At 65.9% G+C, this 40,417-nt stretch carries 49 protein-coding genes, 1 tRNA gene and 1 pseudogene (1 of these 51 cut by a window edge); 48 read left to right on the forward strand and 3 right to left on the reverse strand.

Features of this window, described 5'->3' with window-relative positions; translation table 11 throughout:
• The 3 genes from ACZ6ZP_RS39035 to ACZ6ZP_RS39045 all read left to right on the forward strand — a co-directional run.
• Window positions 1-407: the 3' portion of a MaoC family dehydratase N-terminal domain-containing protein gene (locus ACZ6ZP_RS39035; protein ID WP_351170364.1), read on the forward strand. The gene continues 58 nt to the left of window position 1, outside the view; the window shows 407 of its 465 coding nt (coding positions 59-465); its start codon lies beyond the left edge, outside the window; its stop codon occupies window positions 405-407.
• A 4-nt stretch (window positions 408-411) separates the two neighbouring features.
• Window positions 412-840 carry a MaoC family dehydratase gene (locus ACZ6ZP_RS39040; protein ID WP_351170367.1) on the forward strand — a complete coding sequence of 143 codons (429 nt, stop codon included), beginning with the start codon at window positions 412-414 and terminating at the stop codon, window positions 838-840.
• Between the two features lie 109 nt (window positions 841-949).
• On the forward strand, window positions 950-2,005 hold the full coding sequence (locus ACZ6ZP_RS39045; RefSeq protein ID WP_469410318.1) for a UDP-N-acetylmuramate dehydrogenase: 1,056 nt from the start codon (window positions 950-952) through the stop codon (window positions 2,003-2,005).
• Window positions 2,006-2,094: 89 nt separating this feature from the next.
• Here the strand turns inward: ACZ6ZP_RS39045 and ACZ6ZP_RS39050 are convergent, their stop codons facing one another.
• Window positions 2,095-2,727 (reverse strand): NAD(P)-dependent oxidoreductase, encoded by a 633-nt coding sequence (locus tag ACZ6ZP_RS39050; protein WP_351170370.1) that lies wholly within the window; start codon window positions 2,725-2,727, stop codon window positions 2,095-2,097.
• 87 nt (window positions 2,728-2,814) lie between these two features.
• Here ACZ6ZP_RS39050 and ACZ6ZP_RS39055 point away from each other — a divergent pair, with 87 nt between their 5' ends.
• A complete protein-coding gene (locus ACZ6ZP_RS39055) occupies window positions 2,815-3,414 on the forward strand; it encodes a TetR/AcrR family transcriptional regulator (protein ID WP_383820246.1) in 600 nt (199 codons plus the stop codon).
• Here ACZ6ZP_RS39055 and ACZ6ZP_RS39060 read toward each other — a convergent pair.
• Together ACZ6ZP_RS39060 and ACZ6ZP_RS39065 are read right to left on the reverse strand one after the other, a co-directional pair.
• On the reverse strand, window positions 3,404-4,423 hold the full coding sequence (locus tag ACZ6ZP_RS39060) for an adenosine deaminase (protein ID WP_351170376.1): 1,020 nt from the start codon (window positions 4,421-4,423) through the stop codon (window positions 3,404-3,406). The two genes, ACZ6ZP_RS39055 and ACZ6ZP_RS39060, sit on opposite strands and share 11 nt — an antisense overlap.
• A 142-nt stretch (window positions 4,424-4,565) precedes the next feature.
• On the reverse strand, window positions 4,566-5,792 hold the full coding sequence (locus ACZ6ZP_RS39065) for a pyridoxal phosphate-dependent aminotransferase (RefSeq protein WP_351170379.1): 1,227 nt from the start codon (window positions 5,790-5,792) through the stop codon (window positions 4,566-4,568).
• Window positions 5,793-5,984: 192 nt separating this feature from the next.
• On the opposite strand from ACZ6ZP_RS39065, the gene ACZ6ZP_RS39070 reads away from it, so the two are divergent.
• The 44 genes and pseudogenes from ACZ6ZP_RS39070 to ACZ6ZP_RS39285 all read left to right on the forward strand — a co-directional run.
• Window positions 5,985-6,057, forward strand: a tRNA-Trp gene (locus tag ACZ6ZP_RS39070).
• A gap of 105 nt (window positions 6,058-6,162) precedes the next feature.
• Window positions 6,163-6,450 carry a preprotein translocase subunit SecE gene (secE, locus tag ACZ6ZP_RS39075; RefSeq protein WP_190084400.1) on the forward strand — a complete coding sequence of 96 codons (288 nt, stop codon included), beginning with the start codon at window positions 6,163-6,165 and terminating at the stop codon, window positions 6,448-6,450.
• Between the two features lie 89 nt (window positions 6,451-6,539).
• Window positions 6,540-7,484, forward strand: coding sequence for a transcription termination/antitermination protein NusG (gene nusG / locus ACZ6ZP_RS39080; RefSeq protein ID WP_469410319.1), 945 nt, complete (start codon window positions 6,540-6,542; stop codon window positions 7,482-7,484).
• 166 nt (window positions 7,485-7,650) lie between these two features.
• Window positions 7,651-8,085 carry a 50S ribosomal protein L11 gene (rplK, locus tag ACZ6ZP_RS39085; protein ID WP_160506641.1) on the forward strand — a complete coding sequence of 145 codons (435 nt, stop codon included), beginning with the start codon at window positions 7,651-7,653 and terminating at the stop codon, window positions 8,083-8,085.
• Between the two features lie 86 nt (window positions 8,086-8,171).
• The gene (gene rplA, locus ACZ6ZP_RS39090) at window positions 8,172-8,894 is read left to right on the forward strand and encodes a 50S ribosomal protein L1 (RefSeq protein WP_351170386.1); all 723 of its coding nucleotides are present in this window, start codon (window positions 8,172-8,174) and stop codon (window positions 8,892-8,894) included.
• A gap of 155 nt (window positions 8,895-9,049) precedes the next feature.
• On the forward strand, window positions 9,050-9,940 hold the full coding sequence (locus ACZ6ZP_RS39095; protein ID WP_351170389.1) for an SCO4651 family lipoprotein: 891 nt from the start codon (window positions 9,050-9,052) through the stop codon (window positions 9,938-9,940).
• 65 nt (window positions 9,941-10,005) lie between these two features.
• Entirely contained in the window at window positions 10,006-10,974 is a 969-nt protein-coding gene (locus ACZ6ZP_RS39100) for an SCO4651 family lipoprotein (RefSeq protein ID WP_383820239.1), read from the forward strand.
• 274 nt (window positions 10,975-11,248) lie between these two features.
• On the forward strand, window positions 11,249-11,779 hold the full coding sequence (rplJ, locus tag ACZ6ZP_RS39105) for a 50S ribosomal protein L10 (protein ID WP_351170395.1): 531 nt from the start codon (window positions 11,249-11,251) through the stop codon (window positions 11,777-11,779).
• A 113-nt stretch (window positions 11,780-11,892) separates the two neighbouring features.
• Complete coding sequence (gene rplL / locus ACZ6ZP_RS39110) at window positions 11,893-12,273, forward strand: 50S ribosomal protein L7/L12 (RefSeq protein WP_249588338.1); 381 nt, start codon at window positions 11,893-11,895, stop codon at window positions 12,271-12,273.
• Window positions 12,274-12,831: 558 nt separating this feature from the next.
• Window positions 12,832-16,317, forward strand: coding sequence for a DNA-directed RNA polymerase subunit beta (rpoB, locus tag ACZ6ZP_RS39115; protein WP_351170398.1), 3,486 nt, complete (start codon window positions 12,832-12,834; stop codon window positions 16,315-16,317).
• 96 nt (window positions 16,318-16,413) lie between these two features.
• The gene (locus tag ACZ6ZP_RS39120; RefSeq protein ID WP_351170401.1) at window positions 16,414-20,313 is read left to right on the forward strand and encodes a DNA-directed RNA polymerase subunit beta'; all 3,900 of its coding nucleotides are present in this window, start codon (window positions 16,414-16,416) and stop codon (window positions 20,311-20,313) included.
• A gap of 502 nt (window positions 20,314-20,815) precedes the next feature.
• Complete coding sequence (rpsL, locus tag ACZ6ZP_RS39125; protein ID WP_003948652.1) at window positions 20,816-21,187, forward strand: 30S ribosomal protein S12; 372 nt, start codon at window positions 20,816-20,818, stop codon at window positions 21,185-21,187.
• A gap of 2 nt (window positions 21,188-21,189) precedes the next feature.
• On the forward strand, window positions 21,190-21,660 hold the full coding sequence (gene rpsG / locus ACZ6ZP_RS39130; protein ID WP_003974303.1) for a 30S ribosomal protein S7: 471 nt from the start codon (window positions 21,190-21,192) through the stop codon (window positions 21,658-21,660).
• Window positions 21,661-21,699: 39 nt separating this feature from the next.
• On the forward strand, window positions 21,700-23,826 hold the full coding sequence (fusA, locus tag ACZ6ZP_RS39135; RefSeq protein ID WP_351170404.1) for an elongation factor G: 2,127 nt from the start codon (window positions 21,700-21,702) through the stop codon (window positions 23,824-23,826).
• A gap of 152 nt (window positions 23,827-23,978) precedes the next feature.
• Window positions 23,979-25,172: an elongation factor Tu gene (gene tuf, locus ACZ6ZP_RS39140; RefSeq protein WP_351170407.1), complete on the forward strand. Its 1,194-nt coding sequence runs from the start codon at window positions 23,979-23,981 to the stop codon at window positions 25,170-25,172.
• A gap of 504 nt (window positions 25,173-25,676) precedes the next feature.
• The gene (gene rpsJ, locus ACZ6ZP_RS39145) at window positions 25,677-25,985 is read left to right on the forward strand and encodes a 30S ribosomal protein S10 (protein ID WP_003948644.1); all 309 of its coding nucleotides are present in this window, start codon (window positions 25,677-25,679) and stop codon (window positions 25,983-25,985) included.
• 13 nt (window positions 25,986-25,998) lie between these two features.
• Complete coding sequence (gene rplC / locus ACZ6ZP_RS39150) at window positions 25,999-26,643, forward strand: 50S ribosomal protein L3 (protein WP_160506658.1); 645 nt, start codon at window positions 25,999-26,001, stop codon at window positions 26,641-26,643.
• A gap of 7 nt (window positions 26,644-26,650) precedes the next feature.
• Entirely contained in the window at window positions 26,651-27,304 is a 654-nt protein-coding gene (gene rplD / locus ACZ6ZP_RS39155) for a 50S ribosomal protein L4 (RefSeq protein ID WP_160506659.1), read from the forward strand.
• A complete protein-coding gene (rplW, locus tag ACZ6ZP_RS39160; protein WP_351170411.1) occupies window positions 27,304-27,720 on the forward strand; it encodes a 50S ribosomal protein L23 in 417 nt (138 codons plus the stop codon). Before rplD ends, rplW begins: the two co-directional genes overlap by 1 nt.
• Before the next feature lie 39 nt (window positions 27,721-27,759).
• The gene (rplB, locus tag ACZ6ZP_RS39165; RefSeq protein ID WP_160506661.1) at window positions 27,760-28,596 is read left to right on the forward strand and encodes a 50S ribosomal protein L2; all 837 of its coding nucleotides are present in this window, start codon (window positions 27,760-27,762) and stop codon (window positions 28,594-28,596) included.
• A 12-nt stretch (window positions 28,597-28,608) separates the two neighbouring features.
• Window positions 28,609-28,890 carry a 30S ribosomal protein S19 gene (gene rpsS / locus ACZ6ZP_RS39170; protein WP_160506662.1) on the forward strand — a complete coding sequence of 94 codons (282 nt, stop codon included), beginning with the start codon at window positions 28,609-28,611 and terminating at the stop codon, window positions 28,888-28,890.
• Between the two features lie 41 nt (window positions 28,891-28,931).
• Window positions 28,932-29,279: a 50S ribosomal protein L22 gene (gene rplV / locus ACZ6ZP_RS39175; RefSeq protein ID WP_016645177.1), complete on the forward strand. Its 348-nt coding sequence runs from the start codon at window positions 28,932-28,934 to the stop codon at window positions 29,277-29,279.
• Window positions 29,279-30,121, forward strand: a complete 843-nt coding sequence (gene rpsC / locus ACZ6ZP_RS39180) for a 30S ribosomal protein S3 (protein WP_160506663.1) — start codon at window positions 29,279-29,281, stop codon at window positions 30,119-30,121. Before rplV ends, rpsC begins: the two co-directional genes overlap by 1 nt.
• A gap of 5 nt (window positions 30,122-30,126) precedes the next feature.
• The gene (gene rplP, locus ACZ6ZP_RS39185) at window positions 30,127-30,546 is read left to right on the forward strand and encodes a 50S ribosomal protein L16 (protein ID WP_135332557.1); all 420 of its coding nucleotides are present in this window, start codon (window positions 30,127-30,129) and stop codon (window positions 30,544-30,546) included.
• Window positions 30,546-30,770, forward strand: coding sequence for a 50S ribosomal protein L29 (gene rpmC, locus ACZ6ZP_RS39190; RefSeq protein WP_003998824.1), 225 nt, complete (start codon window positions 30,546-30,548; stop codon window positions 30,768-30,770). Before rplP ends, rpmC begins: the two co-directional genes overlap by 1 nt.
• Entirely contained in the window at window positions 30,770-31,054 is a 285-nt protein-coding gene (rpsQ, locus tag ACZ6ZP_RS39195; RefSeq protein WP_055564830.1) for a 30S ribosomal protein S17, read from the forward strand. The genes rpmC and rpsQ overlap by 1 nt, the downstream gene beginning before the upstream one ends.
• Before the next feature lie 108 nt (window positions 31,055-31,162).
• Window positions 31,163-31,531: a 50S ribosomal protein L14 gene (rplN, locus tag ACZ6ZP_RS39200; protein WP_073768975.1), complete on the forward strand. Its 369-nt coding sequence runs from the start codon at window positions 31,163-31,165 to the stop codon at window positions 31,529-31,531.
• A gap of 2 nt (window positions 31,532-31,533) precedes the next feature.
• On the forward strand, window positions 31,534-31,857 hold the full coding sequence (gene rplX / locus ACZ6ZP_RS39205; protein ID WP_160506664.1) for a 50S ribosomal protein L24: 324 nt from the start codon (window positions 31,534-31,536) through the stop codon (window positions 31,855-31,857).
• Complete coding sequence (gene rplE, locus ACZ6ZP_RS39210) at window positions 31,857-32,414, forward strand: 50S ribosomal protein L5 (protein ID WP_344522014.1); 558 nt, start codon at window positions 31,857-31,859, stop codon at window positions 32,412-32,414. The genes rplX and rplE overlap by 1 nt, the downstream gene beginning before the upstream one ends.
• Before the next feature lie 5 nt (window positions 32,415-32,419).
• The gene (locus tag ACZ6ZP_RS39215) at window positions 32,420-32,605 is read left to right on the forward strand and encodes a type Z 30S ribosomal protein S14 (protein ID WP_003948630.1); all 186 of its coding nucleotides are present in this window, start codon (window positions 32,420-32,422) and stop codon (window positions 32,603-32,605) included.
• Window positions 32,606-32,829: 224 nt separating this feature from the next.
• Complete coding sequence (rpsH, locus tag ACZ6ZP_RS39220; protein ID WP_030359017.1) at window positions 32,830-33,228, forward strand: 30S ribosomal protein S8; 399 nt, start codon at window positions 32,830-32,832, stop codon at window positions 33,226-33,228.
• Window positions 33,229-33,249: 21 nt separating this feature from the next.
• Entirely contained in the window at window positions 33,250-33,789 is a 540-nt protein-coding gene (gene rplF, locus ACZ6ZP_RS39225) for a 50S ribosomal protein L6 (RefSeq protein ID WP_160506667.1), read from the forward strand.
• Window positions 33,790-33,792: 3 nt separating this feature from the next.
• Window positions 33,793-34,176, forward strand: a complete 384-nt coding sequence (gene rplR / locus ACZ6ZP_RS39230) for a 50S ribosomal protein L18 (RefSeq protein ID WP_351170421.1) — start codon at window positions 33,793-33,795, stop codon at window positions 34,174-34,176.
• Between the two features lie 46 nt (window positions 34,177-34,222).
• Window positions 34,223-34,825: a 30S ribosomal protein S5 gene (gene rpsE, locus ACZ6ZP_RS39235; protein WP_160506669.1), complete on the forward strand. Its 603-nt coding sequence runs from the start codon at window positions 34,223-34,225 to the stop codon at window positions 34,823-34,825.
• Window positions 34,825-35,007: a 50S ribosomal protein L30 gene (gene rpmD, locus ACZ6ZP_RS39240; protein WP_041985698.1), complete on the forward strand. Its 183-nt coding sequence runs from the start codon at window positions 34,825-34,827 to the stop codon at window positions 35,005-35,007. Before rpsE ends, rpmD begins: the two co-directional genes overlap by 1 nt.
• A 1-nt stretch (window position 35,008) precedes the next feature.
• On the forward strand, window positions 35,009-35,464 hold the full coding sequence (gene rplO / locus ACZ6ZP_RS39245) for a 50S ribosomal protein L15 (RefSeq protein ID WP_249588330.1): 456 nt from the start codon (window positions 35,009-35,011) through the stop codon (window positions 35,462-35,464).
• A gap of 224 nt (window positions 35,465-35,688) precedes the next feature.
• Complete coding sequence (secY, locus tag ACZ6ZP_RS39250; RefSeq protein ID WP_351170426.1) at window positions 35,689-37,002, forward strand: preprotein translocase subunit SecY; 1,314 nt, start codon at window positions 35,689-35,691, stop codon at window positions 37,000-37,002.
• Window positions 37,002-37,655 (forward strand): adenylate kinase, encoded by a 654-nt coding sequence (locus tag ACZ6ZP_RS39255; protein WP_351170429.1) that lies wholly within the window; start codon window positions 37,002-37,004, stop codon window positions 37,653-37,655. Before secY ends, ACZ6ZP_RS39255 begins: the two co-directional genes overlap by 1 nt.
• A 97-nt stretch (window positions 37,656-37,752) precedes the next feature.
• Window positions 37,753-38,589: a type I methionyl aminopeptidase gene (gene map, locus ACZ6ZP_RS39260; RefSeq protein ID WP_366461894.1), complete on the forward strand. Its 837-nt coding sequence runs from the start codon at window positions 37,753-37,755 to the stop codon at window positions 38,587-38,589.
• 189 nt (window positions 38,590-38,778) lie between these two features.
• Window positions 38,779-39,000, forward strand: coding sequence for a translation initiation factor IF-1 (gene infA, locus ACZ6ZP_RS39265; protein WP_003948620.1), 222 nt, complete (start codon window positions 38,779-38,781; stop codon window positions 38,998-39,000).
• Between the two features lie 56 nt (window positions 39,001-39,056).
• Window positions 39,057-39,170, forward strand: a complete 114-nt coding sequence (rpmJ, locus tag ACZ6ZP_RS39270) for a 50S ribosomal protein L36 (RefSeq protein ID WP_003974245.1) — start codon at window positions 39,057-39,059, stop codon at window positions 39,168-39,170.
• 178 nt (window positions 39,171-39,348) lie between these two features.
• Window positions 39,349-39,729: a 30S ribosomal protein S13 gene (rpsM, locus tag ACZ6ZP_RS39275; protein ID WP_135332566.1), complete on the forward strand. Its 381-nt coding sequence runs from the start codon at window positions 39,349-39,351 to the stop codon at window positions 39,727-39,729.
• Between the two features lie 62 nt (window positions 39,730-39,791).
• Window positions 39,792-40,196, forward strand: a complete 405-nt coding sequence (gene rpsK, locus ACZ6ZP_RS39280; protein WP_003948617.1) for a 30S ribosomal protein S11 — start codon at window positions 39,792-39,794, stop codon at window positions 40,194-40,196.
• A gap of 120 nt (window positions 40,197-40,316) precedes the next feature.
• Window positions 40,317-40,417: pseudogene (locus ACZ6ZP_RS39285) on the forward strand (DNA-directed RNA polymerase subunit alpha); the annotation flags it as partial.

The raw sequence follows: 40,417 nt of genomic DNA on the forward strand, positions 1-40,417 counted from the left end.
TCGGCCGGGAGAAGATCCGTGAGTTCGCCGAGGCGGTGGGCGACGCCAATCCCGCGTACACCGACGCGGAGGCCGCCAAGGCGTTCGGGCACCCGGATGTGATCGCCCCGCCGACTTTTGTGTTCGCCATCTCGTTCAAGGCCGCGGGCCTGGTCATCGAGGACCCGCAGCTGGGGCTCGACTACAGCCGCGTCGTGCACGGGGACCAGAAGTTCTCGTACACCCGCCCGGTGCGGGCGGGGGACCGGCTCACGGTCACCTCGACCATCGAGGCCATCAAGTCGCTGGCGGGCAACGACATCCTGGACATCCGCGGCGAGGTCCACGACGAGGCCGGCGAGCACGTCGTGACCGCCTGGACCAAGCTCGTCGCGCGTGCGGCGGAGCCTGCGGCAGAGGGAGCTTGAGGCGATGACCGCCAAGATTTCGTACGACAGCGTCGAGGTCGGCACCGAGCTGACGGCCCAGAGCTTTCCCGTGACACGCGCCACACTCGTGCGGTACGCGGGCGCTTCCGGTGACTTCAACCCGATCCACTGGAACGAGAAGTTCGCGGTCGAGGTCGGGCTCCCCGACGTGATCGCGCACGGCATGTTCACCATGGCCGAGGCGATCCGCGTGGTGACGGACTGGGTGGGCGACCCGGCCGCCGTCGTCGAGTACGGCGTGCGCTTCACCAAGCCCGTCGTGGTCCCGAACGACGACAAGGGCGCGCTGATCGAGGTCAGCGCCAAGGTCGCCCAGAAGCTCGACGACAACCGGGTCCGGGTGGACCTGCTGGCGAAGAGCGGGGACCAGAAGGTCCTCGGCATGTCCCGCGCCGTGGTCCAGCTCGCCTGATCTTCGTGGGCGCGTGCCGGCCGGTGTCTGAACCGGCTCGGCGCCTCTGGCCCGATACGGTCCGTGGCCCCGCCCGAGCGGTGGGGCCACGGACCGTACCCTTGAGCACGTGCAGGAACTTCAGGATGCTCCCCTCGCCCCGCTGACCACCTTCCGGCTCGGCGGTCCCGCGGCCCGTCTGATCACCGCGACGACCGACGCCGAGGTGATCGCCGCCGTCCGCGAAGCCGACGAATCCGGGACCCCGCTGCTGCTCATCGGCGGTGGCTCGAACCTGGTCATCGGCGACAAGGGCTTCGACGGGACCGCGCTGCGCATCGCCACGAAGGGCTTCGAACTCGACGGTACGAAGCTCGAGTTGGCGGCCGGTGAGGTGTGGACGGACGCGGTGGCCCGCGTCGTGGAGGCCGGTCTCGCGGGCATCGAGTGCCTCGCCGGGATTCCCGGCTCCGCGGGCGCCACGCCGATCCAGAACGTGGGGGCGTACGGCCAGGAGGTCTCGTCGACGATCACCGAAGTGGTCGCGTACGACAGGAAGACGCACGAGACGGTCACCGTCACGAACGCCGAGTGCGACTTCTCGTACCGGCACAGTCGCTTCAAGGCCGATCCCGACCGCTTCGTGGTGCTGCGCGTCCGCTTCGAGCTGGAGGACGCCCAGGGAATGAGCGCCCCCCTCAAGTACCCCGAGACGGCCCGCACGCTCGGGGTGAACGCGGGTGACCGGGTGCCGGCGGCCGTCGCCCGTGAGACCGTCCTGAAGCTGCGCGCGGGCAAGGGCATGGTGCTCGACCCCGAGGACCACGACAGCTGGTCGGCCGGCTCCTTCTTCACCAACCCGATCCTCACCGAGGACGAGTTCGCCGCCTTCCACGCGCGCGTGGTGGACCGTCTCGGCCCGGACGTGGCGCCCCCCGCCTTCCCCACGGACGACGGCCGCGTGAAGACCTCCGCCGCCTGGCTCATCGACAAGGCGGGCTTCACCAAGGGCTACGGAGAGGGGCGGGCCCGCATCTCCACCAAGCACACCCTCGCCCTCACCAACCGCGGCGGCGCGACCACGGAGGACCTGCTGGCCCTCGCCCGTGAGGTCGTCGCCGGAGTGCGGGACGCCTTCGGGGTCACGCTGGTCAACGAGCCGGTGACGGTGGGCGTCAGCCTCTAGTGGCCCTCCGCAGCCTCCAGAGCCTCTGGCGGGCCTCTACGAAGACCTGCGGTCGGCCGGTGGTCGGTCAGTAGGCGACCAGTAGGCGGCTAGTAGGCGACGCCCACGCCCTGCTTCACCGTCGCCAGGTCGTCGACCACCGCCAGCATCGCGTGCGCCACATCTGCCCTGCCGATGAACCGCCCGCTGACCGGTGTGCCCCCGACGACCTTGCGGTAGATGCCCGTCAACGGCTTGTCCTGCAGCCTCGGCGGGCGCACGGACGTCCAGTCCGTCGCGCTGCTCGCCAGCTCGGCCTCCATGGCCCGCAGATCGTCGTACACGGGCTTGAGGATCTTGCCGACCAGCGAGCCCATGACCCGGTCGGCCGGGGGCTGGCGCTCGGCCGGAGGGCCGACCGGTGCCGCGCTCACCACCACCAGCCTGCGCACCCCCTCGGCCTCCATGGCGTGCACCACCGAGCGCGTGAGCACGGTTGCGATCCCCGCGTCCGCCTTCTTGCGCACCCCGAGCCCCGAGAGGACCGCGTCCCGGCCGGTCACCGCGGCCCGTAGGGCCTCCGGGTCGGTCAGGTCGGCCCCGAACACCTCAAGGCCCTCTCCCGTCGCGTTCAGCCGTGCGGGGTCACGCACGACGGCCGTGACCTCGTGGCCCGCCGCGAGAGCCTGTCGCACGATCTCCCCGCCGACACCGCCGGTCGCACCGAACACCGTGAGCCTCATTGCGCACCCTCCCCAGGTGGGTAAGTATTCACTCACCTCTAGGGTGAGTATCCACTCACCCATTCGTCAAGCTTGGTTGGACAGCACATGCAGCAGAAGCCCACCCGGGCCCGCATCCTCGACGCGGCCCACGACCTCATGCTCACCATCGGGCTCGCCCGTGCCACCACCAAGGAGATCGCCAAGGCGGCGGGCTGCTCCGAAGCGGCGCTCTACAAGCACTTCGCGAGCAAGGAGGAGCTGTTCGTGGGCGTCCTCCAGGAGCGGCTGCCCCGCCTGGGCCCGCTCCTGCGCCGCCTCGCCGAGGACCCGGGGGAGCGCCCGGTGGAGGAGAACCTCGCCGAGATCGCCCGCCTGGCCAGCCACTTCTACGCCCAGAGCTTCCCGATCGCCGCGTCCCTCTACGCCGAGACCAAGCTCAAGCGCCGCCACGAGGACTCCATGCAGGAGATGGGCACGGGCCCGCACATGCCCATCGAGGCCCTCGACGCCTACCTCCGCACCGAACGCGACGCCGGCCGGATCGCCCCGGGAGCCGACACCTTCGCCGCCGCCTCACTGCTCCTGGGCGCCTGCGCCCAGCGCGCCTTCGCCTACGACGCCACGGTCGGCAAGCGACCCCCGCAGCCCGTCGACGAGTTCGCCGCCGCCCTGGCCCGTACCCTCCTCGCGGGCATCAGCCGCTGAGCCACTCCTCGATCCCCGCCAGGAGCTTCTCCTGTATGCCGACGGGGGCGGCCGAGCCGCGCACCGACTGCCGGGCGAGTTCGGCCAGGTCGCCGTCGTCGAAGGCGTGGTGCTTGCGCGCGATCTCGTACTGGGCCGCGAGCCGCGACCCGAAGAGCAGCGGGTCGTCGGCACCGAGAGCCATCGGCACCCCGGCGTCGTACAAGGTCCGCAGCGGCACGTCCTCGGGCTTCTCGTAGACCCCGAGCGCCACGTTCGACGCCGGGCACACCTCGCAGGTCACGCCCCGCTCGGCGAGCCGCTTCAGGAGCCGCGGGTCCTCGGCGGCCCGCACCCCGTGCCCGATCCGCCCCGCGTGCAGGTCGTCCAGGCAGTCCCGCACCGAAGCGGGCCCACTGAGCTCACCGCCGTGCGGCGCCGCGAGCAGGCCGCCGTCCCGCGCGATCGCGAAGGCCCGGTCGAAGTCACGTGCGAAGCCCCGGCGTTCGTCGTTGGAGAGCCCGAAGCCGACGATGCCGCGATCGGCGTACCGCACCGCGAGCCGGGCCAGCGTGCGGGCGTCCAGAGGGTGCTTCATGCGGTTCGCGGCGACGAGCACGCGCATTCCGAGGCCGGTGTCCCGCGAGGCGCTCTCGACGGCGTCCAGGATGATTTCCAGGGCCGGGATGAGCCCACCGAGCCGCGGCGCGTACGACGTCGGGTCGACCTGGATCTCCAGCCACCCCGACCCGTCCCGCAGATCCTCCTCCGCGGCCTCCCGCACCAGGCGCTGGATGTCCTCCGGCTCCCGCAGGCAGGACCGCGCCATGTCGTAGAGCCGCTGGAAGCGGAACCACCCGCGCTCGTCGGTCGCCCGCAGCTGCGGAGGCTCACCGCCGGTCAGCGCCGGGGGCAGCCGCACCCCGTACTTGTCGGCGAGTTCCAGCAGGGTCGTGGGCCGCATCGACCCGGTGAAGTGCAGATGCAGGTGGGCCTTCGGCAGCTCTTTTACGTCCCGTACACGCTCCATTCCAGGATCTTGCCGTACGCACGTAGCGTCCCGGTAGCCACTTTCCCCTTCGTGCACATCTCCGAACGAAGAAGCGGGCCGCCTCCCCGGAGAGGGGAGACGGCCCGCACGCGCGCGTGGAGCGCGAAAACTCACCGGGACGTCAGTCGCGGGCCTCGGCCAGGAGCTTCTGGAGCCGCGAGACGCCCTCGACGAGGTCCTCGTCGCCCAGGGCGTACGAAAGACGCAGGTAACCCGGCGTCCCGAAGGCCTCGCCCGGAACGACCGCGACCTCGGCCTCCTCCAGGATCAGCGCGGCGAGCTCCACGGAGTCCTGCGGGCGCTTGCCGCGGATCTCCTTGCCGATGAGGCCCTTCACGGAGGGGTACGCGTAGAAGGCGCCCTCCGGCTCGGGGCAGAGCACGCCGTCGATCTCGTTCAGCATCCGCACGATGGTCCTGCGGCGCCGGTCGAAGGCCTCGCGCATCGCGTCGACGGCGGTCAGATCGCCGGAGACTGCCGCGATGGCCGCGACCTGCGCGACGTTGGAGACGTTCGACGTGGCGTGCGACTGGAGGTTCGTCGCGGCCTTCACCACGTCCTTCGGTCCGACGATCCACCCCACGCGCCAGCCGGTCATCGCGTACGTCTTGGCCACTCCGTTGACCACGATGCACTTGTCGCGCAGCTCGGGCAGGATCGCCGGGAGCGAGGTGAACTTCGCGTCTCCGTAGACGAGGTGTTCGTAGATCTCGTCCGTCATCACCCACAGGCCGTGCTCGACGGCCCAGCGGCCGATCGCCTCGGCGTCGGCCTCGCTGTAGACGGCACCCGTAGGGTTCGACGGCGACACGAAGAGGACGACCTTCGTGCGCTCCGTGCGAGCGGCCTCCAGCTGCTCCACCGACACGCGGTAGCCCGTGGTCTCGTCCGCGACGACCTCGACCGGCACGCCGCCCGCGAGACGGATCGACTCCGGGTACGTCGTCCAGTAGGGAGCCGGGACGATGACCTCGTCGCCCGGGTCCAGGATCGCGGCGAACGCCTGGTAGATCGCCTGCTTGCCGCCGTTGGTCACCAGGACCTGCGAGGCGTCGACCTCGTAGCCCGAGTCGCGCAGCGTCTTCGCGGCGATCGCGGCCTTGAGCTCGGGGAGTCCGCCGGCCGGGGTGTAGCGGTGGTACTTCGGGTTCTTGCAGGCTTCGATGGCGGCTTCGACGATGTAGTCGGGCGTCGGGAAGTCGGGCTCACCCGCGCCGAAACCGATCACCGGCCGCCCGGCGGCCTTGAGGGCCTTCGCCTTGGCGTCGACGGCGAGGGTCGCGGACTCGGAGATCGCGCCGATGCGGGCGGAGACCCGGCGCTCGGTGGGAGAAGTGGAAGCGCTCATCGCCCCATCGTTCCAGACCCGAAACACCCCCGGCACACGGGTTTCGGTGTTTGTTTCGGGACCACCGGAACTGATTCTGTTCGACGGAGGGCCGCAGAGCACGTACACTCACTGCTCGTTGGCCCTCACCGGCCGCACCCTCTCATCGCACTCTGTGCACTCGGGCGGATGCGGTAGGTTGGGGGAAATCAAAGGGTCGTAGCTCAATTGGTAGAGCACTGGTCTCCAAAACCAGCGGTTGGGGGTTCAAGTCCCTCCGGCCCTGCTACACACTCCTCTCGGATGTGTGCGCATGTACGTACTGCATTGCACCGCCGTGCGGCTCATACCGGGCGCGGCACGGCCACGACCCGGAATCAGGTGAGGACGAGTGACGGACGCCGTGGGCTCCATCGACATGCCTGATGCCCAGGACGAGGCGCCGGAGTCCAAGAAGAAGGCCCGTAAGGGCGGCAAGCGCGGCAAGAAGGGCCCCTTCGGCCGTCTCGCGCTCTTCTACCGCCAGATCGTCGCGGAACTCCGCAAGGTCGTCTGGCCGACTCGCAGTCAGCTCACGACGTACACGACCGTGGTGATTGTCTTCGTCGTCATCATGATCGGCCTTGTGACCGTGATTGACTATGGGTTCAACCAGGCCGTCAAGTACGTCTTCGGCTGAGCCGATGGCTGAGTCGAGAGCGAAGGGCGCCGTTCCCGGCGCCCGTTTCGCGCGTTCCACCCCTCTGTATCCAGGAAGAAGCAGCCACCGTGTCTGACCCGAACCTGAACGACGCCGTTGAGCCGCGCATGGATTCCGAGGAGTCCGTGGAGGACCAGCTCGACATCGTCGAGGCGGCGGACGCCGAGGACCCGGACCAGGCCGAGGCTGCTGACGCCGCCGCGGGCGCACCCGCCGAAGAGTCGGCCCTGCACGTCGAGACCGACGCCGAGTCGGCCGATGACGCCGAGACCGGCGAGGAAGCCGCCGTCGAGTCCGACGAGGACGACGAGGCCGTCGCCGAGGACGAGTCCGAAGAGGGCACCGAGTCCGAAGAGGCCGCCGAGTCCGCGGAGGACGAGGAGGAGGCCGAGCCGGTCGACCCGATCGTGGCCCTGCGCGAGGAGCTCCGCACCCTCCCCGGCGAGTGGTACGTCATCCACACGTACGCCGGTTACGAGAACCGCGTGAAGACCAACCTCGAGCAGCGTGCCGTCTCGCTGAACGTCGAGGACTTCATCTTCCAGGCCGAGGTGCCGCAGGAAGAGGTCGCGCAGATCAAGAACGGCGAGCGCAAGACCGTCCGTCAGAACAAGCTCCCTGGATACGTCCTGGTGCGCATGGACCTGACGAACGAGTCCTGGGGCGTCGTCCGCAACACTCCCGGCGTGACCGGCTTCGTGGGCAACGCCTACGACCCGTACCCGCTGACCCTGGACGAGATCGTCAAGATGCTCGCCCCCGAGGCCGAGGAGAAGGCAGCCCGCGAGGCCGCCGAGGCCGAGGGCAAGCCGGCTCCGTCCCGCAAGGTCGAGGTCCAGGTGCTGGACTTCGAGGTCGGCGACTCGGTCACCGTCACCGACGGTCCGTTCGCGACGCTGCAGGCGACGATCAACGAGATCAACGCCGACTCGAAGAAGGTCAAGGGCCTCGTCGAGATCTTCGGCCGCGAGACCCCGGTCGAGCTCAGCTTCGACCAGATCCAGAAGAACTAGCCTCCTCTGGAACATACGCCTCCGACCAGGTCAGACGGGCTCTCAAAGCCTGTCTGACCTGCTCGGTTTTTGGCCGCGCGACTATACCCGTTATCGTGGTGCGGTATGCCACCATCCGGATGACTGGATGGTGGCTGGAAACTCTCACTAGGACCCGGAGAGAGCAATGCCTCCCAAGAAGAAGAAGGTCACGGGGCTTATCAAGCTCCAGATCCAGGCCGGCGCAGCCAACCCGGCCCCGCCGGTCGGCCCCGCGCTGGGCCAGCACGGCGTCAACATCATGGAGTTCTGCAAGGCCTACAACGCCGCGACCGAGTCGCAGCGTGGCTGGGTCATCCCGGTGGAGATCACGGTCTACGAAGACCGCTCCTTCACCTTCGTGACCAAGACTCCGCCGGCCGCCAAGATGATCCTCAAGGCCGCGGGTGTCGAGAAGGGCTCCGGCGAGCCGCACAAGACCAAGGTCGCCAAGATCACCGAGGCGCAGGTCCGCGAGATCGCCACCACCAAGATGGAAGACCTCAACGCCAACGACCTGGACGCCGCGTCGAAGATCATCGCCGGCACCGCCCGTTCCATGGGCATCACGGTCGAGGGCTAAGAGCTTTCCCCGTCTGACCTTTCTCAGTGGTAGGGCCAAGCGCTGGTCCGCACCACGACTCCACACCTGAAACCACAGGAGCAGAAGTGAAGCGCAGCAAGACTCTCCGCGCTGCGGACGCGAAGATCGACCGGGACAAGCTCTACGCCCCGCTCGAGGCCGTCCGTCTCGCCAAGGAGACCTCCTCGACCAAGTTCGACGGCACCGTCGAGGTCGCCTTCCGCCTGGGTGTCGACCCGCGCAAGGCCGACCAGATGGTCCGTGGCACCGTGAACCTCCCGCACGGCACCGGCAAGACCGCCCGGGTCCTGGTCTTCGCGACCGGTGACCGTGCTGCGGCCGCGGAAGCCGCTGGGGCCGACATCGTCGGCGCCGACGAGCTGATCGACGAGGTCGCGAAGGGCCGCCTGGACTTCGACGCCGTCGTCGCCACCCCGGACCTCATGGGCAAGGTCGGCCGCCTCGGCCGCGTGCTCGGTCCGCGTGGTCTGATGCCGAACCCGAAGACCGGCACCGTGACCCCCGATGTCGTGAAGGCTGTCAACGACATCAAGGGCGGCAAGATCGAGTTCCGCGTCGACAAGCACTCGAACCTGCACTTCATCATCGGCAAGGTGTCCTTCGACGACACCAAGCTGGTGGAGAACTACGCCGCCGCGCTGGAGGAGATCCTCCGTCTGAAGCCGTCGGCCGCCAAGGGTCGCTACATCAAGAAGGCCGCGCTGGCCACCACGATGGGCCCCGGCATTCCGCTGGACAGCAACCGCACCCGCAACCTCCTCACCGAGGAGGACCCGGCCGCCGTCTGATCCGACGGCAGTCGCGTCGCGTACGCGTTTTAGATGACGGGCCCCGCAACCTTTCGAGGTGCGGGGCCCGTCCTCGTATGAGCGCGGGTCCGTCGGAGCTGTCGGGGGACTGCGCTAGCGTGCAGGATTCACACGAGTGCAAGGGGTGGGATGTCATGAACAGCACGACCATGCGGCGCGCGGGTCTTTCGATCGCGGTGGCCGCCGCGCTGACCGGGGTCGCGGCCTGTGGCTCCTCCGGCGGCGACGGTGACGCGAAGGGCAAGAAGAAGGGCTCCGTGGCCCTCAGCCCCATAGCCGCCCTGCGCACCATCGAGAACGAGACCGACAACGCCGACTCGGCCAAGATCGAAGGCAAGACGGTCATGGGCAGCAAGATGTCGATGGACATGACGGGCTCCATGGAGTGGTCCGACGGCATCACCGGCACCATGACGGCGACCCTCACGGGCGGCGCCCAGGCCGAGCAGATGAAGCAGATGGGCCAGTCGAAGATCGACTACCGCTATCTGAAGAACGGCTTCTACGCGAACATGGGCGACAAGTTCGCGGCGCAGGCGGGCGGCGGCAAGCACTGGATCGAGTACGACTACGCCACGCTGGCCGAGATCAGCGGGGCCGCCGGCGACGCCTTCAAGGACCAGATGCAGAACTCCACCCCGAACCAGTCGGTCAAGATGCTGCTCGCCTCGGGTGACGTGAAGCGCGTGGGCGAGGAGACCGTGCGCGGCACGAAGACGACCCATTACTCCGGGACCGTCGACGCGGCGGACTTCACCGGCAAGAACGCGGATCTCGACGCCGAGCAGATGGCCGAGCTGAGGAAGCAGTTCAAGCAGGTGGGCCTGAGCAAGCAGACGATCGACATCTGGGTCGACGGCGACGACCTGCTGGTCAAGAAGGCCGAGAAGGGCAAAATGGCCGACGGCGAGTTCTCCCAGATCGCCTACTACAGCGACTACGGCACCCCGGTGTCCGTGGAGAAGCCCCCGGCCTCGGACACCATGAGCTTCAAGGACCTCATGAACCAGCAGCCGCAGGCTTGATCTCGCCGGTCGGGTATTCTCGCCGGACCGAATTGTGTCGATCATGTGTTCCTAGGGGTGGGGTCATGACTGCTGTTTCCATACGTGGGGATCAGGGACGTAAGAGAGTGGCGGGCGCCGTGCTCGCCACCGCGCTGCTGTGTACGGGCGCGGTGGCCTGCCAGGGCTCCGACAGCGACGGCAAGGCCAAGGGGACGGGCTCGGGGGAGACCCAGTCCCGGTCGCAGGTGACCGAGGTCATCACGGCGGCGTACGAGAAGACCGCGAAGGCCAAGTCGGCCAAGGTCGAGATGACGATGACGGCGCCCAAGTCGATGGGCGGCGCCTCCAGTGACATGAAGATGTCCGGCGTCATGGGCTGGGACCCGACGGTCATGGATATGACGATGTCGGGCTCGGCGCTCACGGACGGCGATCCCGATGCTCCGGAGAAGGTCCGGATGCTCTGGCTCGACAACGTGATGTACATGGACATGGGGGCCGTCGCCGCCAAGGACATGGACGGCAAGCAGTGGGCCAAGATGGACCTGAACGCCATCGCGGAGCAGGTCGGCGACGAGAAGGCCGCCAAGCAGCTGACCGGCGGCCTGGACAGCATGAACCAGGACCCGGCGCAGCAGCTGGCGATGCTCCTGGACTCGCCGAACCTGAAGCACGTCGGCCCGGCCAAGGTCGACGGCGTACAGACCCAGCGCTACCAGGGCCGGCTCTCCGTCAAGGAAATGATGGAGTCCAACAAGGGCCTCGACGAGATGCTCGGCAAGAGCGAGCGCGAAGAGCTGCTCAAGGGCATCGAGAAGGCGGGGATCAAGGGGTACGACACCGAGGTCTGGGTCAACGAGGACGACTACCCGGTCCGCATGGACATCGACATCAAGTCCCCCGAGGGCACGATGAAGACGTCCCAGAAGTTCACCGAGTACGGCGCGGCAGCCAAGGTGACCCCGCCGCCGGCCGGCAAGACCTTCGACCTGATGGACATGTTCAAGGAGCTGGAGGATCTCGGGAAGCCGGAGTCCGACAGCGGCGTCTGACCTCGGCTCTTGGCCGATTTGCCTGACGCGAACCCGTTCGCGTACTCTTCCACAGAAGCCAAAGACCGCTGGTCGTTGCCGTGTGCTCGCAAGAGGGTGCGGTGACCGAAGGATCCGCTGAAACTGCGGACGACCCGCGTAGGTTGCTGTGGAAAGTGCTCCCGGACGGGATTCCGTCAGGTCGAGCCCTCGCCCCGTGCGCCTGCGCCGGGGCGTTTTGTTTTGTCAGCCCCTTCTGAGCGGTCCTCATCACCCGGAAGGAGGCCGACGCTCTATGCCGACGCCCGACAAGGCTGCCGCGGTAGCCGAGCTCACGGACAAGTTCCGCAGCTCGAACGCCGCCGTGCTGACCGAGTACCGGGGTCTCACCGTGGCCCAGCTCAAGCAGCTGCGCCGCTCCCTCGGTGAGAACTCCGAGTACGCCGTGGTGAAGAACACGCTGACCAAGATCGCGGCCAACGAGGCCGGGATCGACACGCTGGACGACCTGTTCTCGGGTCCGACGGCAGTTGCCTTCGTCACCGGTGACCCGGTGGAGTCGGCGAAGGGTCTTCGTGACTTCGCCAAGGACAACCCCAACCTCATCATCAAGGGCGGTGTCCTTGACGGTAAGGCGCTGTCCGCCGATGAGTTCAAGAAGCTCGCGGACCTCGAGTCCCGCGAGGTTCTGCTCGCCAAGCTGGCCGGCGCGCTGAAGGGCAAGCAGACGCAGACTGCGCAGCTCTTCCAGGCTCTGCCGTCGAAGTTCGTCCGCACCGCGGAAGCGCTTCGTGCCAAGAAGGCCGAGCAGGGCGGTGCCGAGTAATTCGGCTCGCGCATTGATCGCCGCCCGCTAGGGCGACGGTCGCAGCGGGCCAAACGTACGCCCGCCTTCATGTACACCCGGCACCAGCCGAAATAGTGGAAGGATCGCCCATCATGGCGAAGCTCAGCCAGGAAGACCTGCTTGCTCAGTTCGAGGAGCTCACCCTCATCGAGCTCTCCGAGTTCGTGAAGGCCTTCGAGGAGAAGTTCGACGTCACCGCCGCCGCGGCCGTCGCCGCCGCCCCGGCCGGCCCGGGCGCCGTTGCCGAGGCCGTCGAGGAGCAGGACGAGTTCGACGTCATCCTCACCGGCGCCGGCGAGAAGAAGATCCAGGTCATCAAGGTCGTGCGCGAGCTCACCTCGCTCGGCCTGAAGGAGGCCAAGGACCTCGTCGACGGCACCCCGAAGCCGGTCCTCGAGAAGGTCGCCAAGGAGGCCGCCGAGAAGGCTGCCGAGTCCCTCAAGGCTGCCGGCGCCTCGGTCGAGGTCAAGTAACCTCGCGAGTCGTCTGACTCCTTTTGAGCGTCGTTCACGCGACGTCCGCCAAGGGCGATCACCCATCTGGGTGGTCGCCCTTCGGCGTTCTCCGGCGCACCCCGACGGCTGCCTTGCGCAGCCCGCCGCGACGAGTATGGTGATCTTCGTTGTGCCTCGGAACAGCCGTGACGGTGACCTCTGAGAGCCAAGTCGGGGCAGGGGGGCCTTGACGAACCGCACGCAGCGCGCAATTCTCAGGACGCGTCGTCACATCGATCCGCATCCGAGGCATGGATCGACGGCGAAGAGGGCAGTATCGATGTGCATCGAGGGCGTGGCTTGCAGCAGGGGTTGAGAACAACGAGGGTCTTCAAAAACCCGCACTGGACATCAGTGGGCCTAGTGGCTACACTGACCCTTTGCGCTGCCTGTTAGCTGCCTCCTGCCCGTCACCAGGGGCATGCCCATGCTTGAGCACTGTGGATCGAAACTTCCCTGACCGGGGATTTCTGTCTCTGTGTCCAACCTGGGACCGGTACGCGCGTAGTGAGTCCGAGCCCTCGGAAGGACCCCCTCTTGGCCGCCTCGCGCACTGCCTCGACCGCGAATACGAACAACGGCGCCAGCACCGCCCCGCTGCGCATCTCCTTTGCAAAGATCAGGGAGCCCCTCGAGGTTCCGAACCTTCTTGCGCTGCAGACCGAGAGCTTTGACTGGCTGCTCGGGAATGAAGCGTGGAAGGGTCGAGTCGAGGCGGCTCTCGACAGTGGACAGGACGTCCCCACCAAGTCCGGTCTGGAGGAGATCTTCGAGGAGATCTCTCCGATCGAGGACTTCTCTGGGTCGATGTCCTTGACGTTCCGCGACCACCGTTTTGAGCCTCCGAAGAACTCCATCGACGAGTGCAAGGAGCGCGACTTCACGTTCGCAGCCCCGCTCTTCGTCACCGCCGAGTTCACCAACAACGAGACCGGCGAGATCAAGTCCCAGACGGTCTTCATGGGCGATTTCCCGCTCATGACGAACAAGGGCACCTTCGTCATCAACGGCACCGAGCGTGTCGTCGTGTCGCAGCTGGTCCGTTCGCCGGGTGTCTACTTCGATTCCTCGATCGACAAGACGTCCGACAAGGACATCTTCTCCGCCAAGATCATCCCGTCCCGGGGTGCCTGGCTGGAGATGGAGATCGACAAGCGCGACATGGTCGGTGTGCGCATCGACCGCAAGCGCAAGCAGTCGGTCACCGTTCTGCTCAAGGCTCTCGGTTGGACGACCGAGCAGATCCTCGAGGAGTTCGGCGAGTACGAGTCCATGCGCGCCACCCTGGAGAAGGACCACACCCAGGGCCAGGACGACGCGCTGCTCGACATCTACCGCAAGCTCCGTCCGGGCGAGCCGCCGACGCGCGAGGCTGCTCAGACGCTGCTTGAGAACCTCTACTTCAACCCCAAGCGCTACGACCTCGCGAAGGTCGGCCGCTACAAGGTCAACAAGAAGCTGGGTGCGGACGCTCCGCTCGACGCGGGCATCCTCACGGTCGAGGACATCATCGCCTCGATCAAGTACCTGGTGAAGCTGCACGCCGGTGAGACCGAGACCGTTGGTGACAGCGGTACGTCGATCGTCGTCGAGACCGACGACATCGACCACTTCGGCAACCGTCGTCTGCGCAACGTCGGCGAGCTCATCCAGAACCAGGTCCGCACGGGTCTGGCTCGTATGGAGCGCGTCGTGCGTGAGCGCATGACGACCCAGGACGTCGAGGCGATCACGCCGCAGACCCTGATCAACATCCGGCCGGTCGTCGCCTCCATCAAGGAGTTCTTCGGCACCAGCCAGCTGTCGCAGTTCATGGACCAGAACAACCCGCTGTCGGGTCTCACCCACAAGCGCCGTCTGTCGGCGCTTGGCCCGGGTGGTCTCTCCCGTGAGCGGGCCGGCTTCGAGGTCCGTGACGTGCACCCGTCTCACTACGGCCGCATGTGCCCCATTGAGACGCCTGAAGGCCCGAACATCGGTCTGATCGGTTCGCTCGCCTCGTACGGCCGCGTCAACGCGTTCGGCTTCGTCGAGACGCCGTACCGCAAGGTCGTCGAGGGCGTCGTCACCGACGACGTCGACTACCTGACGGCCGATGAAGAAGACCGCTTCGTGATCGCCCAGGCCAACGCCGTGCTGGGTGAGGACATGCGCTTCACCGAGTCGCGCGTCCTGGTCCGCCGTCGTGGCGGCGAGATCGACTACATCCCCGGCGACGACGTCGACTACATGGACGTCTCGCCGCGCCAGATGGTGTCGGTCGCGACCGCGATGATCCCGTTCCTCGAGCACGACGACGCCAACCGTGCCCTCATGGGCGCGAACATGATGCGTCAGGCCGTGCCGCTGATCACCGCCGAGGCTCCCCTCGTCGGCACCGGCATGGAGTACCGCTGTGCGGTCGACGCCGGTGACGTGATCAAGGCCGAGAAGGCGGGTGTGGTCCAGGAGGTCTCCGCGGACTACGTCACGGTCACGAACGACGACGGCACGTACACCACGTACCGCATCGCGAAGTTCTCCCGGTCGAACCAGGGCACCTCGGTCAACCAGAAGGTTGTCGTCGACGAGGGCGCCCGCGTGATCGAGGGCCAGGTCCTGGCCGACGGTCCCGCGACCGAAGAGGGCGAGATGGCCCTCGGCAAGAACCTGCTCGTGGCGTTCATGCCCTGGGAGGGTCACAACTACGAGGACGCGATCATCCTGTCGCAGCGCCTCGTGCAGGACGACGTCCTCTCCTCGATCCACATCGAGGAGCACGAGGTCGACGCCCGTGACACCAAGCTGGGCCCGGAGGAGATCACCCGGGACATCCCGAACGTCTCCGAGGAGGTCCTCGCCGACCTCGACGAGCGCGGCATCATCCGGATCGGTGCCGAGGTCGTCGCCGGCGACATCCTCGTCGGCAAGGTCACGCCCAAGGGTGAGACCGAGCTGACCCCCGAGGAGCGCCTGCTCCGCGCGATCTTCGGTGAGAAGGCGCGCGAGGTGCGCGACACCTCGCTGAAGGTGCCGCACGGTGAGATCGGCAAGGTCATCGGCGTACGCGTCTTCGACCGTGAAGAGGGCGACGAGCTGCCGCCGGGCGTGAACCAGCTGGTTCGTGTCTACGTGGCGCAGAAGCGCAAGATCACGGACGGCGACAAGCTCGCCGGCCGGCACGGCAACAAGGGTGTCATCTCCAAGATCCTTCCGATCGAGGACATGCCCTTCCTTGAGGACGGCACGCCGGTCGACATCATCCTCAACCCGCTGGGTGTCCCGTCCCGAATGAACCCGGGTCAGGTCCTGGAGATCCACCTCGGCTGGCTCGCCAGCCAGGGCTGGGACGTCTCCGGTCTCAGCGAGGAGTGGGCGCAGAGCCTGCAGCGCATCGGCGCCGACCAGGTCGCCCCGCGGACGAACGTCGCGACCCCGGTCTTCGACGGCGCCCGCGAGGACGAGCTGACCGGTCTGCTCGAGCACACCGTCCCGAACCGCGACGGCGACCGCATGGTCCTGCCGTCCGGCAAGGCGCGGCTGTTCGACGGACGCTCCGGCGAGCCGTTCCCGGACCCGATCTCGATCGGGTACATGTACATCCTCAAGCTGCACCACCTGGTCGACGACAAGCTCCACGCTCGCTCGACCGGTCCGTACTCCATGATCACCCAGCAGCCGCTGGGTGGTAAGGCTCAGTTCGGTGGTCAGCGCTTCGGTGAGATGGAGGTGTGGGCGCTTGAGGCTTATGGCGCCGCTTACGCCCTCCAGGAGCTGCTGACGATCAAGTCCGACGACGTGACCGGCCGCGTGAAGGTCTACGAGGCCATCGTCAAGGGCGAGAACATCCCCGAGCCCGGCATTCCCGAGTCCTTCAAGGTGCTCATCAAGGAAATGCAGTCGCTCTGCCTCAACGTGGAGGTGCTGTCCTCGGACGGCATGTCCATCGAGATGCGCGACACCGACGAGGACGTCTTCCGCGCGGCGGAAGAGCTCGGTATCGACCTGTCCCGGCGCGAGCCGAGCAGCGTCGAAGAGGTCTGACGGGTTGGCCGGCCGGATCTCGTATCCGGCCGGCTCTCCCCGGACCCGTTCAGACCATGATTGAGACTCGACCCCGAAAGAGGGATTGACGACAAAGTGCTCGACGTCAACTTCTTCGACGAGCTGCGGATCGGCCTTGCCACCGCGGACGACATCCGACAGTGGTCCCACGGCGAGGTCAAGAAGCCGGAGACCATCAACTACCGCACGCTCAAGCCCGAGAAGGACGGACTCTTCTGCGAGAAGATCTTCGGTCCGACCCGGGACTGGGAGTGCTACTGCGGTAAGTACAAGCGTGTCCGCTTCAAGGGCATCATCTGCGAGCGCTGTGGCGTCGAGGTAACTCGCGCCAAGGTGCGTCGTGAGCGGATGGGCCACATTGAGCTGGCCGCGCCTGTCACGCACATCTGGTACTTCAAGGGCGTCCCGTCGCGCCTCGGTTACCTGCTTGATCTCGCCCCGAAGGACCTCGAAAAGGTCATCTACTTCGCGGCGTACATGATCACGTTCGTGGACGAGGAGCGCCGTACGCGTGACCTGCCCTCCCTGGAGGCGCACGTCTCCGTGGAGCGTCAGCAGGTCGAGAACCGTCGCGACTCCGACCTGGAGGCCCGCGCCAAGAAGCTCGAGACCGACCTGGCCGAGCTCGAGGCCGAGGGCGCCAAGGCCGACGTGCGCCGCAAGGTGCGCGAAGGTGCCGAGCGGGAGATGAAGCAGCTGCGCGACCGTGCGCAGCGCGAGATCGACCGTCTCGACGAGGTCTGGAACCGCTTCAAGAACCTCAAGGTCCAGGACCTGGAGGGTGACGAGCTGCTCTACCGCGAGCTGCGTGACCGCTTCGGCACGTACTTCGACGGTTCGATGGGTGCCGCTGCCCTGCAGAAGCGCCTTGAGTCGTTCGACCTGGATGAGGAAGCCGAGCGGCTTCGCGAGATCATCCGTACCGGCAAGGGCCAGAAGAAGACCCGTGCGCTCAAGCGCCTCAAGGTCGTCTCCGCGTTCCTGCAGACCAGCAACAGCCCCAAGGGCATGGTGCTCGACTGCGTGCCGGTCATCCCGCCGGACCTGCGTCCGATGGTGCAGCTGGACGGTGGCCGCTTCGCGACCTCCGACCTGAACGACCTGTACCGCCGCGTCATCAACCGCAACAACCGCCTGAAGCGGCTTCTCGACCTCGGTGCTCCCGAGATCATCGTGAACAACGAGAAGCGCATGCTCCAGGAGGCCGTGGACGCCCTCTTCGACAACGGTCGTCGTGGTCGCCCGGTCACCGGTCCCGGTAACCGCCCGCTGAAGTCCCTGAGCGACATGCTCAAGGGCAAGCAGGGTCGATTCCGTCAGAACCTTCTCGGTAAGCGTGTGGACTACTCCGCGCGTTCCGTGATCGTCGTCGGCCCGCAGCTGAAGCTGCACCAGTGCGGTCTGCCCAAGGCCATGGCGCTGGAGCTCTTCAAGCCGTTCGTGATGAAGCGCCTGGTCGACCTGAACCACGCGCAGAACATCAAGTCGGCCAAGCGCATGGTCGAGCGCGGCCGCACGGTCGTGTACGACGTCCTGGAAGAGGTCATCGCCGAGCACCCGGTTCTGCTGAACCGTGCGCCGACGCTGCACCGCCTCGGCATCCAGGCCTTCGAGCCGCAGCTGGTCGAGGGCAAGGCCATCCAGATCCACCCGCTCGTCTGCACCGCGTTCAACGCGGACTTCGACGGTGACCAGATGGCCGTGCACCTGCCGCTTTCGGCAGAGGCGCAGGCCGAGGCCCGCATCCTGATGCTGTCCTCGAACAACATCCTGAAGCCGGCCGACGGTCGTCCCGTCACCATGCCGACCCAGGACATGGTGCTCGGACTCTTCTTCCTCACGACCGACGAGGAAGAGCGCAAGGTCATCGGCGAGGGCCGGTCCTTCGGCTCCACGGCCGAGGCGATCATGGCGTTCGACGCCAAGGAGCTCTCGCTCCAGGCGAAGGTCGACATCCGCTTCCCGGTGGGCACCATCCCGCCGCGCGGCTGGACCCCGCCGGCCGTCGAAGAGGGCGAGCAGGAGTACCAGCAGGGCGACAGCTTCCGGCTGCGTACGACCCTGGGCCGCGCGCTCTTCAACGAGCTGCTGCCCGAGGACTACCCGTTCGTCGACTACTCGGTGGGCAAGAAGCAGCTCTCCGAGATCGTCAACGACCTGGCCGAGCGCTACCCCAAGGTCATCGTGGCGGCGACGCTCGACAACCTGAAGGCGTCCGGCTTCTTCTGGGCGACCCGCTCCGGTGTCACCGTGGCCATCTCCGACGTCGTGGTCCCCGAGGCCAAGAAGGCGATCGTCGCGGGCTACGAGGCGCAGGACGAGAAGGTCCAGAAGCAGTACGAGCGCGGTCTGATCACCAAGGACGAGCGCACGCAGGAGCTCATCGCGATCTGGACCAAGGCGACCAACGAGGTTGCCGAGGCGATGAACGCGAACTTCCCCAAGACGAACCCCATCTTCATGATGGTTGACTCGGGTGCCCGAGGAAACATGATGCAGATGCGTCAGATCGCCGGTATGCGTGGTCTGGTGTCGAACGCCAAGAACGAGACGATCCCGCGCCCGATTAAGGCCTCCTTCCGTGAGGGCTTGTCGGTGCTGGAGTACTTCATCTCGACTCACGGTGCTCGTAAGGGTCTTGCGGACACGGCTCTTCGTACCGCCGACTCCGGTTACCTCACCCGTCGTCTGGTCGACGTCTCTCAGGACGTCATCATTCGCGAGGAGGACTGTGGCACCGAGCGCGGTCTGAAGCTGAAGATCGCGGTCAAGGGCGAGGACGGTGTGCTCCGCAAGACGGAGAACGTCGAGACCTCGGTGTACGCCCGCATGCTGGCCGAGGACGTCGTCATCGACGGCAAGGTCATCGCGCCGGCCAACGTCGACCTCGGTGACGTCCTGATCGACGCCCTGGTCGCCAACGGCGTCGAGGAGGTCAAGACCCGTTCGGTCCTGACCTGCGAGTCCGCGGTCGGCACCTGTGCCTTCTGCTACGGCCGTTCGCTCGCCACCGGCAAGCTGGTCGACATCGGTGAGGCGGTCGGCATCATCGCCGCCCAGTCCATCGGTGAGCCCGGCACGCAGCTGACGATGCGTACGTTCCACACCGGTGGTGTGGCCGGTGACGACATCACCCAGGGTCTGCCCCGTGTCGTCGAGCTCTTCGAGGCTCGTACGCCCAAGGGTGTCGCCCCGATCTCGGAGGCGGCAGGCCGCATCCGTATCGAAGAGACCGAGAAGACCAAGAAGATCGTCGTCACGCCGGACGACGGCAGCGACGAGACTCCCTTCCCGATCTCGAAGCGCGCCAAGGTCCTCGTGCGTGAGGGTGACCACGTCGAGGTGGGCCAGAAGCTCACCTTCGGTGCCACCAACCCGCACGACGTGCTGCGGATCCTCGGTCAGCGCGCGGTCCAGGTCCACCTGGTCGGCGAAGTCCAGAAGGTCTACAACAGCCAGGGCGTGTCGATCCACGACAAGCACATCGAGATCATCATCCGGCAGATGCTGCGCCGCGTGACGATCATCGAGTCCGGCGACGCGGAGCTGCTGCCGGGCGAGCTCGTCGAGCGTTCGAAGTTCGAGACCGAGAACCGTCGTGTGGTCACGGAAGGCGGCCACCCGGCCTCCGGCCGTCCGCAGCTGATGGGTATCACCAAGGCCTCGCTGGCGACGGAGTCGTGGCTGTCCGCAGCCTCCTTCCAGGAGACGACCAGGGTCCTGACGGACGCGGCGATCAACGCCAAGTCCGACTCCCTGATCGGCCTCAAGGAGAACGTCATCATCGGTAAGCTCATCCCGGCCGGTACGGGTCTCTCCCGCTACCGCAACATCCGGGTGGAGCCGACCGAGGAAGCCAAGGCAGCGATGTACTCGGCCGTCGGTTACGACGACATCGACTACTCGCCCTTCGGCACGGGCTCCGGCCAGGCTGTTCCGCTGGAGGACTACGACTACGGGCCCTACAACCAGTAGGCGTGGTCAGCTAGTCGCTTGAGTTGAACCGAAGGGCGCCCACCCCGTCTCGTACGGGGTGGGCGCCCTTCGGCGTTTCCAGGGGCCGCGGAGCCCTTCCAGGGGCGTCTCTGCGGGCTGGGAGGGCCTCTCCGGGCCCGGGGGCGCTGTCCCCGACCCCGCAGGTCCATGGCTCATGCGCGTGGGGGAGCGGTCCGCTCAGCGACAATCGATCAAGGAATTCGCGGTGTCCCTGATCCGGCCAGATGCCCGGCGTGTCGGGGCCCATCGCATTTGTTTTGACCAACCCCGATGAGGTAGGTACGCTCAGACCTTGTGCCTGGGGTGTGCCTGGGCTCGCGCGCGTGTCTTCAGCCGCATCGCGAGTCCGAGAACGGCCACCGCAATCTGCGCCTCTTTCCGCCTTGCGGCCGGAGTCTGCAGTATTCGACACACCCGACCGCGTGGGTCGGCGATGTTTCAGGTTAGCTTTACTATTCGGCACACAGAAACCGGAGAAGTAGTGCCTACGATCCAGCAGCTGGTCCGGAAGGGCCGGCAGGACAAGGTCGAGAAGAACAAGACGCCCGCACTTGAGGGTTCGCCCCAGCGCCGCGGCGTCTGCACGCGTGTGTTCACGACCACCCCGAAGAAGCCGAACTCGGCCCTCCGTAAGGTCGCGCGTGTGCGTCTGACCTCCGGGATCGAGGTTACGGCCTACATTCCGGGTGAGGGACACAACCTGCAGGAGCACTCCATCGTGCTCGTGCGTGGTGGCCGTGTGAAGGACCTGCCGGGTGTTCGTTACAAGATCATCCGCGGCTCCCTTGACACCCAGGGTGTCAAGAACCGCAAGCAGGCCCGCAGCCGCTACGGCGCCAAGAAGGAGAAGTAGAAATGCCTCGTAAGGGCCCCGCCCCGAAGCGCCCGGTCATCATCGACCCGGTCTATGGTTCTCCTCTGGTGACCTCCCTCATCAACAAGGTGCTGCTGAACGGCAAGCGCTCCACCGCCGAGCGCATCGTGTACGGCGCCATGGAGGGCCTGCGCGAGAAGACCGGCAACGACCCGGTCATCACGCTCAAGCGCGCGCTCGAGAACATCAAGCCGACCCTCGAGGTCAAGTCCCGCCGCGTCGGTGGTGCGACCTACCAGGTTCCGATCGAGGTCAAGCCCGGTCGCGCCAACACGCTGGCCCTGCGCTGGCTGGTCGGTTACTCCCGCGCCCGTCGCGAGAAGACGATGACCGAGCGTCTCCTCAACGAGCTCCTCGACGCCTCCAACGGCCTTGGTGCCGCTGTGAAGAAGCGTGAGGACACCCACAAGATGGCCGAGTCCAACAAGGCCTTCGCGCACTACCGCTGGTAGTCGCTACCCACATCGAGACCGAGAGAAGACTGAGCCGATATGGCTACCACTTCACTTGACCTGGCCAAGGTGCGCAACATCGGCATCATGGCCCACATCGACGCGGGCAAGACGACGACCACCGAGCGGATCCTGTTCTACACCGGTGTCTCGTACAAGATCGGTGAGGTCCACGACGGTGCCGCCACCATGGACTGGATGGAGCAGGAGCAGGAGCGTGGCATCACGATCACCTCTGCTGCCACCACCTGTCACTGGCCGCTGAACGACGTCGATCACACGATCAACATCATCGACACCCCGGGCCACGTCGACTTCACCGTCGAGGTAGAGCGTTCGCTCCGTGTGCTCGACGGTGCCGTGACCGTGTTCGACGGCGTCGCCGGTGTTGAGCCCCAGTCCGAGACCGTGTGGCGTCAGGCGGACCGCTACGGCGTGCCGCGCATCTGCTTCGTCAACAAGCTCGACCGTACGGGTGCCGAGTTCCACCGCTGCGTCGACATGATCATCGACCGCCTCGGTGCGACCCCCATCGTCATGCAGCTGCCCATCGGCGCAGAGGCTGACTTCAAGGGTGTCGTCGACCTCGTCACGATGAAGGCCTTCGTCTGGTCCGCAGAGACCAAGATGGGCGAGGCGTACGACATCGTCGACATCCCGGCGACGCACGTCGAGGCTGCTGACGAGTGGCGCGGCAAGCTGCTCGAGGCCGTCGCGGAGAACGACGAGCAGATGATGGAGCTGTACCTCGAGGGCCAGGAGCCCACCGAGGAGCAGCTGTACGAGGCCATTCGCCGCGTCACCATCGCCTCCGGCAAGGGCGGCGACACCACCGTCACCCCCGTGTTCTGCGGCACCGCGTTCAAGAACAAGGGCGTCCAGCCCCTGCTCGACGCGGTCGTGCGTTACCTGCCTTCCCCCCTGGACGTCGAGGCCATCGAGGGCCACGACGTCAAGGACCCCGAGGTCGTCGTCAAGCGCAAGCCTTCTGACGAGGAGCCGCTCTCGGCTCTCGCGTTCAAGATCGCGAGCGACCCGCACCTCGGCAAGCTCACCTTCGTCCGGATCTACTCCGGTCGCCTGGAGGCCGGCACTGCGGTGCTGAACTCCGTCAAGGGCAAGAAGGAGCGCATCGGCAAGATCTACCGCATGCACGCGAACAAGCGTGAGGAGATCGCGTCGGTGGGCGCCGGTGACATCGTCGCCGTCATGGGCCTGAAGCAGACCACCACCGGTGAGACGCTGTGTGACGACAAGAAGCCGGTCATCCTGGAGTCCATGGACTTCCCGGCGCCGGTCATTCAGGTCGCCATCGAGCCGAAGTCCAAGGGTGACCAGGAGAAGCTGGGTGTAGCCATCCAGCGTCTCTCGGAGGAGGACCCCTCCTTCCAGGTGCACTCGGACGAGGAGACCGGCCAGACCATCATCGGTGGTATGGGCGAGCTTCACCTCGAGGTGCTCGTCGACCGCATGAAGCGCGAATTCCGCGTCGAGGCGAACGTCGGCAAGCCCCAGGTCGCGTACCGCGAGACGATCCGTCGGGCCGTCGAGCGCGTGGACTACACCCACAAGAAGCAGACCGGTGGTACCGGTCAGTTCGCCAAGGTGCAGATCGCGATCGAGCCCATCGAGGGCGGCGAGGCGTCGTACGAGTTCGTGAACAAGGTCACCGGTGGCCGTATCCCGCGGGAGTACATCCCGTCGGTGGACGCCGGTGCGCAGGAGGCCATGCAGTTCGGCATCCTGGCGGGCTACGAGATGACTGGTGTTCGCATCACGCTTCTCGACGGCGCCTACCACGAGGTCGACTCCTCCGAGCTGGCGTTCAAGATCGCCGGTTCGCAGGCCTTCAAGGAGGCCGCGCGCCAGGCAAAGCCCGTGCTGCTCGAGCCGATGATGGCCGTAGAGGTCACCACGCCCGAGGACTACATGGGCGATGTCATCGGTGACATCAACTCCCGCCGTGGCCAGATCCAGGCCATGGAGGAGCGCAGCGGCGCTCGCGTCGTGAAGGGCCTCGTGCCCCTCTCGGAGATGTTCGGCTACGTCGGAGACCTCCGCAGCAAGACGTCGGGTCGCGCAAGCTACTCAATGCAGTTCGACTCCTACGCCGAGGTTCCGCGGAACGTCGCCGAGGAGATCATCGCGAAGGCCAAGGGCGAGTAACTCACCCGAGTTGACGCTTTAGGCTTGACTCCGGAGCCTCCGGGGCATTCCGACCCTCTTCGGGTCGGGTGCCCCGGGCCCCGGGTATCCCAGCAAAGATCACCTGGCGCCGATGAAGCAAGGCGTACAGAACCACTCCGCAGGAGGATTCAGTGGCGAAGGCAAAGTTCGAGCGGACTAAGCCGCACGTCAACATCGGCACCATCGGTCACATTGACCACGGTAAGACGACCCTCACGGCCGCCATTACCAAGGTGCTGCACGACGCGTACCCGGACCTGAACGAGGCCTCGGCCTTCGACCAGATCGACAAGGCTCCCGAGGAGCGCCAGCGCGGTATCACGATCTCGATCGCGCACGTCGAGTACCAGACGGAGACGCGTCACTACGCGCACGTCGACTGCCCGGGTCACGCTGACTACATCAAGAACATGATCACGGGTGCCGCGCAGATGGACGGCGCCATCCTCGTGGTCGCCGCCACCGACGGCCCGATGCCGCAGACCAAGGAGCACGTGCTCCTGGCCCGCCAGGTCGGCGTTCCGTACATCGTCGTCGCGCTGAACAAGGCCGACATGGTGGACGACGAGGAGATCCTGGAGCTCGTCGAGCTCGAGGTCCGTGAGCTCCTCTCCGAGTACGAGTTCCCGGGCGACGACCTCCCGGTCGTCAAGGTCTCGGCGCTCAAGGCGCTCGAGGGCGACAAGGAGTGGGGTGAGTCCGTCCTCAACCTGATGAAGGCTGTCGACGAGTCCATCCCGGAGCCCGAGCGTGACGTCGACAAGCCGTTCCTGATGCCGATCGAGGACGTCTTCACGATCACCGGTCGTGGCACCGTCGTCACCGGTCGTATCGAGCGCGGCATCCTCAAGGTCAACGAGACCGTCGACATCATCGGCATCAAGACCGAGAAGACCACCACCACGGTCACCGGTATCGAGATGTTCCGCAAGCTGCTCGACGAGGGCCAGGCCGGTGAGAACGTCGGTCTGCTCCTCCGTGGCATCAAGCGCGAGGACGTCGAGCGCGGCCAGGTCATCATCAAGCCCGGTTCGGTCACGCCGCACACCGAGTTCGAGGCCCAGGCCTACATCCTGTCGAAGGACGAGGGTGGCCGTCACACCCCCTTCTTCAACAACTACCGCCCGCAGTTCTACTTCCGCACCACGGACGTGACCGGCGTCGTGACCCTCCCCGAGGGCACCGAGATGGTCATGCCGGGCGACAACACTGAGATGACCGTTGAGCTCATCCAGCCCGTCGCGATGGAAGAGGGCCTGAAGTTCGCCATCCGTGAGGGTGGCCGGACCGTCGGCGCCGGCCAGGTCACCAAGATCAACAAGTAAGCTCCGCTTGCTTGAAGATCGGGGTAACCCGGTCGCTCTGAACTGAGCGCAGCGAAGAGCCCCGCACGCCTTCTGGGTGTGCGGGGCTCTTTGCGTGGGTGAATGACGGTCGTGGCAGCTTGACAGTTCGGCCCGATTGGCTTTCGGCGTCCTACGTGTGGCACACTGTCCAGGTTGCTCGGTTGAGTGCCGATGCTGCGCGCCTCCCGCCGGGAGGACCGGAAGCGAGTCCCACAGTACTCGTCGCCCCATCTGCCGTAAGGCAGCACTGGAGCGGACGTACGGGAATCTTTCGGGAAGTGCAGCGCGGAGGCTCGGCCAGGCGCCCGGTGGGTTTCTTCCCCCGGACCCGCGGTCATCTGGGCCGCAGCCCCTAGCAGGGAAATCCTTCGGGAAATCTCCGTGAGCGGGACTGCGACACGCCCGACCGCGTGGGTCGGAGGAAGTAGAAAAAAGGGCCTTCCGGGAGCCAGAGCGTTCGAGACAAAGGACTACCAAGTAGCCATGGCGGGACAGAAGATCCGCATCCGGCTCAAGGCCTACGACCACGAGGTCATCGACTCTTCGGCGAAGAAGATCGTCGAGACGGTGACTCGCACTGGTGCGTCGGTCGCAGGCCCGGTGCCGCTGCCCACTGAGAAGAACGTGTACTGCGTCATCAAGTCGCCGCACAAGTACAAGGACTCGCGCGAGCACTTCGAGATGCGCACGCACAAGCGCCTGATCGACATCCTCGACCCGACGCCCAAGACCGTTGACTCGTTGATGCGCCTGGACCTTCCGGCCGGCGTCGACATCGAGATCAAGCTCTGAGAGGCGCGGACAGATGACTAAGCAGATCAAGGGCGTCCTGGGCGAGAAGCTCGGCATGACCCAGGTCTGGGACGAGAACAACCGTGTCGTCCCGGTCACCGTCGTCAAGGCCGGGCCCTGCGTCGTTACCCAGGTCCGTACGAATGACTCCGACGGCTACGAGTCGGTCCAGATCGCCTTCGGCGAGATCGACCCTCGCAAGGTGAACAAGCCCCTCAAGGGTCACTTCGCCAAGGCCGACGTAACTCCCCGCCGCCACCTGGTGGAGATCCGCACCCCTGACGCCAGCGAGTACACGCTGGGCCAGGAGGTGACTGCCGAGGTGTTCGAGTCCGGCGTCAAGGTTGACGTCACGGGCAAGAGCAAGGGCAAGGGCTTCGCCGGTGTCATGAAGCGTCACAACTTCAAGGGACTCGGCGCCGGTCACGGCACCCAGCGCAAGCACCGCTCTCCCGGTTCCATCGGTGGCTGTGCCACCCCGGGCCGTGTGTTCAAGGGCCTCCGCATGGCGGGCCGTATGGGCAACGAGCGGGTTACCACCCAGAACCTGACCGTTCACGCCGTTGACGCGGAGAAGGGCCTGCTCCTGATCAAGGGCGCAGTCCCCGGTCCGAACGGTGGCCTCGTCCTGGTCCGTACTGCGGCCAAGGGGGTTTGAGGAACCGATGAGCACCATTGACATCCTTTCGCCGGCAGGCGACAAGGCCGGGACGGTCGAGCTCCCCGCGGAGATCTTCGACGTAGAGAAGATCAGCATCCCGCTTCTCCACCAGGTCGTCGTCGCTCAGCTGGCAGCTGCCCGTCAGGGCACGCACAAGACCAAGCGCCGCGGTGAAGTCCGCGGTGGTGGTAAGAAGCCGTACCGCCAGAAGGGCACCGGCCGCGCGCGCCAGGGTTCGACCCGTGCGCCGCAGTTCGCAGGCGGTGGCGTCGTCCACGGCCCGCAGCCGCGTGACTACTCGCAGCGGACCCCGAAGAAGATGAAGGCCGCGGCCCTGCGCCACGCCCTCACCGACCGGGCCCGCAACGCTCGTATCCACGTTGTCACCAACGTGGTCGAGGGCGACATCTCCACGAAGGCCGCGAAGACGCTGCTCGGCAAGGTCAGCGAGCGCAAGAACGTGCTCCTGGTCATCGACCGTGCGGACGAGACTTCGCTGCTCTCCGCCCGCAACCTGCCCCAGGTGCACATCCTGGAGCCGGGCCAGCTGAACACGTACGACGTGCTCGTCTCGGACGACGTGGTCTTCACCAAGGCCGCCTTCGAGTCCTTCGTGTCTGGCCCCAAGGCCGATGAGACCGAAGGGAGCGAAGCCTGATGGCTACGCGTCACCCGAGCATCGCCCCCAAGGCGGCCAAGGTCGCCAAGGCAGCGCGCCTCGCCAAGGCGAAGCGCCACGCCACCGAGGGCAAGAACACCGTTGAGACGCCGCTGAGCAAGAGCTTCACGGACCCCCGTGACGTCCTCGTCAAGCCGGTCGTCTCTGAGAAGAGCTACGCGCTTCTCGACGAGGGCAAGTACACCTTCGTCGTAGCGCCCGGCGCCAACAAGACCCAGATCAAGCAGGCCGTCGAGGCGGTCTTCTCGGTCAAGGTCACCGGGGTCAACACGATCAACCGGCAGGGTAAGCGCAAGCGGACCAAGACCGGTTTCGGCAAGCGGGCTGACACCAAGCGCGCCATCGTGACCCTCGCTGAGGGCGACCGTATCGACATCTTCGGCCAGGCCTCCTAACGGAGCGCCCTGGTCCGAATATCGGACGAGGACTGAGAAATGGGAATCCGCAAGTACAAGCCGACGACGCCGGGCCGCCGTGGCTCCTCCGTCGCCGACTTCGTCGAGGTCACGCGGTCCACGCCGGAGAAGTCGCTGGTCCGCCCGCTGCACAGCAAGGGCGGCCGTAACAACGCCGGTCGTGTGACCGTTCGCCACCAGGGTGGCGGACACAAGCGCGCCTACCGAGTGATCGACTTCCGTCGTCACGACAAGGACGGCGTGCCGGCGAAGGTCGCGCACATCGAGTACGACCCGAACCGCACCGCGCGCATCGCGCTCCTGCACTACGCGGACGGCGAGAAGCGCTACATCCTGGCCCCCCGCAACCTGTCGCAGGGTGACCGGGTCGAGAACGGACCGGGCGCGGACATCAAGCCGGGCAACAACCTGGCGCTCCGCAACATCCCGGTCGGTACGACCATCCACGCCATCGAGCTGCGGCCCGGCGGCGGCGCGAAGTTCGCCCGTTCCGCGGGTGCCTCCGTGCAGCTGCTGGCGAAGGAGGGCTCCATGGCCCACCTTCGTATGCCGTCCGGTGAGATCCGTCTGGTCGACGTCCGCTGCCGCGCCACGATTGGCGAGGTCGGCAACGCCGAGCAGTCGAACATCAACTGGGGCAAGGCCGGCCGTAAGCGCTGGCTGGGCGTTCGCCCGACCGTTCGCGGTGTGGCGATGAACCCGGTCGACCACCCGCACGGTGGTGGTGAGGGCAAGACCTCCGGTGGTCGCCACCCGGTCTCGCCCTGGGGTCAGAAGGAGGGTCGTACTCGTTCGCCGAAGAAGGCGAGCAACAAGTACATCGTCCGCCGCCGCAAGACGAACAAGAAGCGCTAGGAGCGGGTTTAGATGCCGCGCAGTCTCAAGAAGGGGCCCTTCGTCGACGGACACCTCATCAAGAAGGTGGATGTCCAGAACGAAGCAGGTTCCAAGAACGTCATCAAGACCTGGTCCCGTCGCTCGATGATCGTCCCGGCCATGCTGGGCCACACGATCGCGGTGCACAACGGCAAGACCCACATCCCGGTGTTCGTCACCGAGGCGATGGTCGGCCACAAGCTCGGTGAATTCTCGCCGACTCGCACCTTCCGCGGCCACGTCAAGGACGACCGGAAGTCGAAGCGCCGCTAGCGCGGGGTGGAACGACTATGACTTACACCGAAGGGACAACCATGGAAGCCAGGGCCCAGGCGCGGTACATCCGCGTCACGCCCATGAAGGCCCGCCGAGTGGTGGACCTCATCCGTGGCATGGATGCCACGGAGGCTCAGGCGGTCCTGCGTTTCGCCCCGCAGGCCGCGAGCGTGCCGGTAGGCAAGGTGCTTGACAGCGCCATTGCCAATGCCGCGCACAACTACGACCACAGTGACGCCTCTTCGCTGGTTATCAGCGAGGCGTACGTGGATGAGGGTCCGACCCTGAAGCGGTTCCGTCCGCGTGCACAGGGTCGCGCCTACCGGATCCGTAAGCGGACCAGCCACATCACCGTGGTCGTCAGCAGCAAGGAAGGAACCCGGTAATGGGCCAGAAGGTAAACCCGCACGGGTTCCGGCTCGGCATTACCACCGACTTCAAGTCGCGTTGGTACGCCGACAAGCTGTACAAGGACTACGTCAAGGAAGACGTCGCCATCCGTCGGATGATGACGTCCGGCATGGAGCGCGCCGGCATCTCGAAGGTTGAGATCGAGCGCACCCGTGACCGCGTGCGGGTGGACATCCACACCGCGCGTCCCGGCATCGTCATCGGCCGCCGTGGCGCCGAGGCCGACCGCATCCGCGGCGACCTCGAGAAGCTCACGGGCAAGCAGGTCCAGCTGAACATCCTCGAGGTCAAGAACCCCGAGGTCGACGCTCAGCTGGTCGCGCAGGCCGTTGCAGAGCAGCTGTCCTCCCGCGTCTCCTTCCGTCGCGCCATGCGTAAGAGCATGCAGTCGACGATGAAGGCCGGCGCCAAGGGCATCAAGATCCAGTGTGGCGGCCGTCTCGGCGGCGCCGAGATGTCTCGCTCGGAGTTCTACCGCGAGGGCCGCGTGCCCCTGCACACCCTCCGTGCGAACGTCGACTACGGCTTCTTCGAGGCCAAGACGACCTTCGGCCGCATCGGCGTGAAGGTCTGGATCTACAAGGGCGACGTCAAGAACATCGCCGAGGTCCGCGCCGAGAACGCCGCGGCCCGTGCGGGTAACCGCCCGGCCCGTGGTGGCGGCAACGACCGCCCGGCCCGTGGTGGCCGTGGTGGCGAGCGTGGCGGCCGCGGCCGCAAGCCGCAGCAGCAGTCCGCGCCGGCTGCCGAGGCCCCCAAGGCCGACGCTCCCGCCGCAGCTGCCGCTCCGGCTGAGAGCACCGGAACGGAGGCCTGACCGACATGCTGATCCCTCGTAGGGTCAAGCACCGCAAGCAGCACCACCCCAAGCGCAGCGGTATGTCCAAGGGTGGTACGCAGGTTGCGTTCGGCGAGTACGGCATTCAGGCCCTCACTCCGGCGTACGTGACCAACCGCCAGATCGAGGCGGCTCGTATCGCGATGACCCGCCACATCAAGCGTGGCGGCAAGGTCTGGATCAACATTTACCCGGACCGCCCGCTGACGAAGAAGCCCGCCGAGACCCGCATGGGTTCCGGTAAGGGTTCCCCCGAGTGGTGGGTCGCGAACGTCAAGCCCGGACGGGTGATGTTCGAGCTGTCCTACCCGAATGAGAAGACTGCGCGTGAGGCGCTTACCCGCGCTGCTCACAAGCTTCCGATGAAGTGCCGGATTGTTCGGCGCGAGGCAGGTGAGTCGTGATGTCGGCCGGTACCAAGGCGTCCGAGCTGCGCGAACTGGGCGACGAGGAGCTTCTCGCGAAGCTTCGCGAAGCCAAGGAAGAGCTGTTCAACCTCCGCTTCCAGGCGGCGACCGGTCAGCTCGAGAACCACGGGCGGCTCAAGGCCGTCCGTAAGGACATCGCGCGGATCTACACCCTGATGCGTGAGCGCGAGCTGGGCATCGAGACGGTGGAGAGCGCCTGATGAGCGAGAGCAACGTGACTGAGACCAAGACTGACCGCGGATTCCGCAAGACCCGTGAGGGTCTGGTCGTCAGCGACAAGATGGACAAGACCGTCGTCGTCGCTGTCGAGGACCGCGTGAAGCACGCGCTGTACGGCAAGGTCATCCGCCGTACGAACAAGCTCAAGGCGCACGACGAGCAGAACGCTGCCGGCGTCGGCGACCGCGTCCTCCTGATGGAGACGCGTCCGCTGTCGGCGACCAAGCGCTGGCGCATCGTCGAGATCCTCGAGAAGGCCAAGTAATTTCCGAGGGGATTTCCCCTCGGATCAGTTCCGCCAGGCTCGGTGGGGGTCGGTTCCCGCAAGGGAAAAGACCCCCGCCGGGAACCGGCAGACAAACAGGAGATAGACGTGATCCAGCAGGAGTCGCGACTTCGGATCGCCGACAACACGGGTGCGAAGGAAATTCTCACCATTCGTGTTCTCGGTGGCTCGGGTCGCCGCTACGCGGGCATCGGTGACGTCATCGTCGCCACCGTCAAGGACGCGATCCCCGGTGGCAACGTGAAGAAGGGTGACGTCGTCAAGGCCGTCATCGTTCGCACCGTCAAGGAGCGCCGCCGTCCCGACGGCTCGTACATCCGCTTCGACGAGAACGCCGCCGTCATTCTGAAGAACGACGGCGACCCTCGCGGCACCCGTATCTTCGGCCCGGTCGGTCGTGAGCTGCGCGAGAAGAAGTTCATGAAGATCATCTCGCTCGCGCCGGAGGTGCTGTAAGCATGAAGATCAAGAAGGGCGACCTGGTTCAGGTCATCACCGGTAAGGACAAGGGCAAGCAGGGCAAGGTCATTGCCGCTTACCCGCGCGACGAGCGTGTCCTGGTCGAGGGTGTCAACCGGGTCAAGAAGCACACGAAGGCCGGCCCGACCGCCAGCGGTTCGCAGGCCGGCGGCATCGTGACCACCGAAGCCCCTGTCCACGTCTCCAACGTCCAGCTGGTCGTGGAGAAGGACGGCAACAAGGTCGTCACGCGTGTCGGTTTCCGCTTCGACGATGACGGCAACAAGATCCGCGTTGCCAAGCGGACGGGTGAGGACATCTGATGACGACCACCACCAGCCCGCGTCTGAAGACGAAGTACCGCGAGGAGATCGCGGGCAAGCTGCAGGAAGAGTTCTCGTACGAGAACGTCATGCAGACCCCCGGCCTCGTCAAGATCGTGGTCAACATGGGTGTCGGCGACGCCGCCCGTGACTCGAAGCTCATGGACGGTGCCGTCCGTGACCTGACCACCATCACGGGTCAGAAGCCGGCCATCACCAAGGCCCGGAAGTCCATCGCGCAGTTCAAGCTGCGCGAGGGTCAGCCGATCGGCTGCCACGTCACGCTCCGTGGCGACCGCATGTGGGAGTTCCTGGACCGCACCCTGTCGCTCGCGCTTCCGCGCATCCGCGACTTCCGTGGTCTGTCCCCCAAGCAGTTCGACGGCCGTGGCAACTACACCTTCGGTCTCACGGAGCAGGTCATGTTCCACGAGATCGACCAGGACAAGATCGACCGCGTCCGGGGTATGGACATCACCGTGGTCACCACGGCGACCAACGACGCTGAGGGCCGTGCGCTCCTTCGTCACCTCGGCTTCCCCTTCAAGGAGGCGTAACCGAGATGGCGAAGAAGGCACTTATTGCCAAGGCTGCTCGTAAGCCCAAGTTCGGTGTGCGCGGCTACACCCGCTGCCAGCGCTGCGGCCGTCCGCACTCCGTGTACCGCAAGTTCGGCCTGTGCCGCGTCTGCCTTCGTGAGATGGCTCACCGTGGCGAGCTGCCGGGCGTGACCAAGAGCTCCTGGTAATTCCCCTCTGTCCTCAGGGACTTGGGAATTACTGGAGGCTCTCGGTAAGTATCTGGTCGGTAGGTGGCCCACCTCTCCATGCCTTAGGCTAGGAGGGTTGGGCGCCTGCCGCCCTGACCGACTTACTACGCCGTAGGTCCCCGCGCCGCACCCGTCCCGCCTCTGAGTGGGGAGAGGGATGGCGCAGATAGGAAACCACGGCGAGAGAGGCCGAAGGCCAATTCATGACCATGACTGATCCGATCGCGGACATGCTGACTCGTCTGCGTAACGCGAACTCGGCGTACCACGACTCCGTGGCGATGCCGCACAGCAAGATCAAGTCTCACATCGCGGAGATCCTCCAGCAGGAGGGCTTCATCACGGGCTGGAAGGTCGAGGACGCCGAGGTTGGCAAGAACCTCGTTCTCGAGCTGAAGTTCGGCCCGAACCGTGAGCGCTCCATTGCGGGCATCAAGCGGATCTCCAAGCCCGGTCTCCGGGTTTACGCGAAGTCCACCAACCTGCCGAAGGTGCTCGGCGGCCTGGGCGTGGCGATCATCTCCACGTCCCACGGTCTGCTCACCGGCCAGCAGGCAGGCAAGAAGGGCGTAGGTGGGGAAGTCCTCGCCTACGTCTGGTAGTCGGGAACGGAGGAATAGCTAATGTCGCGTATTGGCAAGCTCCCCATCACGGTTCCCGCCGGCGTGGACGTCACCATCGACGGCCGGACGGTCTCGGTTAAGGGTCCCAAGGGCTCCCTTTCCCACACCGTTGTCGCGCCGATCGACATCGCTAAGGGTGAGGACGGCGTTCTGAACGTCACCCGCCCGAACGACGAGCGTCAGAACAAGGCCCTGCACGGCCTGTCCCGCACGCTGGTGGCGAACATGATCACCGGCGTGACCACGGGTTACGTGAAGAAGCTCGAAATCAGCGGTGTCGGTTACCGCGTACTCGCGAAGGGCTCCAACCTGGAGTTCTCGCTGGGTTACAGCCACCCGATCCTCGTCGAGGCCCCCGAGGGCATCACCTTCAAGGTGGAGTCCGCGACCAAGCTTTCGGTCGAGGGCATCGACAAGCAGAAGGTCGGCGAGGTTGCGGCCAACATCCGCAAGCTGCGCAAGCCCGACCCGTACAAGGCCAAGGGTGTCAAGTACGAGGGCGAAGTCATCCGCCGCAAGGTCGGAAAGGCAGGTAAGTAAGCCATGGCATACGGTGTAAAGATCGCCAAGGGTGACGCTTACAAGCGTGCCGCCAAGGCTCGCCGCCACATCCGGATCCGCAAGCACGTGTCGGGTACGGCGGAGCGTCCGCGCCTCGTCGTCACTCGCTCGAACCGCAACATCATTGCTCAGGTCATCGACGACCTCAAGGGTCACACCCTTGCGTCTGCGTCGACCCTGGACGCGACGATCCGCGGTGGCGAGGCCGACAAGTCTGCGCAGGCCAAGCAGGTCGGCGCGCTCGTCGCCGAGCGTGCCAAGGCTGCGGGTGTCGAGGCCGTCGTGTTCGACCGCGGTGGCAACAAGTACGCCGGGCGCATTGCCGCTCTGGCGGACGCCGCCCGCGAAGCCGGGCTGAAGTTCTAAGCCCCGGTTCCGGAGCTAGCGGACGTAACAGAGAGAGGTAATTCCAATGGCTGGACCCCAGCGCCGCGGAAGCGGTGCCGGTGGCGGCGAGCGGCGGGACCGGAAGGGTCGCGACGGTGGCGCTGCCGCCGAGAAGACCGCATACGTTGAGCGCGTTGTCGCGATCAACCGTGTCGCCAAGGTAGTCAAGGGTGGTCGCCGCTTCAGCTTCACCGCGCTGGTCGTGGTGGGCGACGGTGACGGCACCGTAGGTGTCGGATACGGCAAGGCCAAGGAAGTTCCCGCGGCCATCGCCAAGGGCGTTGAAGAGGCCAAGAAGAACTTCTTCAAGGTTCCGCGTATCCAGGGCACCATCCCGCACCCGATCACGGGCGAGAAGGCCGCAGGCGTCGTCCTGCTCAAGCCTGCTTCCCCCGGTACCGGTGTTATCGCCGGTGGCCCGGTGCGTGCTGTGCTCGAGTGCGCCGGCGTTCACGACATCCTGTCGAAGTCGCTCGGTTCTTCGAACGCGATCAACATCGTGCACGCGACCGTGGCGGCCCTCAAGGGCCTGCAGCGTCCCGAGGAGATCGCGGCTCGCCGTGGTCTGCCCCTCGAGGACGTCGCTCCCGCGGCCCTGCTTCGTGCACGTGCCGGGGCGGGTGCGTAATGGCTCGCCTCAAGATCACGCAGACGAAGTCGTACATCGGCAGCAAGCAGAACCACCGCGACACGCTGCGTTCGCTCGGGCTCAAGCGCCTGAACGACGTGGTCGTCAAGGAAGACCGCCCCGAGTTCCGCGGAATGGCTAACACCGTCCGCCACCTCGTGACGGTTGAGGAGGTCGACTGACATGGCGGAGCAGAACCCGCTGAAGGTCCACAACCTCCGGCCCGCCCCGGGCGCCAAGACCGCCAAGACCCGTGTGGGTCGTGGTGAGGCGTCCAAGGGTAAGACCGCAGGCCGTGGTACCAAGGGCACCAAGGCCCGTTACCAGGTTCCGGAGCGCTTCGAGGGCGGGCAGATGCCCCTCCACATGCGCCTCCCGAAGCTCAAGGGCTTCAAGAACCCGTTCAAGACCGAGTTCCAGGTCGTGAACCTCGACAAGCTGAGCGCGCTGTTCCCCGAGGGTGGCGAGGTCACCGTCGAGGGTCTCGTCGCCAAGGGTGCCGTTCGCAAGAACAGCCTCGTCAAGGTCCTCGGCCAGGGTGAGGTCACCGTGGCGCTGCAGGTGACGGTTGACGCCGTCTCCGGCTCCGCCAAGGAGAAGATCACCGCCGCCGGCGGTACCGTCACCGAGCTCGTCTGAATTCTTCAGGCATCTCGATGACTTGAGCGATTCCCAGCCGGGGATGCCCCACATATGGGGCATCCCCGGTTGGTCGTTCCAAGGGGGGCACGGTCGCCGGTAAGGTGGCGTGCACTGTCTAAGCTCCGTGCGGTCTGCCCGTGCGGTTTTTCTGACTGATATGTATTCGTCGATCCTCAGACCACTACCTCTTGCGCACGCGCGCGGGGGTCGCAGGAGGCACCGTGCTCACCGCGTTCGCCCGGGCGTTCAAGACGCCCGACCTGCGCAAGAAGCTGCTCTTCACGCTCGGCATCATCGTGATCTACCGAATCGGTACGCATGTCCCGATTCCCGGCGTCAGCTATAAGAACGTCCAGACCTGCATGGACCAGGCCAACTCCAACCAGGGGTTGTTCGGCCTGGTGAACATGATGAGTGGCGGGGCGCTCCTGCAGATCACGATCTTCGCCCTCGGCATCATGCCGTACATCACGGCGAGCATCATCTTGCAGCTGCTGACCGTGGTGATCCCGCGGCTCGAGGCCCTGAAGAAGGAGGGCCAGGCCGGCACGGCGAAGATCACGCAGTACACGCGTTATCTCACCGTCGCGCTCGCGATCCTCCAGGGGACCGGCCTCGTGGCCACCGCTCGCACGGGCTCGCTCTTCTCCGGCTGCCCCGTCGCCACCGAGATCGTTCCGGACCAGTCCATCTTCGTGACCGTCACCATGGTCATCACGATGACCGCCGGTACGGCCTGCGTCATGTGGCTCGGTGAGCTCATCACCGACCGCGGCATCGGCAACGGCATGTCGATCCTGATGTTCATCTCGATCGCCGCGACCTTCCCGAGCGCCCTCTGGGCGATCAAGAAGCAGGGCTCCCTGGCCGACGGCTGGATCGAGTTCGGCACCGTCATCGCGGTCGGTCTGGTCATGGTCGGTCTGGTCGTCTTCGTGGAGCAGGCTCAGCGCCGCATTCCGGTCCAGTACGCGAAGCGCATGATCGGCCGCCGTTCCTACGGCGGCACCTCGACGTACATTCCGCTGAAGGTCAATCAGGCGGGCATCATCCCTGTGATCTTCGCCTCCTCGCTTCTCTACATCCCGGCTCTCGTCGCCCAGTTCGCGGGTGGCAACTCCGGGTGGAAGCAGTGGATCGAGGCGAACCTGACCAAGGGCGACCACCCGATTTACATCGCGACGTACTTCTTGTTGATCGTGTTCTTCGCCTTCTTCTACGTGGCTATCTCGTTCAACCCCGAGGAAGTCGCGGACAACATGAAGAAGTATGGTGGCTTCATCCCGGGCATCCGGGCTGGCCGCCCGACCGCTGAGTACTTGAGCTACGTACTCAACCGGATCACGTGGCCGGGCTCGCTGTATCTGGGTCTGATCGCTCTCGTACCGACGATGGCGTTGGTGGGCTTCGGCGCGAACCAGAACTTCCCGTTCGGCGGGACAAGCATCCTGATCATCGTGGGTGTGGGTCTGGAGACCGTGAAGCAGATCGAGAGCCAGCTCCAGCAGCGCAATTACGAAGGGTTCCTCCGCTGATGCGAATCGTCCTCGTCGGGCCGCCCGGTGCGGGCAAGGGAACGCAGGCCGCGTTCCTCGCCAAGAACCTGAAGATCCCGCACATCTCCACGGGCGACCTCTTCCGCGCCAACATCAGCCAGGGCACGGAACTGGGCAAGCAGGCCAAGGCGTTCATGGACGCGGGCAACCTGGTCCCGGACGAGGTCACCATCGGGATGGCCCACGACCGCATGACGCAGCCGGACGCCGAGAACGGCTTCCTGCTCGACGGCTTCCCGCGGAACGTGTCGCAGGCCGAGGCCCTGGACGAGTCGCTCAAGGCCGACGGCCAGCAGCTCGACGCGGTGCTCGACCTCGAGGTGCCCGAGGACGAGGTGGTCAAGCGCATCGCCGGCCGCCGCATCTGCCGGAACGATTCCAGCCACGTCTTCCACGTGACGTACAGCAAGCCGAAGACCGAGGGCGTCTGCGACGTCTGCGGCGGCGAGCTCTACCAGCGCGGTGACGACCAGGAAGAGACCGTGCGCAAGCGTCTCGACGTGTACCACCGCGAGACCGAGCCGATCATCGACCACTACAAGGCCCAGGGCCTGGTGGTGACGATCTCCGCGCTCGGCAAGGTGGACGAGGTCACCAAGCGCGCGATGGGTGCCCTCAAGGGCGACAAGTAGCCAGTACGCTGTCTCGGCCGCGGTGCCCCTCGGGGGACCGCGGCCGTAGTGTTGTGTACGTAGCGTTGTTGGACGGATGACGGAGAGCGGAAGCCCCATGGTGCAGATCAAGACCCCCGAGCAGATCGCGAAGATGCGTGAGGCGGGCCTTGTCGTCGCCGCCATCCACGCCGCGACGCGTGAGGCGGCGGTGCCGGGTGCCACCACGAAGGACCTGGACGACGTCGCCCGCAAGGTGATCGCCGAGCACGGCGCGAAGTCGAACTTCCTGGGGTACGGCGGCTTTCCGGCGACGATCTGCACCTCGGTCAACGAGGTCGTCGTGCACGGCATCCCGGACGACAAGACCGTCCTGAAGGACGGCGACATCATCTCCATCGACGCGGGCGCCATCATCGACGGCTGGCACGGCGACGCCGCCTACACCGCGTTCGTGGGCACCGGTCACGCCCCGGAGCTGATCGAGCTCTCCCGGGTGACCGAGGAGTCGATGTGGGCCGGCCTGGCCGCCATGAAGCAGGGCAACCGGCTCGTGGACATCTCCCGCGCCATCGAGACGTACATCCGCCGCCAGCCGAAGCCCGGCGGCGGCAAGTACGGCATCGTCGAGGACTACGGCGGCCACGGCATCGGCACCGAGATGCACATGGACCCGCACCTCCTGAACTACGTCGAGCGCCGCCGCGGCAAGGGCCCCAAGCTGGTCCCCGGCTTCTGCCTGGCCATCGAGCCCATGGTCTCCCTGGGCACGCCCCGCACGGAGGTCCTGGAGGACGACTGGACCGTCATCACGACTGACGGCACGTGGTCTTCCCACTGGGAGCACTCCATCGCGCTGACGGAGGAGGGCCCGATCGTCCTGACGGCGCCCGACTGCGGCAGGGCGAAGCTGGCGGAGTACGGGGTTACGACGGCGCCGGACCCGCTGGGCTGATCGTGCCCGCCTGCGGAACCCCTGCCCACAGCCGTGTCCGCGCGCTTAAAGATCTTGCCGATGGGGCATTCTTCCTCGATTCGTCTTTCCGGGGCGCCTGACGTAGACTGACTCGTCGGCTCTCGTGCATCCGTGTGCCTGCATGCGGCGTACGAAGTCGATCAAGGTAGTCGATTCGAAGGGCAGAGCGTGGCCAAGAAGCAAGGTGCCATCGAGATCGAGGGCACTGTCGTTGAGTCTCTTCCGAACGCCATGTTCAAGGTTGAGCTCCAGAACGGCCACCAGGTCCTGGCACACATCAGCGGCAAGATGCGTATGCACTACATCCGCATCCTCCCTGACGACCGGGTCGTGGTGGAGTTGTCTCCTTACGACCTGACCCGTGGCCGGATCGTCTACCGGTACAAGTAGATCTTGCCCGTACCTCATTCACGTGGGGTGCGGCACTGACCCGGAGAACCTCACCAATGAAGGTCAAGCCGAGCGTCAAGAAGATCTGCGACAAGTGCAGGGTGATCCGCCGTCACGGCCGGGTCATGGTTATCTGCGACAACCCGCGCCACAAGCAGCGCCAGGGCTGACGCACGACTGCAGTTCGCAGATTTTCGCGCGACGCACGTAAGCACATATGCAGGACGCGTCCCTCTTCAGTGATGGAGGGCGACACCCCCGGTCGGAGGCCGGGGACCCAGGATGTACCTCGTACGGCACCTGGGACCGGTCCTGCTGAAGACCTCCGAAAATCAACAGGAGCCTTGAATGGCACGCCTTGAAGGTGTTGACCTCCCGCGCGAAAAGCGTGTCGAGGTCGCCCTCACGTACGTGTTCGGCATTGGCCGCACGCTGTCCCAGCAGACGCTGGACGCCACCGGTGTGGACCGCAACACCCGTGTTCGTGATCTGTCCGAAGAGGACCTGATCAAGATCCGCGAGTACGTGGACGCGAACATCCAGACCGAGGGTGACCTCCGCCGCGAGATCCAGGCCGACATCCGCCGCAAGGTCGAGATCGGTTGCTACCAGGGTCTTCGTCACCGTCGTGGCCTGCCCGTCCGCGGTCAGCGCACCAGCACCAACGCCCGCACCCGTAAGGGCCCGCGTCGCGCCATCGCCGGTAAGAAGAAGCCGGGCAAGAAGTAGTCCTCAGCGGTCGATCGACAGCTGTCGCTGCAGGACCGACCACCTCGCGTAGGAGTTAATAGATGCCCCCCAAGGGTCGTCAGGGCGCTGCCAAGAAGGTGCGCCGCAAGGAAAAGAAGAACGTCGCTCACGGGCACGCCCACATCAAGAGCACGTTCAACAACACCATCGTCTCGATCACGGACCCCACGGGCAACGTGATCAGCTGGGCCTCCGCCGGCCACGTCGGCTTCAAGGGCTCGCGCAAGTCGACTCCGTTCGCCGCGCAGATGGCCGCCGAGTCGGCCGCGCGTCGCGCCCAGGAGCACGGCATGCGCAAGGTTGACGTCTTCGTCAAGGGTCCGGGCTCCGGTCGCGAGACCGCGATCCGCTCCCTCCAGGCCACTGGCCTCGAGGTCGGTTCGATCCAGGACGTCACGCCGACGCCGCACAACGGCTGCCGTCCCCCCAAGCGTCGCCGCGTCTGACGCACGTCGTTTGGTCTGAGGATTTCGGGCGGTGCGGCTCTCCGGAGCTGTACCGCCCGTACCCTTGTAACAACATCAGGGCATCAAATAGTGGGTGCCCCTGACTGAAGGACTCACTTCATGCTGATCGCTCAGCGTCCCTCGTTGACCGAAGAGGTCGTCGACGAATTCCGCTCCCGGTTCGTGATCGAGCCGCTGGAGCCGGGCTTCGGCTACACCCT

It is taken from the genome of Streptomyces sp. NPDC054047, from assembly GCF_055585065.1.

What these genes read in the sequence shown, in the direction of transcription:
- rplP (WP_135332557.1), top strand. Translation starts at nt 30,127, where the DNA reads ATGCTGATCCCTCGTAGGGTCAAGCACCGCAAGCAGCACCACCCCAAG.
- rpsQ (WP_055564830.1), top strand. Translation starts at nt 30,770, where the DNA reads ATGAGCGAGAGCAACGTGACTGAGACCAAGACTGACCGCGGATTCCGC.
- rpmD (WP_041985698.1), top strand. Translation starts at nt 34,825, where the DNA reads ATGGCTCGCCTCAAGATCACGCAGACGAAGTCGTACATCGGCAGCAAG.
- rplE (WP_344522014.1), top strand. Translation starts at nt 31,857, where the DNA reads ATGACGACCACCACCAGCCCGCGTCTGAAGACGAAGTACCGCGAGGAG.
- rpsK (WP_003948617.1), top strand. Translation starts at nt 39,792, where the DNA reads ATGCCCCCCAAGGGTCGTCAGGGCGCTGCCAAGAAGGTGCGCCGCAAG.
- rplJ (WP_351170395.1), top strand. Translation starts at nt 11,249, where the DNA reads ATGCCGACGCCCGACAAGGCTGCCGCGGTAGCCGAGCTCACGGACAAG.
- rpsC (WP_160506663.1), top strand. Translation starts at nt 29,279, where the DNA reads ATGGGCCAGAAGGTAAACCCGCACGGGTTCCGGCTCGGCATTACCACC.
- rplB (WP_160506661.1), top strand. Translation starts at nt 27,760, where the DNA reads ATGGGAATCCGCAAGTACAAGCCGACGACGCCGGGCCGCCGTGGCTCC.
- rpsS (WP_160506662.1), top strand. Translation starts at nt 28,609, where the DNA reads ATGCCGCGCAGTCTCAAGAAGGGGCCCTTCGTCGACGGACACCTCATC.
- ACZ6ZP_RS39255 (WP_351170429.1), top strand. Translation starts at nt 37,002, where the DNA reads ATGCGAATCGTCCTCGTCGGGCCGCCCGGTGCGGGCAAGGGAACGCAG.
- rplD (WP_160506659.1), top strand. Translation starts at nt 26,651, where the DNA reads ATGAGCACCATTGACATCCTTTCGCCGGCAGGCGACAAGGCCGGGACG.
- ACZ6ZP_RS39060 (WP_351170376.1), bottom strand. Translation starts at nt 4,423, where the DNA reads ATGGAGCGTGTACGGGACGTAAAAGAGCTGCCGAAGGCCCACCTGCAT.
- ACZ6ZP_RS39095 (WP_351170389.1), top strand. Translation starts at nt 9,050, where the DNA reads ATGAACAGCACGACCATGCGGCGCGCGGGTCTTTCGATCGCGGTGGCC.
- ACZ6ZP_RS39050 (WP_351170370.1), bottom strand. Translation starts at nt 2,727, where the DNA reads ATGAGGCTCACGGTGTTCGGTGCGACCGGCGGTGTCGGCGGGGAGATC.
- ACZ6ZP_RS39040 (WP_351170367.1), top strand. Translation starts at nt 412, where the DNA reads ATGACCGCCAAGATTTCGTACGACAGCGTCGAGGTCGGCACCGAGCTG.
- map (WP_366461894.1), top strand. Translation starts at nt 37,753, where the DNA reads ATGGTGCAGATCAAGACCCCCGAGCAGATCGCGAAGATGCGTGAGGCG.
- rplK (WP_160506641.1), top strand. Translation starts at nt 7,651, where the DNA reads ATGCCTCCCAAGAAGAAGAAGGTCACGGGGCTTATCAAGCTCCAGATC.
- rplF (WP_160506667.1), top strand. Translation starts at nt 33,250, where the DNA reads ATGTCGCGTATTGGCAAGCTCCCCATCACGGTTCCCGCCGGCGTGGAC.
- rplX (WP_160506664.1), top strand. Translation starts at nt 31,534, where the DNA reads ATGAAGATCAAGAAGGGCGACCTGGTTCAGGTCATCACCGGTAAGGAC.
- rpsJ (WP_003948644.1), top strand. Translation starts at nt 25,677, where the DNA reads ATGGCGGGACAGAAGATCCGCATCCGGCTCAAGGCCTACGACCACGAG.
- rpmJ (WP_003974245.1), top strand. Translation starts at nt 39,057, where the DNA reads ATGAAGGTCAAGCCGAGCGTCAAGAAGATCTGCGACAAGTGCAGGGTG.
- rpsM (WP_135332566.1), top strand. Translation starts at nt 39,349, where the DNA reads ATGGCACGCCTTGAAGGTGTTGACCTCCCGCGCGAAAAGCGTGTCGAG.
- rplR (WP_351170421.1), top strand. Translation starts at nt 33,793, where the DNA reads ATGGCATACGGTGTAAAGATCGCCAAGGGTGACGCTTACAAGCGTGCC.
- rplW (WP_351170411.1), top strand. Translation starts at nt 27,304, where the DNA reads ATGGCTACGCGTCACCCGAGCATCGCCCCCAAGGCGGCCAAGGTCGCC.
- ACZ6ZP_RS39055 (WP_383820246.1), top strand. Translation starts at nt 2,815, where the DNA reads ATGCAGCAGAAGCCCACCCGGGCCCGCATCCTCGACGCGGCCCACGAC.
- rpsG (WP_003974303.1), top strand. Translation starts at nt 21,190, where the DNA reads ATGCCTCGTAAGGGCCCCGCCCCGAAGCGCCCGGTCATCATCGACCCG.
- fusA (WP_351170404.1), top strand. Translation starts at nt 21,700, where the DNA reads ATGGCTACCACTTCACTTGACCTGGCCAAGGTGCGCAACATCGGCATC.
- ACZ6ZP_RS39065 (WP_351170379.1), bottom strand. Translation starts at nt 5,792, where the DNA reads ATGAGCGCTTCCACTTCTCCCACCGAGCGCCGGGTCTCCGCCCGCATC.
- rplC (WP_160506658.1), top strand. Translation starts at nt 25,999, where the DNA reads ATGACTAAGCAGATCAAGGGCGTCCTGGGCGAGAAGCTCGGCATGACC.
- ACZ6ZP_RS39100 (WP_383820239.1), top strand. Translation starts at nt 10,006, where the DNA reads ATGACTGCTGTTTCCATACGTGGGGATCAGGGACGTAAGAGAGTGGCG.
- rpsE (WP_160506669.1), top strand. Translation starts at nt 34,223, where the DNA reads ATGGCTGGACCCCAGCGCCGCGGAAGCGGTGCCGGTGGCGGCGAGCGG.
- rpsH (WP_030359017.1), top strand. Translation starts at nt 32,830, where the DNA reads ATGACCATGACTGATCCGATCGCGGACATGCTGACTCGTCTGCGTAAC.
- rplO (WP_249588330.1), top strand. Translation starts at nt 35,009, where the DNA reads ATGGCGGAGCAGAACCCGCTGAAGGTCCACAACCTCCGGCCCGCCCCG.
- rpmC (WP_003998824.1), top strand. Translation starts at nt 30,546, where the DNA reads ATGTCGGCCGGTACCAAGGCGTCCGAGCTGCGCGAACTGGGCGACGAG.
- ACZ6ZP_RS39215 (WP_003948630.1), top strand. Translation starts at nt 32,420, where the DNA reads ATGGCGAAGAAGGCACTTATTGCCAAGGCTGCTCGTAAGCCCAAGTTC.
- rplV (WP_016645177.1), top strand. Translation starts at nt 28,932, where the DNA reads ATGGAAGCCAGGGCCCAGGCGCGGTACATCCGCGTCACGCCCATGAAG.
- rplL (WP_249588338.1), top strand. Translation starts at nt 11,893, where the DNA reads ATGGCGAAGCTCAGCCAGGAAGACCTGCTTGCTCAGTTCGAGGAGCTC.